Annotated in this window: 58 protein-coding genes and 2 tRNA genes (2 of these 60 cut by a window edge); 22 read left to right on the forward strand and 38 right to left on the reverse strand. The window is 43.7% G+C overall.

What is annotated here, in order from left to right; translation table 11 throughout:
• Positions 1 to 687 carry the final stretch of a DNA topoisomerase III gene (locus tag L1D31_RS16660; protein ID WP_239838193.1) on the forward strand. It extends 1,278 nt beyond the left edge of the window, so the window shows 687 of its 1,965 coding nt (coding positions 1,279-1,965); the start codon falls outside the window, past its left edge; its stop codon occupies positions 685 to 687.
• Here L1D31_RS16660 and L1D31_RS16665 read toward each other — a convergent pair.
• From L1D31_RS16665 to L1D31_RS16675, 3 genes are all read right to left on the reverse strand, one after another.
• A complete protein-coding gene (locus L1D31_RS16665; protein ID WP_239838194.1) occupies positions 684 to 1,469 on the reverse strand; it encodes a helix-turn-helix transcriptional regulator in 786 nt (261 codons plus the stop codon). The two genes, L1D31_RS16660 and L1D31_RS16665, sit on opposite strands and share 4 nt — an antisense overlap.
• Positions 1,470 to 1,483: 14 nt before the next feature.
• On the reverse strand, positions 1,484 to 2,017 hold the full coding sequence (locus L1D31_RS16670) for a YbhB/YbcL family Raf kinase inhibitor-like protein (RefSeq protein ID WP_239838195.1): 534 nt from the start codon (positions 2,015 to 2,017) through the stop codon (positions 1,484 to 1,486).
• A 121-nt stretch (positions 2,018 to 2,138) separates the two neighbouring features.
• On the reverse strand, positions 2,139 to 2,819 hold the full coding sequence (locus L1D31_RS16675) for an SDR family oxidoreductase (RefSeq protein ID WP_239838196.1): 681 nt from the start codon (positions 2,817 to 2,819) through the stop codon (positions 2,139 to 2,141).
• Between the two features lie 149 nt (positions 2,820 to 2,968).
• Here L1D31_RS16675 and L1D31_RS16680 point away from each other — a divergent pair, with 149 nt between their 5' ends.
• From L1D31_RS16680 to L1D31_RS16690, 3 genes are all read left to right on the forward strand, one after another.
• Positions 2,969 to 3,895: a histone deacetylase gene (locus tag L1D31_RS16680; RefSeq protein WP_239838197.1), complete on the forward strand. Its 927-nt coding sequence runs from the start codon at positions 2,969 to 2,971 to the stop codon at positions 3,893 to 3,895.
• A gap of 8 nt (positions 3,896 to 3,903) precedes the next feature.
• Complete coding sequence (locus L1D31_RS16685) at positions 3,904 to 4,386, forward strand: NUDIX domain-containing protein (RefSeq protein ID WP_239838198.1); 483 nt, start codon at positions 3,904 to 3,906, stop codon at positions 4,384 to 4,386.
• A 147-nt stretch (positions 4,387 to 4,533) separates the two neighbouring features.
• Positions 4,534 to 5,856 carry an IS4 family transposase gene (locus L1D31_RS16690; protein ID WP_239838199.1) on the forward strand — a complete coding sequence of 441 codons (1,323 nt, stop codon included), beginning with the start codon at positions 4,534 to 4,536 and terminating at the stop codon, positions 5,854 to 5,856.
• Positions 5,857 to 5,901: 45 nt separating this feature from the next.
• Here the strand turns inward: L1D31_RS16690 and L1D31_RS16695 are convergent.
• From L1D31_RS16695 to L1D31_RS16715, 5 genes are all read right to left on the reverse strand, one after another.
• A tRNA-Ser gene (locus L1D31_RS16695) sits at positions 5,902 to 5,992 on the reverse strand.
• 158 nt (positions 5,993 to 6,150) lie between these two features.
• Positions 6,151 to 6,900: an antibiotic biosynthesis monooxygenase gene (locus L1D31_RS16700; protein ID WP_239838200.1), complete on the reverse strand. Its 750-nt coding sequence runs from the start codon at positions 6,898 to 6,900 to the stop codon at positions 6,151 to 6,153.
• Between the two features lie 208 nt (positions 6,901 to 7,108).
• A tRNA-Pro gene (locus tag L1D31_RS16705) sits at positions 7,109 to 7,185 on the reverse strand.
• 53 nt (positions 7,186 to 7,238) lie between these two features.
• The gene (locus tag L1D31_RS16710; RefSeq protein ID WP_239838201.1) at positions 7,239 to 9,047 is read right to left on the reverse strand and encodes a DUF3413 domain-containing protein; all 1,809 of its coding nucleotides are present in this window, start codon (positions 9,045 to 9,047) and stop codon (positions 7,239 to 7,241) included.
• Between the two features lie 27 nt (positions 9,048 to 9,074).
• On the reverse strand, positions 9,075 to 9,299 hold the full coding sequence (locus L1D31_RS16715; protein WP_239838202.1) for a YejL family protein: 225 nt from the start codon (positions 9,297 to 9,299) through the stop codon (positions 9,075 to 9,077).
• 85 nt (positions 9,300 to 9,384) lie between these two features.
• Here L1D31_RS16715 and yejK point away from each other — a divergent pair, with 85 nt between their 5' ends.
• Together yejK and L1D31_RS16725 are read left to right on the forward strand one after the other, a co-directional pair.
• On the forward strand, positions 9,385 to 10,386 hold the full coding sequence (yejK, locus tag L1D31_RS16720; RefSeq protein ID WP_239838203.1) for a nucleoid-associated protein YejK: 1,002 nt from the start codon (positions 9,385 to 9,387) through the stop codon (positions 10,384 to 10,386).
• A 119-nt stretch (positions 10,387 to 10,505) separates the two neighbouring features.
• On the forward strand, positions 10,506 to 11,729 hold the full coding sequence (locus L1D31_RS16725; RefSeq protein WP_239838204.1) for an Hpt domain-containing protein: 1,224 nt from the start codon (positions 10,506 to 10,508) through the stop codon (positions 11,727 to 11,729).
• A 173-nt stretch (positions 11,730 to 11,902) separates the two neighbouring features.
• On the opposite strand, the gene L1D31_RS16730 is transcribed toward L1D31_RS16725, so the two are convergent.
• Together L1D31_RS16730 and nhaC are read right to left on the reverse strand one after the other, a co-directional pair.
• Positions 11,903 to 12,973, reverse strand: a complete 1,071-nt coding sequence (locus L1D31_RS16730) for a GH32 C-terminal domain-containing protein (protein ID WP_239838205.1) — start codon at positions 12,971 to 12,973, stop codon at positions 11,903 to 11,905.
• Between the two features lie 189 nt (positions 12,974 to 13,162).
• The gene (nhaC, locus tag L1D31_RS16735) at positions 13,163 to 14,596 is read right to left on the reverse strand and encodes a Na+/H+ antiporter NhaC (RefSeq protein WP_239838206.1); all 1,434 of its coding nucleotides are present in this window, start codon (positions 14,594 to 14,596) and stop codon (positions 13,163 to 13,165) included.
• Positions 14,597 to 15,041: 445 nt separating this feature from the next.
• Here nhaC and asd point away from each other — a divergent pair, with 445 nt between their 5' ends.
• Entirely contained in the window at positions 15,042 to 16,157 is a 1,116-nt protein-coding gene (gene asd / locus L1D31_RS16740; RefSeq protein ID WP_239838207.1) for an aspartate-semialdehyde dehydrogenase, read from the forward strand.
• Between the two features lie 94 nt (positions 16,158 to 16,251).
• Here the strand turns inward: asd and L1D31_RS16745 are convergent, their stop codons facing one another.
• Both L1D31_RS16745 and L1D31_RS16750 read right to left on the reverse strand, forming a co-directional pair.
• On the reverse strand, positions 16,252 to 17,091 hold the full coding sequence (locus L1D31_RS16745) for an ion transporter (RefSeq protein ID WP_239838208.1): 840 nt from the start codon (positions 17,089 to 17,091) through the stop codon (positions 16,252 to 16,254).
• Positions 17,092 to 17,141: 50 nt separating this feature from the next.
• Positions 17,142 to 17,780, reverse strand: a complete 639-nt coding sequence (locus L1D31_RS16750) for a YchE family NAAT transporter (protein WP_239838209.1) — start codon at positions 17,778 to 17,780, stop codon at positions 17,142 to 17,144.
• Positions 17,781 to 18,418: 638 nt separating this feature from the next.
• Between L1D31_RS16750 and adhE the strand changes: the two genes are divergently transcribed.
• Positions 18,419 to 21,121, forward strand: a complete 2,703-nt coding sequence (adhE, locus tag L1D31_RS16755) for a bifunctional acetaldehyde-CoA/alcohol dehydrogenase (RefSeq protein WP_239838210.1) — start codon at positions 18,419 to 18,421, stop codon at positions 21,119 to 21,121.
• A 229-nt stretch (positions 21,122 to 21,350) separates the two neighbouring features.
• On the opposite strand, the gene minE is transcribed toward adhE, so the two are convergent.
• The 3 genes from minE to minC are packed head-to-tail and all read right to left on the reverse strand — an operon-like array spanning position 21,351 to position 23,108.
• Entirely contained in the window at positions 21,351 to 21,614 is a 264-nt protein-coding gene (gene minE, locus L1D31_RS16760) for a cell division topological specificity factor MinE (protein ID WP_239838211.1), read from the reverse strand.
• Positions 21,615 to 22,427, reverse strand: coding sequence for a septum site-determining protein MinD (gene minD, locus L1D31_RS16765; RefSeq protein WP_239838212.1), 813 nt, complete (start codon positions 22,425 to 22,427; stop codon positions 21,615 to 21,617).
• Between the two features lie 18 nt (positions 22,428 to 22,445).
• Entirely contained in the window at positions 22,446 to 23,108 is a 663-nt protein-coding gene (gene minC, locus L1D31_RS16770; protein ID WP_239838276.1) for a septum site-determining protein MinC, read from the reverse strand.
• A gap of 161 nt (positions 23,109 to 23,269) precedes the next feature.
• On the opposite strand from minC, the gene L1D31_RS16775 reads away from it, so the two are divergent.
• On the forward strand, positions 23,270 to 23,551 hold the full coding sequence (locus L1D31_RS16775; RefSeq protein WP_239838213.1) for a YcgL domain-containing protein: 282 nt from the start codon (positions 23,270 to 23,272) through the stop codon (positions 23,549 to 23,551).
• A gap of 61 nt (positions 23,552 to 23,612) precedes the next feature.
• On the forward strand, positions 23,613 to 24,584 hold the full coding sequence (locus L1D31_RS16780) for a lytic murein transglycosylase (protein WP_239838214.1): 972 nt from the start codon (positions 23,613 to 23,615) through the stop codon (positions 24,582 to 24,584).
• Between the two features lie 76 nt (positions 24,585 to 24,660).
• On the opposite strand, the gene L1D31_RS16785 is transcribed toward L1D31_RS16780, so the two are convergent.
• Complete coding sequence (locus L1D31_RS16785; RefSeq protein ID WP_239838215.1) at positions 24,661 to 24,909, reverse strand: YkgJ family cysteine cluster protein; 249 nt, start codon at positions 24,907 to 24,909, stop codon at positions 24,661 to 24,663.
• Positions 24,910 to 25,197: 288 nt separating this feature from the next.
• Between L1D31_RS16785 and L1D31_RS16790 the strand changes: the two genes are divergently transcribed.
• Positions 25,198 to 25,605, forward strand: coding sequence for a DUF2850 domain-containing protein (locus L1D31_RS16790; protein WP_239838216.1), 408 nt, complete (start codon positions 25,198 to 25,200; stop codon positions 25,603 to 25,605).
• A 145-nt stretch (positions 25,606 to 25,750) separates the two neighbouring features.
• Positions 25,751 to 26,200, forward strand: coding sequence for a YcgN family cysteine cluster protein (locus L1D31_RS16795; protein WP_239838217.1), 450 nt, complete (start codon positions 25,751 to 25,753; stop codon positions 26,198 to 26,200).
• A gap of 45 nt (positions 26,201 to 26,245) precedes the next feature.
• Here L1D31_RS16795 and L1D31_RS16800 read toward each other — a convergent pair whose 3' ends face one another.
• From L1D31_RS16800 to gap, 10 genes are all read right to left on the reverse strand, one after another.
• Complete coding sequence (locus tag L1D31_RS16800; protein WP_239838218.1) at positions 26,246 to 26,383, reverse strand: hypothetical protein; 138 nt, start codon at positions 26,381 to 26,383, stop codon at positions 26,246 to 26,248.
• Position 26,384: 1 nt separating this feature from the next.
• Positions 26,385 to 27,542, reverse strand: coding sequence for an MFS transporter (locus tag L1D31_RS16805; RefSeq protein ID WP_239838219.1), 1,158 nt, complete (start codon positions 27,540 to 27,542; stop codon positions 26,385 to 26,387).
• 54 nt (positions 27,543 to 27,596) lie between these two features.
• Entirely contained in the window at positions 27,597 to 27,950 is a 354-nt protein-coding gene (locus tag L1D31_RS16810; protein WP_239838220.1) for a hypothetical protein, read from the reverse strand.
• Between the two features lie 410 nt (positions 27,951 to 28,360).
• A complete protein-coding gene (locus L1D31_RS16815; protein ID WP_239838221.1) occupies positions 28,361 to 29,062 on the reverse strand; it encodes a LuxR family transcriptional regulator in 702 nt (233 codons plus the stop codon).
• Between the two features lie 449 nt (positions 29,063 to 29,511).
• Entirely contained in the window at positions 29,512 to 31,089 is a 1,578-nt protein-coding gene (locus tag L1D31_RS16820; RefSeq protein WP_239838222.1) for an alkaline phosphatase, read from the reverse strand.
• 434 nt (positions 31,090 to 31,523) lie between these two features.
• Positions 31,524 to 31,880 (reverse strand): hypothetical protein, encoded by a 357-nt coding sequence (locus L1D31_RS16825; RefSeq protein WP_006962936.1) that lies wholly within the window; start codon positions 31,878 to 31,880, stop codon positions 31,524 to 31,526.
• Between the two features lie 201 nt (positions 31,881 to 32,081).
• Positions 32,082 to 33,008, reverse strand: coding sequence for a ChaN family lipoprotein (locus L1D31_RS16830; RefSeq protein WP_239838223.1), 927 nt, complete (start codon positions 33,006 to 33,008; stop codon positions 32,082 to 32,084).
• Positions 33,009 to 33,084: 76 nt separating this feature from the next.
• Entirely contained in the window at positions 33,085 to 33,909 is an 825-nt protein-coding gene (gene rlmA, locus L1D31_RS16835; protein ID WP_239838224.1) for a 23S rRNA (guanine(745)-N(1))-methyltransferase, read from the reverse strand.
• A gap of 116 nt (positions 33,910 to 34,025) precedes the next feature.
• On the reverse strand, positions 34,026 to 34,910 hold the full coding sequence (locus tag L1D31_RS16840; protein WP_239838225.1) for a D-hexose-6-phosphate mutarotase: 885 nt from the start codon (positions 34,908 to 34,910) through the stop codon (positions 34,026 to 34,028).
• A gap of 156 nt (positions 34,911 to 35,066) precedes the next feature.
• Positions 35,067 to 36,062, reverse strand: a complete 996-nt coding sequence (gene gap, locus L1D31_RS16845) for a type I glyceraldehyde-3-phosphate dehydrogenase (RefSeq protein ID WP_006962931.1) — start codon at positions 36,060 to 36,062, stop codon at positions 35,067 to 35,069.
• Between the two features lie 336 nt (positions 36,063 to 36,398).
• On the opposite strand from gap, the gene msrB reads away from it, so the two are divergent.
• Positions 36,399 to 36,803: a peptide-methionine (R)-S-oxide reductase MsrB gene (msrB, locus tag L1D31_RS16850; protein WP_239838226.1), complete on the forward strand. Its 405-nt coding sequence runs from the start codon at positions 36,399 to 36,401 to the stop codon at positions 36,801 to 36,803.
• 54 nt (positions 36,804 to 36,857) lie between these two features.
• Here the strand turns inward: msrB and L1D31_RS16855 are convergent, their stop codons facing one another.
• On the reverse strand, positions 36,858 to 37,679 hold the full coding sequence (locus tag L1D31_RS16855; RefSeq protein WP_239838227.1) for a DUF2989 domain-containing protein: 822 nt from the start codon (positions 37,677 to 37,679) through the stop codon (positions 36,858 to 36,860).
• A gap of 107 nt (positions 37,680 to 37,786) precedes the next feature.
• Here L1D31_RS16855 and L1D31_RS16860 point away from each other — a divergent pair, with 107 nt between their 5' ends.
• On the forward strand, positions 37,787 to 38,074 hold the full coding sequence (locus L1D31_RS16860; protein ID WP_239838228.1) for a DUF1315 family protein: 288 nt from the start codon (positions 37,787 to 37,789) through the stop codon (positions 38,072 to 38,074).
• A gap of 63 nt (positions 38,075 to 38,137) precedes the next feature.
• Here L1D31_RS16860 and L1D31_RS16865 read toward each other — a convergent pair whose 3' ends face one another.
• The 4 genes from L1D31_RS16865 to L1D31_RS16880 all read right to left on the reverse strand — a co-directional run bounded on the left by L1D31_RS16865 (position 38,138) and on the right by L1D31_RS16880 (position 41,230).
• Positions 38,138 to 38,632, reverse strand: coding sequence for a YchJ family protein (locus L1D31_RS16865; protein ID WP_239838229.1), 495 nt, complete (start codon positions 38,630 to 38,632; stop codon positions 38,138 to 38,140).
• A gap of 18 nt (positions 38,633 to 38,650) precedes the next feature.
• Positions 38,651 to 39,868 carry an EAL and HDOD domain-containing protein gene (locus tag L1D31_RS16870; RefSeq protein WP_239838230.1) on the reverse strand — a complete coding sequence of 406 codons (1,218 nt, stop codon included), beginning with the start codon at positions 39,866 to 39,868 and terminating at the stop codon, positions 38,651 to 38,653.
• Between the two features lie 64 nt (positions 39,869 to 39,932).
• Positions 39,933 to 40,679 (reverse strand): UDP-2,3-diacylglucosamine diphosphatase, encoded by a 747-nt coding sequence (gene lpxH, locus L1D31_RS16875; RefSeq protein ID WP_239838231.1) that lies wholly within the window; start codon positions 40,677 to 40,679, stop codon positions 39,933 to 39,935.
• A gap of 56 nt (positions 40,680 to 40,735) precedes the next feature.
• Positions 40,736 to 41,230: a peptidylprolyl isomerase gene (locus L1D31_RS16880; protein WP_006962924.1), complete on the reverse strand. Its 495-nt coding sequence runs from the start codon at positions 41,228 to 41,230 to the stop codon at positions 40,736 to 40,738.
• Positions 41,231 to 41,433: 203 nt separating this feature from the next.
• Between L1D31_RS16880 and cysS the strand changes: the two genes are divergently transcribed.
• On the forward strand, positions 41,434 to 42,816 hold the full coding sequence (cysS, locus tag L1D31_RS16885; protein ID WP_239838232.1) for a cysteine--tRNA ligase: 1,383 nt from the start codon (positions 41,434 to 41,436) through the stop codon (positions 42,814 to 42,816).
• Between the two features lie 68 nt (positions 42,817 to 42,884).
• Entirely contained in the window at positions 42,885 to 43,463 is a 579-nt protein-coding gene (locus L1D31_RS16890) for a thymidine kinase (RefSeq protein ID WP_239838233.1), read from the forward strand.
• An 84-nt stretch (positions 43,464 to 43,547) separates the two neighbouring features.
• Here the strand turns inward: L1D31_RS16890 and infA are convergent, their stop codons facing one another.
• The 3 genes from infA to aat form a co-directional block, all read right to left on the reverse strand.
• Complete coding sequence (infA, locus tag L1D31_RS16895; RefSeq protein ID WP_001040192.1) at positions 43,548 to 43,766, reverse strand: translation initiation factor IF-1; 219 nt, start codon at positions 43,764 to 43,766, stop codon at positions 43,548 to 43,550.
• A gap of 80 nt (positions 43,767 to 43,846) precedes the next feature.
• Positions 43,847 to 44,545: an arginyltransferase gene (locus L1D31_RS16900; protein ID WP_239838234.1), complete on the reverse strand. Its 699-nt coding sequence runs from the start codon at positions 44,543 to 44,545 to the stop codon at positions 43,847 to 43,849.
• On the reverse strand, positions 44,542 to 45,264 hold the full coding sequence (gene aat / locus L1D31_RS16905; RefSeq protein WP_239838235.1) for a leucyl/phenylalanyl-tRNA--protein transferase: 723 nt from the start codon (positions 45,262 to 45,264) through the stop codon (positions 44,542 to 44,544). Before aat ends, L1D31_RS16900 begins: the two co-directional genes overlap by 4 nt.
• A 17-nt stretch (positions 45,265 to 45,281) precedes the next feature.
• Between aat and L1D31_RS16910 the strand changes: the two genes are divergently transcribed.
• Together L1D31_RS16910 and aroA are read left to right on the forward strand one after the other, a co-directional pair.
• Positions 45,282 to 45,737, forward strand: coding sequence for a glycine zipper 2TM domain-containing protein (locus L1D31_RS16910; protein ID WP_239838277.1), 456 nt, complete (start codon positions 45,282 to 45,284; stop codon positions 45,735 to 45,737).
• A 159-nt stretch (positions 45,738 to 45,896) separates the two neighbouring features.
• Positions 45,897 to 47,177 carry a 3-phosphoshikimate 1-carboxyvinyltransferase gene (aroA, locus tag L1D31_RS16915; protein ID WP_239838236.1) on the forward strand — a complete coding sequence of 427 codons (1,281 nt, stop codon included), beginning with the start codon at positions 45,897 to 45,899 and terminating at the stop codon, positions 47,175 to 47,177.
• A gap of 39 nt (positions 47,178 to 47,216) precedes the next feature.
• On the opposite strand, the gene L1D31_RS16920 is transcribed toward aroA, so the two are convergent.
• A complete protein-coding gene (locus tag L1D31_RS16920; protein WP_239838237.1) occupies positions 47,217 to 47,465 on the reverse strand; it encodes a DUF2498 family protein in 249 nt (82 codons plus the stop codon).
• 354 nt (positions 47,466 to 47,819) lie between these two features.
• On the opposite strand from L1D31_RS16920, the gene topA reads away from it, so the two are divergent.
• The 4 genes from topA (at position 47,820) to L1D31_RS16940 (ending at position 54,589) form a co-directional block, all read left to right on the forward strand.
• On the forward strand, positions 47,820 to 50,447 hold the full coding sequence (topA, locus tag L1D31_RS16925; protein ID WP_239838238.1) for a type I DNA topoisomerase: 2,628 nt from the start codon (positions 47,820 to 47,822) through the stop codon (positions 50,445 to 50,447).
• 508 nt (positions 50,448 to 50,955) lie between these two features.
• Positions 50,956 to 52,173, forward strand: a complete 1,218-nt coding sequence (gene glgC, locus L1D31_RS16930) for a glucose-1-phosphate adenylyltransferase (protein ID WP_239838239.1) — start codon at positions 50,956 to 50,958, stop codon at positions 52,171 to 52,173.
• Positions 52,163 to 53,620, forward strand: coding sequence for a glycogen synthase GlgA (gene glgA / locus L1D31_RS16935; RefSeq protein WP_239838240.1), 1,458 nt, complete (start codon positions 52,163 to 52,165; stop codon positions 53,618 to 53,620). The genes glgC and glgA overlap by 11 nt, the downstream gene beginning before the upstream one ends.
• Before the next feature lie 165 nt (positions 53,621 to 53,785).
• A complete protein-coding gene (locus tag L1D31_RS16940) occupies positions 53,786 to 54,589 on the forward strand; it encodes an alpha/beta hydrolase (RefSeq protein ID WP_239838241.1) in 804 nt (267 codons plus the stop codon).
• Here the strand turns inward: L1D31_RS16940 and L1D31_RS16945 are convergent.
• The 3 genes from L1D31_RS16945 to L1D31_RS16955 form a co-directional block, all read right to left on the reverse strand.
• The gene (locus tag L1D31_RS16945) at positions 54,586 to 54,897 is read right to left on the reverse strand and encodes a DUF2007 domain-containing protein (RefSeq protein ID WP_239838242.1); all 312 of its coding nucleotides are present in this window, start codon (positions 54,895 to 54,897) and stop codon (positions 54,586 to 54,588) included. The genes L1D31_RS16940 and L1D31_RS16945 overlap by 4 nt on opposite strands.
• Complete coding sequence (locus L1D31_RS16950; RefSeq protein ID WP_239838243.1) at positions 54,894 to 55,589, reverse strand: TVP38/TMEM64 family protein; 696 nt, start codon at positions 55,587 to 55,589, stop codon at positions 54,894 to 54,896. Before L1D31_RS16950 ends, L1D31_RS16945 begins: the two co-directional genes overlap by 4 nt.
• A 138-nt stretch (positions 55,590 to 55,727) precedes the next feature.
• Positions 55,728 to 56,288, reverse strand: the 3' portion of a protein-coding gene (locus tag L1D31_RS16955) for a TfoX/Sxy family DNA transformation protein (RefSeq protein WP_239838244.1). The gene runs 33 nt beyond the window's last position; the window shows 561 of its 594 coding nt (coding positions 34-594); its start codon lies off the right edge, out of view — the gene reads right to left on this strand; it ends in the stop codon at positions 55,728 to 55,730.

The following is a 56,288-nucleotide window of genomic DNA, read 5'->3' on the forward strand; positions in this document are numbered from 1 at the left end:
GCAGAAGCGAAGCTGGTGTTTGACATCGCTGGGGGGACTTTTATTGCTAAAGGTCGCCAGCTTGTATCGGCCGGCTGGAAAGCGTTAATGGGAAAAGTGGACGATGACGACGCGGGCGTTGATGCGGTTCCCCCACTTGATGAAGGCACAGTGCTGACTTGTCGCGAAGGCGAGATCAAAGACCGTAAGACTGAGCCACCTAAGCACTTTACTGAAGCGACTTTACTGCAAGCGATGACAGGCATCGCACGTTTTGTTGAAGACAAAGAGCTGAAAAAGATCCTAAAAGAAACTGATGGGCTAGGTACCGAAGCGACTCGTGCAGGTATTTTGGATACTCTGTTTAAGCGTCAACTGCTGCAACGGCAGGGCAAAACAATCCTCAGTTCACCAGCGGGAAGAGGGCTAGTTCACGCATTGCCTTCTGAGTCGACTTATCCTGATATGACCGCGCATTGGGAGCATCAACTTCAGGGAATGGCTGAACGAAATCAAGCCTACGGACCGTTTATGCAAGCGCTGCAGACGCGGATTGATGATTTAATGCATCAAGTCAAAGGCGGCGAAGTACCTGAATCGCTTCGTCACCTACCCAAAGTTGAACGCCCAGCCTTTAAACGTAAACGACGTAGCTCTGCGAAATCTACTGGTCAAAAACGCACTTCAACTAGGCACAAAACGGGTTAACTACGATTACCAATCGTGTGCTGATATTCTCTAGGCGTTAAACCAAACCTGTCCTTAAAACGCTGACGGAAGCGTTCTTCCGACTGATAACCACACATCTGTGCAAGTTGATAGCCATCGTATTCGCGCCTTTGCATCAATTGCAATGCATGGTTAAGGCGCACCTCTGCCAGCAAGTGACGATATTGAATGCCTTCCAGTTTTAGTTTGCGGATCAGTGTGGCTCGGCTCATACCAAAGTGATTGGCAGCGCCTTCCAAGGTATGCTCGTTGGCTGGTGAGATAGAAAGGTATTGAGTAAGAGTCTGTGTCATTGACGTTTGAGAAGAGGGAAAAACTTTATGCAGAGCACCTTGCTCTGCCAATTGCTGATAAAGCGGCATTAACCAGTATTGCTGAGTGTGGGTACTCATCGCTTTCAGATTCACTTTTGCCAGAATATCAAGAGTGTCTCTGACGGACTTACTAACTAAGCAATAAGATGAATTTAAAGAAGAGTGGACTGACTCGCTCAGGCGAAGCATTTCTTGATCTGGCGAAGAGTGAAAACTGAATACTCTTGATAGAAATGGCCCTTTACCCGGTAGATTGGCAAAGTTCCATGAGCTGGCTGCGCTGCACAATATCAGCGAGTCAGGCGTTAGCGTGAAAGACTCTTCCTGCCAGAACAGTCGTTTGTTGCCGGATAAAATCTGGATGATGCTAGGGGAGTGAATCGTCACATTTCTCAAAGCTTGCAAGTGCTGGGCACGAAACTCAGTGATCTGAAATTGGTGAGCCATCACTCCTCCTTTGGTTAGCGGGTATAGGTTGCTGTTAGAGTTGCTTTCGCTAATGCGAGGCTATTTAGGGTAAAGCCTACGACAGCGGAAGGTGTATCTGGTGCCAATCCCAGCTTGGCTTTTGGCAGCGCCCAAACGGTGAACTGATAGCGATGCATACCATCTCCTACGGGTGGGCAAGCTCCACCAAAGCCTTTGGTGCCATAGTCTATGCGTGTTTCGAAGCCACCCAGCTTGCTGATATCTGCCCCTCTAGGTAGCTGACTGACGCCCGCGGGAATATCGAGGGCAATCCAATGCCAGAAGCCACTTTCGGTCGGCGCGTCTGGATCGTAAGCTGTAATGGCAAAACTCTTGGTTCCCTTTGGTGCGTTGTCCCAGCTTAACTGCGGCGACAAATTATCGCCTGAGCATCCCCAGCCAGCAAACTCGAAGGTCTTCTCCATTGGATGACCTTCCTGAATATCCTGACTCGTCAGATCAAAGGCAAATGTTTTGCCTGACAGTATCAGGCCTGCTGTCATTAGTGCTAATGTGGTGGCTTTCATGTTGAGCTCCTTGTGTCTGATTTAGTATCAGTTTAACGAGCTCAATCTGTTTTTATGGATCTAAAAGTATCATATATAATCTAATTTTAGTTAAAAGTGATACTTTTTGTTGATTTTGATATTACCAAGGAAGTGCGCTGCCATCATAGTTGATAAATTCACCAGAGCGGCTGATATCGGCACTCTCGATCACGTCAACAAGTCCTGCTGCGGATGTTTGCGTATCAATTAACGCATTTGGCCCACCCATTTCAGTTTGTACCCATCCAGGGTGGAGTGCCAAAATGGTGAATCCTTGACTGGTAAGGTCGTTACTCAGGCTTTTCACTACCGAGTTAAGTGCGGCTTTCGATGAACGATAAATATAACCGCCACCAGATGTGTTCTCTGTCATGCTACCGACCTTGGAAGAGAGACAGACAACTTTCTTCAAATTGCCTTTTGCTAGGTTTGGAAAGAGTGATTCAACGAGCTTAAGCGGTGCAATGGTGTTGATTTCAAAAACTTTTCGCCACTCGTCGATATCAGTGTTACCAAAGCCGTTACCTTTTGGTCCGTAGTAGCCAGCATTATTGATCAGCAAATCAATGGCAGGCAGAGCATTGGCGAGCTCATTTAGCCCTTGATAATCAGTGACATCAAATGGATGGCACGTCAGCTTGTCGCCTTCCAGCTCAAGGAGCTCCTGTGAACTTGCCTCTGAGCGATAGGTCGCGTGAACTTGCCAACCTTGAGCAAGGTAGTTTTTGACTAAGCTTAGCCCGATACCACGGTTAGCTCCGGTGATTAGAACAGTTGTCATAGTGGTCCCCAGTAAAGTGTTGTAGCTATTTTGCTCAGCGGTTAATGTAAAATCAACTTAACAAATGATAATTATTACTATTTGTTGAGAGTTACAACCGTGATGCAACTTGTTACCATACTCAAAACACAAATATCGATAGATAATCAATGATCCCGCTGATTTATCACTCCATCTATTCAGAGCTGCCGTTACCTCAAGGCCACCGGTATCCGATCCATAAGTATCGTCTGTTATTCAATGAAATTGAAAAAGTGCGCTATCGCGACAAACAATGGCAGGCGTTGTTTCATTATTGTGAGCCACAAGCTTTGACACCTGATGAAGTGATGATGACGCACTGTGAACAGTACGTGTCTGAACTGTTTTCTGGTCGTTTGCCCGCGGCGCGTATGCGACGTATTGGTTTCCCGTGGAGTGAGTGTCTTATTGAGCGCACGTTGACATCCGCTGGTGGAACTTGCCTGACAGTTGAAAAAGCGATTGAGTATGGTGTGGCTATCCACCTGAGTGGCGGATACCACCATGCACATTATGATTTTGGCAGTGGGTTTTGTTTGCTTAATGATTTGGTTTTGGCGGCAAAACGTGCACTAACACATGACGGCATCGAAAAAGTGCTGATTGTTGATAGTGATGTTCATCATGGTGATGGGACGGCAACGTTATGTGCTGATCAGGATGACATCGTGACGCTGTCTTTTCATTGCGATAAAAACTTTCCAGCGCGTAAGCCAGATTCGGATATGGATGTCGCTTTCCCACGTGAAACCAGTGATGAAGAATTTCTTAGCACATTTACTTCGGTTGTCGAGATGGCAATTAATCTGCATCAACCGGATTTGATTCTTTATGATGCGGGTGTCGATATTCATGAAGACGATGAGCTGGGCTACTTCAATGTCTCTACTCAGGCGATTTATCAAAGAGATGTTGCTATGTTTCAATTGGCAAAAACGAATGCATTACCGATAGGCTGTGTTGTCGGAGGGGGTTATCGCACTGATCATAGTGATTTGGTGCCAATCCACATGCAATTGCTGAATGCAGCTTTGCAAGTTTATGGAAATTATTAAGGTGAACAATGGAACATAGAATTCGGGCGGCGGGCATACTTATCGATAATGACGCAATTTTGCTTTTGAAAGTTAAAGACTTTTCAGGAGAGTATTGGATCCCACCAGGTGGTGGCATGGAAGAGGGGGATAGAAGTTCAAAAGATTGTGTCGTGAGAGAGTTTAAAGAGGAAGCGGGGCTAGATATTGAAGCTGGAGAGCTGATTTGTGTTCGCGAGTTTTTTGAAACGCATAGAAATCGCTATCACTCAGAATTCTTTTATCGTGTTTCTCACTATGACGGTGAGCCTCATATTGAGAACCTGCTTGGGCTCAATGACGAAGATTATATTCAGTCTGTGGAGTGGGTGGCTTTGGGGGATGTGAGTGGTAAGCGTATATATCCGAAAGAGCTTAAAGATAAGGTATTGGAACTGATTGATACCGAGTGCTTTTCTATCCATTTAGGTAGTTATACACAAGGTGATAAGGAAGAACTTAATCGATTGTAGAATAGGGATCGTGCTCAGCAGTGATTATTATAGGCGTCCAAAACAAGAAAACCCCAGCCTTAAGGCTTAATGCTGATCGGTTTAGAGACCTGAACGATCCTGAGATCGTATGATAATCCCCACTAACAAAGTTAGTGGGGATTTTTTATGTTTGCTCAAGAGCTGCTTTTGGCACATGAGACTATCGAGGATGGTAAAAATTACGAGTCTGTAGTTAATGCCATTCAGCTTGAATGGATAGAACAAGCTTTGCTTGATACGTCTAAAGCAAGCATTAGAAGGCGACGCTTACCAGCGCAACAAGCCGTCTGGCTCGTCATTTGGATGGGACTACAACGAAATAAATCAATCAAAGAAGTATGCAGTTCTCTTGACCTAGCTCTCCAACCTAAGCCTCAGGATTCTTGGTCTCGTGTTGCACCTAGCGTACTTACTGACTCTAGGCGACGTTTAGATGAAGCTCCTCTCGCCGCTTTGTTTAAAACCTCTGTGGCAGCTTGGGAGAGAAACGCATTAGTGAAAGATAAGGGGCTAGGACTAAATATCATGGCCGTGGATGGCACAACCTTTCGCTGCCAAGATTCAGAAGACAACGCGCAAACATTTGGATTCATTTCTCAAAAACACAGACCTTATCCTCAACTTCGCTTGGTCGGCCTGATGGCTACTGAGACTCGCTTTATGATGGGTGCTGCATTCGATGCTTGTCAGGTTGGTGAAGCCACGTTAGCACGCCGATTGTTAGCAGATGTACCAGCAAACTCACTCACGCTATTTGACCGTTGCTACTTTTCTGCCGACCTATTGATATCGTGGAATGCAGCAGCCTCCAACAGCCACTGGCTAACCCCCGTAAAGCGGAAATTAAGATATGAGATTGTGAAGCAATTTGCTGAAAACGACATGCTTATCTCTATGCCAATCTCCTCCCAAGCTCAGCGCAATAACCCTAATTTACCTACTCATTGGCAAGCGCGCCTTATCCTCTATAAAGACCCAAAGGGCGAAATTGAAGGTTTTATAACGTCACTTGTTGAGCCTGAACAATACTTATTAGAAGACTTATTGGCTGTCTATTGGCAGCGCTGGGAAATAGAAGAAGGCTACGGTGAGATAAAGCAAACTCAGCTACAAAGTGAGGTCACCTTGAGAAGTCGTTTTGCTGCTGGCGTTAGACAAGAGCTCTGGGGAGTATTGCTGGCGTACAATTTGGTGCGCTTAGAGATGATTCATATTGCTCAAGATGCCGATGTAAGACCAACGAGAGTAAGCTTTACAGCTGCAATAAATTTGATAGATACCCAATTACGTTGGTTGGCACTCAGTCCTGATGGAACTTTGCCAAGTAAACTCAAACAGATGAGGGAGAGCATAAGTCACTTCATTTTACCTGATAAAAGAAAGGACCGAACGTATCGACGTTCAGTCCTTTTTGTCCCACCCAAATACCCATTTAGGTATAAGCGTTAATGCTTATCCGAACGGCATTAAGCCTTAAGGCTAGGGTTTTTAAATTGGCGGAGAGATAGGGATTTGAACCCTAGATACGCTATTAACGTATGCCGGTTTTCAAGACCGGTGCTTTCAACCACTCAGCCATCTCTCCTTTGTTGACGCGAATGATATAGAGGTTGGTTTTTCTTGTAAACCCCTAATTTCACTGATTGCTTTAATTGTGAACACTTAGTGCAGAAAATGAGTTCAAGTGCGTGCTTTTAGACCTAATACATCGCATAACAGAGGTATTTGGTCGTAATGAGTTGATCAATGTTGTAAGAGCTCAATGACTTGATAGGTTTGAATGCCAGCAAGAACACCTTGCTCCCAACCACCTTCAACTAGGGTCTCTGCCTTTAGCTTCAATGCGGCGGCCACGTCACCATTAAAGTGAGCATCCACTGCGGATTTATCCGAGAAGAAATCAACGATACCGAATTGATTACCACCGAAATGTACAGCAAACCAGTGGAGAGTACCGGGCTCTTGAGTAGATACTATTTCGGCGCCTTGTCTGAGTAATTCAATCAGTGTTTGCTCTTGTCCGCTCTTCGCGGCAAGAGGAATGTAAGTGGCGATTTTGACAGAGTTATTGGCATTTTTACTGACTTTAGAGGCAATAATGTCGGCATTATGAATGTTGGGTAGTACACCTTCAGACCAGCCACCCTGTACGAGGGTCTTTGCATTATCACTAAGCGCTTGAGGAACAAGTCCAGAGAAGTGGGTGTCCTGAGCCGCTTGAGAGCCGAAAGCATCAAATATGACAAAAGTGTTTTTATCCTTATTCTGAAGTGCCGACCAGAACAAAGTGTCGGGTTCGTTTTCTTGAACGAGTTGCGCGCCAATGGAAAGAAAATTGCTTAGCTCAGTGCTTTGGCCTTTCTGTGCTGCAATTTCAATCACACTGGCTCTCTTGAGAGTTTTCTTGGTTGGTTCTGCATTAGCGCCCATTGCGATAGCAAAAATAGAGAAAATGGAGCACACGCGCGAGATTGGGCTTATGATTTTTAACATATTGTATACCTCTTCATATGAGTTGGAGTGGTTTGGTTTGAAGCAAAGTATACTTTTCTGATTTTTAGGATAAATAGCGCTTATTCGGACTTATAGTTCTATTAAATAGGACAAAAGGGCGGGGCATGATTGCCTTTGTCTACCTTATTTAGGACGGGGGAGGGTGAAAACAAAAAAAAGAGCCGAAGCTCTCTTTTTCTAGGTGTAATGGTCGGACTGACTGGATTTGAACCAGCGACCCCCGACACCCCATGACGGTGCGCTACCAAGCTGCGCTACAGTCCGATACCTGTAATTTACCCATTATTTTCGATGGGGTCAATCACTAACGCTATGATTTAGTTACTTTTTACGTAAAAACGTTGCAGCTCAGTCAAACCTTGCATTAGGACTGGCAATGTCGGATTCTCATCTTGCAAGCGTTGGTAGTTACTGTCATACAATTTGTAGTTACCAAACTTATCGATGACTGTCGTGTCTTTGTTGGTGATCAGTGCCAGTTCCCTTGTGTCCCCTGCTAGAATCCATTTTCTAGAACGCTCGTCAAACAAGTTTTGACCGCTACTAAAATCCGAAGGATTTGAGGACACACCAAGCAAATCTTGGAGTAGTGTCACTGATAAGTCTAAATGGCTGGTGCGATGATTGTACTTTCCTGCGACTTTTCCTGGCCAATGAATAACCATTGGCACTTGAAGCTGGTAGCGACTGTAGTTGCTATTTGAGCCCCAGCTGTTCGTTCTTGTCTCATTGAACTCGGTACCGTGATTAGATGTGATAACGATAATAGTTGATTCATCAATATCAAGTTCTTTAATCTTCTCAAACAATACACCCAGTTCTTGGTCGGCGTTGCTAACGGAAGTGTGATACCCCTGTTTCAGCGTTTCTAAGGTCGATTTTTGACTGCCAGAGTTTTCATTGTAAGCGTTGAAATTATCGACCGTGGTGAGTTCAATAAAGCTGAACCAAGGGGTTTTCTTCTGTTGAGCAACCCAATTCGCCCACGCGTTAATTGCCTGAGTATCGGGAGATGTGGTGTCATTAAATGCAATGCCTGTAAAGTTCAGACCACGGAATACGGTTTCACCGTACAAATTATCATCGAAGTTGTCACCGCTGAACAAACCAAAGCTATAGTCTTTGTCCAAGAGTGTATCAAGTAAGATAGGACGGGAGCCTTGAGTTTTGATACTGCTGACGTAGCTACTCGGTAGGCCATAAAATAAGCCAAATACACCGAAAGTATCATTACTAGAGCTATAGTGATCAGTAAAGTTAAGGTTCTCGGAAGCAAATTCTGCTGCGTTTGGCATCAAATCGGATGTTAGTACATCCCCCCTTAAGTTATTGACGCTCACGACCAAAACATTCAGCGGGTTTGCTCTTCGATGAAATTCAAGTTTCTCAAGAGGGTAGCGAACTAAATCTGAGTTAGCTTCGCTTTCTTTCAGGCGTTGAAGGTACTCTTCTCTATCCAGTAAACCGTGACGTTCCATAAAGGATTTAGCTGTCATCGGGTAAGATAGAGGGAAATTGGCCTTCTGCGCGGTAATAGGATTGTAGAAATAAGCATCAGCCCAGACGTATATCAGGTGACTGGTTATAAAACTGACAAAGAAGAGGGCTGCTATAGGGCGACCAACGTGTTTATGCGACAGGCGACGTTGCTTACGCCATACCCACTCAGATAATGCTAACTGTAAGAGGAAGATAAGTGGCAACACGACAAATAAGTGTTGCAAATCAATGCTGATGGAGCTGCCTTCTTCGCTAAATAAGACTTCCCAAACAACAGGAGTCAGATGAAGGTTAATCTTTTGATAGGCCTGAGTATCAATCAGAAGTACCGTCAAACCGACGGTAGCAAAGCAAACCGCCACCAAGCGAAACAGCTTGCGTGACGGTATCAAGAAAGTCAGCGGAAACAGAACTAATAGGTAGAGTGCAAAAACGAGAAAACCGAAATGCCCAACCCAAGAAACGGCCAGATAAAACTGTCCTAAAAGGGTATCGGGCCAAGGAGATTGAGTGATATAACGGGTACCAATTAACATGGCCGCTATGATGTTGAAAAAGGCAAACCAATGCCCCCAACCCACTAAACGCGATACGCGTTCGCCGTATGTATTTCCGTTATCTACCATGTACTGTTTTATTGTCCGTTTATTGTTCTAGTGAGTGTTTTCTTCAATAGAAGACAACAGTGCCTGAGCAAATTTTTCAGCAAGTGCTTTACGTTGTGAAGCATTAACGTTTTGATTTAAGACATTGGTAGCGATATTTCCCGCAATCATCAAAGATAATTCAGGACCCGCACCGTGTTTGTCTAGCACTGCTGCAACTTCTGACAGAATTGCTTCAATTTTGTCGTCGCTGTATTTAGATGTGATCGGCATAAAGACTCTAATGGTGATAGTAAAGCGGCTTATGATAACCTACAATGCCTCGCAACTGAAACCTACACGACGATAAAAATTCATCATGAGTCTTCATCTTTCAAACGTTATCTTACACCAGCTACGTAAAAACGATTCTGACGAACTTGTTGTTAACTTTCGAGCTAATTCCCTTGAAAATGACGCATCGACGGAAAACCTAGTTGCAGAGCTGCATCGTGTCTTTAATTCTAAAGCAGGTAAAGGATTTGGTTCTTTCAAGTCTGACAGTGAATTTCAAAACTGGTTGCATGAACTTCGTAAGGGTGAGAAAAACTTTTATGATTTCTCACAAGAAAGTGCAAATCGCCTGAAAGATGAGCTAAGTAAGTACCCATTTGCAGATGAAGGCATTCTGGTGATTGCCGAATATCAGTCTCTGGCGACAGATTATCTATTCGTTGCCATTATTCCTTCAAATCAAAGCCTAAAAGTAACAGAAGGTCTCGAAATTAGTGCCACGGACTATCTTGATCTGAGCAAAATGGATATTGCTGCACGTATTGACCTGACCAGTTATGAGACAGATAAAGAGTCGAACCGCTACTTAGCCTATATCAAAGGACGCGTTGGGCGTAAGGTGGCAGATTTCTTCCTTGATTTCTTGCAAGCTGAAGTTGGGCTGGATACTAAGCAGCAAAACCAAGTTTTGATGCAGGCGGTTGAAGATTTCTGTACAGATTCGAAATTAGAGAAAGACGAAGCCATCAGTTATAAAAAGCAAGTGGCTGACTATTGCAACGAACAAATCAAGAGCGGCGATGAAGTTCAGGTCCGTGAACTCTCTGGTGAGCTTCCTCCTTCTCAAGATGGCACCAGTTTTCTTGATTATACCCAAGAGCAGGGTTATGAATTGGAAGACAGTTTTCCTGGTGATAGAACGACAGTTCGCAAGCTGACGAAATACGTTGGTGCAGGCGGAGGTTTAAACATTAATTTTGATAGCCTGCTGCTCGGTGAGCGCGTTTTCTATGACCCTGAAACTGATACTCTAACTATTAAAGGGACACCACCAAATCTTCGTGATCAACTGACCCGTAATCGTTAACCACTATATTATTTAATCTAGAGTCGGGCTAAGTCGAAGAAATATGCACTTAGCCCTACTATTCTTAAACTTTGCGTATATGCTTGTAATTATGGAATTTATTCAAACACGAGCATGACATGAAACGCAAAGCGCTTAAGCTGTGCTGGCTAGTTGTAATAGTCTGGGTGATAGGGATGACAATGTTCACTCTGAGTTATCGCTCCAACGTGATGACAATGAACCAGATCAATGAGTTGAGTAATAGCATTGATGAGTTGAAATATTCGCTCTTTCAAGAACCCGCTTATCGTGTAGAACTGACCGATGGGCAGTCTCTCAACTTGCAATTGCTCTATGCTCTTCGCCTCCAAATTGAAGCAACATATCAACAAAATTGGCTGACACCCGATATTAATCAATTGCTCTACACAACGGATCGGTTTATTGAGCAGACCAAAGTCTTCCTAGATAACGAGCTTGATCTGATTGCATTAGTCGATCAAATCCAATTTGTTCGAGCTAAATACCAGAGTAGCCCTAATCTGGAATTGTACTATTATCATTTGGGGGCGAATGTTCTGGAAGCTTTATTTAGCTCCAACAAATCAAACCCTCAAGTTTTCCGAGAGTTGGATCAACTTTATGTCGAATCTGAATCTCTGCCTACCTTGCAAAAGAAAGATCTTCAGATGCTATTATCGCAAACGTCTTCTGTTTTGGGAGGATATGCGCAAGGCAGTTATGTCATTGAAAAAATGATTACACACTCTATCCATAATCAGATCAACCTAGTGGAAGCACAATATCAATCGCAGCAACATTACTTTATCATGGGTGGTGGTGTTTTTAGTGGGCTTTGCTTACTAGTAATGATATCAATAGTTTATCGGTTTACAGGAGTTCAGAAAATGGTCGAACGTCCCGAGAAAGTAGCAGACAACTCTCCCGAAGAAGTTCAGTCTATTGAATCACAGCCGTCGCCTGTGACAGCCGCAAATACATGGTTAAATGATGGGCCAGAAATTGATTTGGATGGCATGCTTGATGCTTTGGGGAATGACTATGAATCTGTGTGTATGTTGTTGCAGGTTTTCGTTGATGATCATACCGGGGATGCTGAGCGAATCACACAACTGCTGAATGATTCTCCGGATGAAGCCTTACGTAAAGCACATAGCTTGAAGGGCGTTGGGGGAAATTTGGGGGCCTTAAAGCTTCGTGAATCAGCCGGTAAAGTCGAACAGGCAATTAAAGAGGATATTGATTCTGTTGCGGTTTTACTTGATGAGCTTAAAGTGCGCTTAGATAAAGCCATTCTTGAAGCTCAGACGTTTCTTAAACAACAGGAAGCTAATGGTTAACTATAAGGGTGAGTGTTATATGAAAAACTCACCCCAAAGTTTAAGATTGTAAGTATTCGCTACGTCTTTATCGACATATAGACTCAATACTCTTCAATGTTATTAACATCGAAAACCCTATTCACCATCATCATTGATGTAAACCATTTACTTACTCACAAATGCTTTTGAAATCAGCCGTTGTCGCATCGGTCAGTTTGATTATACATATCAATTGGAGACATGCAGTGCAAGGTTGCGCTCGCTTGCTCAAGCTCCAGTCTGTTTAAATCGTCAATAAAGATGCGCGACGTGAATATGGTTTTGCCGTTGTCTGCAAAAATCTCAATCGCTGAGTTATCTACGAAGATGCGAATGCGTTGTGCCTGTTCTACACGCTGGGCGTAGCGAACCGTGCCAAAGGCTTCAGCATGAACATGAGATACATGCGTTCTGTCTAATGTGAACTCTTCGCGATTGCCGCTAAATACCATGCGCTCACCTGCAGCGTTTGCAAAGCTAACAGAGAAGGTTTCGTTAACCTCTAGCTCAAGTTCGAAGGCTCGTGAGGTGAGCTCTGCACAATCATTGACGGTTTCGGTGCTAGCACGCAGAGCTTCTAGCTCTTTCAACGGTGCTTGGATCAAGTAGTCACCGTCAATCGTTAGTTCACGAGGTAGTGTGAACATGTGTGCCCAGTTGTTTTTGTCTGTTGGATACCCACTCTTTGAGTTGCCTAGCCAGCCAATGAGAATTCTGCGTCCTTGGTTATCTAGATAAGTTTGCGGAGCATAGAAGTCGAAGCCTTTATCAAGTTCGCGATAACCTTGGTTGTTGAACTCTTGAGTGTCGAAGTTGATGCGATCACCCACCATGTAAACCACAGAGAAAACGTTCTTAAGGTCGTACTTGTTATCTGAGCTCACACCTTGTGGCGAGAAGATATAAACGCCGTTGTCGTCTTGCTCATAGTAGTTCGGGCACTCCCACATGAAGCCAAAGTCGCTCAAGCCGACATCGATATTGCCTACGTACTCGTAGTCATCAATCGCGTTGCCGCGGTAGTAGGCTAGCTTGCCTTTCTCATCATGGCCTTGTGCGCCAATTAGCATGTGGTATTCGCCGTCGCGGTCCACCAAGATTGGATCGCGGAACTCAGACGTGTAAGACTCAAAATTTACGTCAACCACGACGCCTTTCTTGTCGAACTTGCCTTCTTTATCCATTACGGCCATGACTTGGGTTGGGAAGCGGTTTTGCTCCATTTAGAAGGAAGGCTTTGAAGATAAGCAGTGCGTTTTAATTGTACTTAAGTGGCTGAGATTCCGCCATCGATAGCTTATGACAGAGCAAGAAAAATGAAGGGGGGAGTGAAAGGTATCAATGATAATAATGCAGACTCGTGCCTTCGAGGCACGAGTCTATAGAACCCGAGTTGGGTTGTAACTACGCACTTAAGCGGTTTGCTTGCTTAGCTCTGGTGTTTCTTCTGCACTTGCTGGGGCAGTAGGTTCGCACTTGTCGACAAACCAACCCATGTAAGAAGTGATTACCGTGACCAAAATACACACGAAGCTTAGCCACATAAATGGCGCGTATGAAAGAGTGGCTACACCCAAAATACTGGCCATGTAGATACCGTTATCGCTCCACGGCACCATACCGGATGTCAACGTTCCACCGAATTCAGCGTTTCTAGAAAGGTTCTTACGTTTGTAACCAAGGCGATCATAATTCTTCGCGCAGATTTTTGGGGTAAGAATGAGAGATACATACATTGCAGAACCGAACACATTGCCTAGGAAAGCGGTACCAATGGTGCTGGTGGCCAGTGAACCTGGGCTTTGTACGCGGCGTTCAAATAGTTTAGCGATAGTTTCTAGTACACCAACTTTATCGAGCAGGCCACCAAAGCCCAAGCCAAACACGATTACTGCGACTGAACCTAGCATAGAAGACATACCGCCACGGTTTAAGATCGAATCGATAAAGCCAACCCCTGACTCAATGTGGAATGGAGCCCATGCGGTGTTAAATGCTTGAAGGAAGTCGACATCTTGAATCATGACAGCCCAGATAATACCCAGTAATGATCCAAAACTGATCACTGGGAAGGAGGGCATACGCATTGCCAACAAACCAAGTACAATCATTACAGGGACAAACGAATAAGGTGTGATGTAGAACTGTTTCTCCATCGCATCAATAACTGATTGAACCTGCGTCATATCAACGTTGCCTGCATAGTGGAAACCGAATGCAGTAAACATAATGCCGGTGATGATGTAGCTGATCAGAGCAATCGGCAGCATTCCTTTAATGTGTTCAACCACTTCAACATTGGACATTGATGATGCCAGAATGACGGAGTCTGACAGTGGAGACATCTTGTCACCAAAGTAGCAGCCTGACAAAACAGCACCTGCTGTGATTGGTGCAGGTACGCCTAGCCCTTGACCTATGCCCATCATTGCAATACCCGCTGTACCTGCGGCACCCCATGAAGTTCCCGTTGCTAATGCTGTCAATGAACAGATGATCATTGTCGCAAGTAAGAAGATAGATGGGTGAATCGCTTTAAGACCGTAATAAATGATGGTTGGGACAATACCGCCTGAAATCCAAGTCCCCACGAGTGCACCAACAGCAAGAAGGATTAAAACAGCACCAAGACCATTAGAAATGCCGTTAAGTGCTGCTTTTTCTAAGTCTTTGTATTGGTGACCAAGACGAATGCCAAGCACCATAATGACAAACCAGCCAATATATAGGGCTAGCTGAATGGGTAAGTCGAGCTGGGCGGTGAATGAAAAAGCCATTAGCAAAAATAAACCAAGCGCAACGATAACTTGCAGCAGGCTTGGTAAACGGGGGGTGAGTTGCGTCATGCAGAGCCTCTTATATGTGTTATAAGCCATATGCTCCAACAAGTGTGGGGGTGGAACATATTGAGATAATTTACTCATTTGGGTACGCAAAGCACTTTACATGACTCAGAATAATATTTCGAACAAATACAACTCCGATGTGATTTAAATCTATTGATGTATTTGTTGCTAGTTAAATATATTAACAATGGTTAAAAATAATGGTTTTAAATGATTGTTTTTGTAAATGACTTGTAGCGCGAAGATTTCTTCGTTGTGCGGTAAATTGAATGTATTGTTGTAAAAAGTCATGAATATGCAAACAAGAGATAAAAAGTCATTTGAGGCAGAAATTTAAAAAAAGGATGCAAAAGTGACAGAATAGGGGAATTTTTCCTTGAGATTTTGTTGGGAAAATTGAAAGATTGTGGAAGTCTTTTTAAATAATGTACACGGAGAGTTGAGAATGAGAGTAGGTTTAGTCGGTTGGCGTGGCATGGTGGGTTCTGTTCTAATGCAACGCATGGTTGAAGAAAAAGACTTCGATCTTATTGAGCCGGTATTTTACAGCACTTCTCAGGTAGGTATCCCTGCTCCAAACTTAGGTAAAGATGCAGGCCTTCTGCAAGATGCTTTTGACATCGAAAGTTTAAAACAGCTTGATGCCGTTGTGACTTGTCAAGGCGGAAGTTATACAGAAAAGGTGTATCCAGCACTTCGTCAAGCGGGTTGGAAAGGCTACTGGATTGATGCTGCATCAACGCTACGCATGGCGCAAGACTCTATCATTACGTTAGATCCTGTCAATATGGCTCAGATCCAACAAGGCATCCATGGCGGAACCAATACGTTTGTTGGTGGTAACTGTACCGTGAGTTTGATGCTGATGGGTTTGGGTGGCCTGTTTGAAAAAGGCTTGGTTGAATGGACTAGTGCCATGACTTACCAAGCTGCTTCTGGTGCTGGGGCGCAAAACATGCGTGAGCTAATCTCGCAAATGGGTGTCATTAATGATTCCGTGAGTTCTGAACTGGCGAATCCTTCAAGCTCCATTCTTGAGATTGATCAGAAGGTGGCAGACACTATGCGTAGTGGTTCGTTCCCGACTGATAAGTTTGGTGTGCCACTAGCGGGCTCTTTGATTCCTTGGATCGATGTGAAACGCGACAATGGTCAGAGTAAAGAAGAATGGAAAGCGGGTGCAGAAGCAAACAAGATCCTTGGCTTCCAAGAGTCGCCGGTGCCTATTGATGGTACTTGTGTTCGTATTGGTGCGATGCGTTGTCATTCTCAAGCGTTGACCATCAAACTTAAGCAAAATGTACCGATGGATGAAATCGAAGAGATGATCGCGACGCACAACGATTGGGTGAAAGTGATTCCTAATGATCGCGATATTACAGCAGAAGAGTTAACGCCAGCGAAGGTGACTGGAACTTTGTCGATTCCTGTAGGCCGCCTACGTAAAATGGCGATGGGGGATGATTTCCTTAATGCCTTCACTGTCGGAGACCAACTTCTTTGGGGTGCGGCAGAGCCACTTCGTCGAACGTTGCGAATCATCCTAGCTGAAAAAGCGTAATCATTAGTGCAAATGTACCCCCGCTTTTGGGTTTGTTTTGTAAAAATAGAAAGGATTGACGCTGAACGTCAATCCTTTCTCATTGCTCTAACATCTAATCTTCAGCGACTATCCTTCGATCAGGGTCGGCCAACTTACTTCCACAGTGCTTGCAATGTATAGCATCTGAATCATGCCCTGAACGAGAGCAGTTTGGGCAGCGGACTAGGCTTTTATGAGCATTCATCTCTTGATGCAGTTCAGCAGTGATAATGCCGGTTGGTACTGCAATGATTGAGTAGCCCATCAGCATAGTGATGGAAGCGATCGCTTTACCGAGAATGGTTTGTGGGACCAAATCACCATAGCCAACGGTCGTGATAGTGACAATGGCCCAATAAATACTTAGGGGAATACTGGTAAAGCCATTTTTAGGGCCTTCGATAACATATATCAGCGCGCCAAAAATAATTACTAGGATTGCGACCGAACTGAAAAAGACGAAGATTTTTCTCCGTGCCATCAACAGAGAGCGTAGTAATATATTCGATTCTTGTAGATAGCGTACGAGTTTAAGTACGCGAAAAATCCGTAAGACCCGAATGGCGCGAATCACTCCCATAAATGAAGCAGAAGGGAAGAATAGAGTCAGGTATGTTGGCAGTATAGCCAGTAAATCGATGACACCATAAAAGCTCTTAGCGTAAGCCACTGGCTTTGGCGAGCAGTAGAGTCGCAGTAGGTACTCTAAAGTAAATAAGCCGGTAAAGGTATATTCCAGATAGCGTAATTCTGTCGCCCACTTAGCATGAATGGTGGGTACTGACTCCAGAACCAGAACAATGAGCGAAGAGATAATGGCAATAATCAACGCGATGTCAAAGGCTTTTCCGGCCCGAGTATGGGTACCAAAAATAATGACATAAAGTTGATTTTTCAGTGATTCTTTGGACATGATAGAAAGACTTACGAAAAGATCTTTCTATCATAGCGAGTTATTTGTTATCAGGCTAATCCTGGAAACAGGTTACGCAGGCCATTGGCAATGAACTCGATACCGAGCGCACCCAAGATAAGCCCCATAATACGTGTGATGACGTTAATACCCGTTTGGCCTAAAAACCGTACAATCAGTGGTGCTGAGCGGAATAGAAACCAAGAACAAAGACAGAATAAGCTGACGGTTATAATAATACCGACAGTATCTAACATGGTTGGGTAGCGTGCGCCATAAACAATGGTTGAGCTGATGGCTCCTGGCCCAGCCATTAATGGCATCGCGAGGGGAACAACACCTATTTGTTCACGGCTGACATACTCAGATTTCTCTTGTTTGTTCTGTTTATCCTCACCTAATTTACCACTCATCATTGAGAAAGCGATACTAAGTAGTAGCAGGCCACCTGCGACACGGAATGAATCCAGTGAAATGCTGAACATATCCAGCAGCATCTGACCGGCGAGTAAAGACACTATTAATATGATGGCAACAGCCAAATTAGCGGTGGTGGCCGTCTTATGTTTTTCTTCCAGCGTCATATGACCAGTGAGAGAAACAAAAACCGGCATGATGCCGACAGGGTTGACGGCGGCAACTAAGCCTAGAAAGAACTGTAAAAAAATCGCAATTTCGAACGTTTGCATTACGCATGCCTACACAAAGTAAAGACCAGAACAGGATCACAAGAGTGACAAGCGGAATATAGTCGAAAACTTGCTGAGTCACGAATGAAAAAATCTAAAGCTAATCTGAATTCATTACTGAGAAAATCTAATTTCTGACAGAAACGTAAACACAGATGACACACTTTGTTACGTACAATGTGTATAAGTTTCCATTTGGCTTACACAAACGTTAACACTTACACATTTTTGATAAAAACAGAGAGGGGTTATAGTGCCTCACTTTCTATAGGTTATAAGCTTAGTAGCACAATGTTAGTGGATCACATGTAAGTTCGTGGTCAATAAATGAAACTTTTTTACAGTTTGTGTTCGATTAGATATTTGAGATATACAAATGTTGGAAATTTTCTGAGTATTTTGTTTTTTACTTATTTGTTTAATTTCAATTGCTTACGTGTAATCGTTGAAGTTTAATACCACTAAGTAGGTAAATAATTTTTCAGAACTGATCTGGGTCAATTTTTTTCACAACTTGAAATAATATAATCAGCTCTGAAAGCAATTTACTAAGAAATACTGGTAACTTAGATAGCGATACGAGCACAGTTTTCTTACTAAAAAGTTTTTAATATTTTGTTAATTTTAGGAGAATCCCTATGCCTGTAACTAATATGGCTGAACTAGATGCTATGATTGCTCGCGTTAAAAAAGCGCAAGAAGAGTTCGCTACTTTCTCTCAGGAGCAAGTAGATGCGATCTTCCGCGCTGCGTCTCTTGCAGCTAACCAAGCTCGTATCCCGCTAGCTCAGCAAGCGGTTGAAGAATCTGGTATGGGTATTGTTGAAGATAAAGTCATCAAGAACCATTTTGCCTCTGAGTTTATCTACAACAAATACAAAGATGAAAAAACCTGTGGCATCCTAGAAGAGGATGACAACCTAGGTACTATGACTATCGCAGAGCCTGTAGGTATCATCTGTGGTATCGTCCCAACGACTAACCCTACTTCTACTGCAATCTTCAAATCTCTTATCTCTCTGAAGACTCGTAACGGTATCATCTTCTCGCCACACCCACGTGCGAAGAACTCGACTAACGACGCAGCTAAACTTGTTTTAGATGCAGCAGTCGCAGCAGGTGCTCCAAAAGACATTATCGGTTGGATCGACCAGCCATCTGTAGAGCTGTCTAACGCTCTCATGAAGCACGATGATATCGCTCTTATCCTTGCAACTGGTGGTCCAGGCATGGTTAAAGCCGCTTACTCTTCTGGTAAGCCAGCAATCGGTGTAGGTGCAGGTAACGTTCCTGTCGTTATCGACGAAACAGCTGACATCAAACGTGCAGTAGCTTCTATCCTAATGTCTAAGACTTTCGATAACGGCGTAGTATGTGCTTCTGAGCAGGCTGCAATCGTAGTTGATGAAGTCTACGACGAAGTTAAAGAGCGTTTCGCTTCTCACAAAGCTTACGTACTAAGCAAAGCTGAAGCAGAGAAAGTTCGTAAAGTTCTTCTTATTGACGGTGCACTAAACGCGAAAATCGTTGGTCAGCCAGCGCCAGCAATCGCTGAAATGGCGGGCGTTAAAGTTCCAGCAGACACTAAAGTTCTAGTTGGTGAAGGTCTAGGTAAAGTATCTTACGACGACGCATTTGCTCACGAGAAACTATCTCCAACGCTAGGTCTATTCCGCGCTGACAACTTCGAAGACGCAGTGGCTCAGGCTGTAACTATGGTTGAGATTGGTGGTATCGGTCACACGTCTGGCCTATACACTAACCAAGACGTTAACGCAGACCGCATCCGTTACTTCGGTGACAAGATGAAGACAGCTCGTATCCTAATCAACATCCCGACGACTCACGGTGGTATCGGTGACCTGTACAACTTCAACGTTGCACCTTCTCTAACTCTAGGTTGTGGCTCATGGGGTGGTAACTCTATCTCTGAGAACGTAGGTCCTAAACACCTAATCAACAAGAAAACTGTAGCGAAGCGAGCTGAAAACATGTTGTGGCACAAACTACCTAAGTCTATCTACTTCCGTCGTGGTAGCCTTCCTATCGCACTGAGCGACCTAGAAGGTAAGAAACGCGCATTCCTAGTAACTGACCGTTTCCTATTCAACAACGGTTACGCGGATGACGTAGTTAGCCTGCTTAAAGCTCAAGGCATGGAAGTTCAAACTTTCTTCGATGTAGAAGCGGATCCAACGCTATCTGTCGTAGAGAAAGGTGCTGAAGCAATGAAGAGCTTCCAACCAGACACTATCATCGCGTTAGGTGGTGGTTCTCCGATGGATGCTGCGAAAATCATGTGGGTTATGTACGAGCACCCAGACACGCACTTCGAAGAACTTGCAATGCGCTTTATGGACATCCGTAAACGTATCTACAAGTTCCCTAAAATGGGTCAAAAAGCTGAGCTTGTATGTATCACTACTACTTCAGGTACTGGTTCAGAAGTTACACCATTCGCGGTTGTTACTGACGACAAGACTGGTGCTAAGTACCCACTAGCTGACTACGAAATCACTCCAAACATGGCTATCGTAGATGCTAACCTAGTGATGAACATGCCTAAGTCTCTAACAGCATTTGGTGGTTACGATGCCGTCACTCACGCTCTAGAAGCTTACGTATCTGTTCTTGCGAACGAATACTCAGATGGTCAAGCTCTACAAGCACTTAAGATGCTTAAAGAGTACCTACCATCAAGCTACGCGAACGGTGCAAACGACCCAATCGCTCGTGAGAAAGTACACAACGCAGCAACTATCGCTGGTGTTGCATTCGCGAACGCATTCCTAGGTGTTTGTCACTCTATGGCGCACAAGATTGGTGCGGAGTTCCACCTACCACACGGTCTGGCGAACGCACTACTAATCTCTAACGTAGTACGCTACAACGCGAACGATAACCCAACTAAGCAGACTGCATTCTCTCAGTACGACCGCCCACAAGCACGTCGTCGTTACGCTGAAGTTGCTGACCACCTAGGCCTAAGCCAAGAAGGTGACCGTACTGCTCAGAAGATTGAGCGTCTACTAGCATGGTTGGATGAACTAAAAGTTAACCTAGACATTCCAATGTCTATCCAAGCGGCAGGTGTTGCTGAAGCTGACTTTGTTGCTAAGCTTGATGAACTAGCTGTAGAAGCGTTTGATGATCAGTGTACAGGTGCGAACCCACGTTACCCTCTAATCACTGAGCTGAAAGAAGTACTACTAGCGTCTTACTATGGTAAAGCGTTCGTTGAAGGTGAAACTTTCGAAGGTACGACAGTCATCAAGAAGAAAGCTGATCAAGTTGCCGCGAAAGCTGCACCAAAGTCAAAAAAAGCAAAAGCTAGCGCATAAGTAGGAGCGTTAGTTATGAGATAGGTTTTCGCTAGCACGAAACCTAACAATCGGGAAAAGATCAAGCCCCAATCGAAAGGTTGGGGCTTTTTTCGTTGTGATAGAGATGGAAAGAGGTTGATACTAGTTGGTTAGTCATAAAACTTGCTCGCATAAAAAAGCCAATGTAAAAACATTGGCTTTTGAAACATGTCGTGTATGCGTGCCTACGCATTGAAGTGAATGATAACTACTTCTCGTCGTCTGGAAGTTTGACATTCAGCTCTAGTACCGAAATGTCGTCGTCCTTATGCTCAAAAGAAAGATCAACCATCGATGGGTCTACGGCAACGTATTTACCGATCACTTTAAGGATATCTTCCTTTAGCTGTGGTAGGTAGGACGGTGATGGGTCACCCTGACTACGACGCTCTGCCACTATAATTTGCAGGCGCTCTTTGGCTAAATTTGCAGAGGTTTTTTTCTGCGGGCGGAAAAACTCAAGTAATGACATTTAGCCTCCGAATAGTCGTTTGAAGATCCCTTTCTTCTGCTCTGTTAAGAAGCGGAAATCCACTTGTGAACCTAACAGGCGCTCGACAGTGTCGTCATAAGCCATCCCCGCATCTGTGTCGTTATCGAAGATCACCGGTACACCTTTGTTTGAAGCGTTGAGTACTGCCTGACTTTCAGGGATAACACCAAGCAGTGAGATATGTAGGATCTCTTCGACATCTTCTACGCTCAGCATCTCACCTTGTGTCACACGTGTTGGGTTATAACGTGTGAGAAGTAGGTGCTGTCTTACTGGCTCAAGGCCTTCTTCTGCTCGGCGAGACTTAGAGTCCAAAATACCAAGAATACGGTCCGAATCACGCACTGAAGATACTTCAGGGTTTGTGGTTACAATCGCTTCATCTGCAAAGTATAGCGCCATCAACGCACCTTGCTCGATACCTGCCGGAGAATCACAGATGATGAAGTCAAAACCCATGTCATCTAATTCATCAAAGACGCGACGAACGCCTTCTTTGGTTAATGCATCTTTATCACGTGTTTGAGACGCTGGTAGGATAAATAGGTTATCCGTACGCTTGTCTTTGATCATGGCTTGATTCAGCGTCGCTTCCCCGTTGATGACGTTAACAAAGTCATACACAACTCGGCGTTCACAGCCCATGATTAAATCTAGGTTACGCAGGCCAATATCAAAATCGATAACTGCGGTTTTCTTTCCTTTTAGTGCCAAGCCTGAAGCAATTGCGGCACTAGATGTAGTTTTACCTACACCACCTTTACCTGACGTGACAACAATAATGCGTGCCATTATGTGTTCCTTATAATCTTAAACGGTTAACAACTCGAACTTGAGCGAGTCATTGTCCAAACTGAACATAATTTTTTTCTGCCAGAATTCATCAGCAAATTGTTCGGTAAGCCAATAGTGCCCGGCAATCGACATTAATTCGGCATTGAGCTTATTGCAGATGATCACCGCACCTGTGTTTCCACTGGCACCAGCAATCGCGCGACCACGAAGTGTTCCGTGAATATGAATAGAACCATCTGCAATAACCTCGGCACCTTCGCTGACATGGCTTAACACTACCAAATCACAATCTTTCGCATAAATCTGCTGCCCTGAACGGACAGGCGTGCGAATGATTTTAGTTGGAGCCAATTTAGCCGGCGCCTGAGACGGAGATTTACTAGCGGACATGATGGCGAAACCAGCATCTGAAGCCATGTTCTGAGTTCGTTTATCACGACACCCTGTCACGCCAACAGGAATCATACCCGCCTGTGAAATTCCTTGTTTTAGTCTCGTAAAGTCAATATCACCATCAACTTTTGAAATATTGATGACAACAGGGGCTTGAGCAAAAAAAGCCGGTGCTTGTTCGACTTTTTCACTGAGAAACTGAATAGTATTTTCAACATCGTTATTTGAAAGGTGTAAAACGGACAAAGTAAAACTACTACCTTTCAGGTCCGGTGAACTCGACATCTTTTTTGGAAACCTCGTAAGGACGTTGCCTGAGACTAGGGTTGTCATGTTATATTCCCACATTAAGCACAGCAAGTTATCTTGCACTCATTTGAGTGTTTTGCTCTCAAAAATAGCGAAACATTGACGTTCTCTGAATCTCAACAGACAAAAGGCTTCCCATGCTTTGTGCAATTTACAAAAGTTCTAAAAAAGAAGGCGCATACTTATACATCCCGAAAAAGGATGATTTTTCACAAGTTCCTGACACATTAATGCAAATGTTTGGCAAACCTACCATGGTAATGATGGTGAACTTGGATGGACGCCAACTGGCTCAAGTCGACATTGAGAAAGTGAAACAATCAATGAAAGAGGAAGGTTTTTTCCTTCAGTTGCCGCCACCACCGAAGAATCTATTAGACGAATATAAAGAACAGAAAGCGCGCCAGCAATCAGAATAACTTCTCTCTTTTATAATAGGGAAGTTATTGGCGACTCATAATGTTGCTCAAGGAGGGCAATGTGAAAAAAATATTGTCAGTCATACTAGGTGCAACGATTGCGAGCTCAGCTTTTGCCAATGAGCTGAGCTTTGAGCAATACGTTGAAGGATTAAAACAAGAAGCGCGAACCAAGGGCATTTCTGAGCGTACGATTTCAGCAGCCTTTGAGGATGTGTCTTATAAACCAAGGGCCGTGAAAGCCGATCGTAACCAACCAGAAAAAAAACTCACACTGGATGAATACATTCCGAGAGCGGTGCCTGACTGGAAAGTCAAACAGGCTAAAGAGCTTTACACCAAGCATAAAAGTGAGCTTGATCGTATTGGTGAGGAATACGGCGTTCAACCTCGATTTATTGTCGCGCTTTGGGGCGTTGAGAGTAATTTTGGTAAATTTACCGGTAATTACAGCGTCATTGATGCCTTATCGACCATGGCTTATGACGGTCGCCGTGAAGCATTTTTCCGTAATGAAGCGATGGCGGCGTTAACTATCCTGGAAGAAGGCCATATCAAAGCTGAAAACATGAAGGGGTCTTGGGCTGGGGCGATGGGGCAATGCCAGTTTATGCCGAGTTCTTTCCTAAATTATGCTGCGGATGGTAACGGTGATGGCAAGAAAGATATTTGGAACAACGAAAGTGACGTGTTCGCTTCGGCGGCCAATTACTTAAGCCAGTCTGGTTGGACCGACTCTTATACTTGGGGGCGTCAGGTTAAACTGCCAAATGGTTTTGATACCAGTATTCAGGGGCGCAGTGAGGCAAAAGGAAAATACCTTCAGGAGTGGAGCAAGCTAGGTGTGACGCGTTACGATGGGCGTCCACTTCCCAAACTGGATGAAGATATTAAAGCCTGGTTGATAGCCCCAGATGATGCGAATGGCCGTGTTTACCTGGTTTACAATAACTACAATGTATTGATGAAGTGGAACCGTTCGTACTATTTCGCTTTGGCTGTCAGCCATTTGGCCGACAGAATCGTATTGTAATTGTCCTGAAAAGGAGCTCTTTGGAGCTCCTTTTTGTTTGTGATGCTTTGCCTGAATCTGCCAATAAGCCGTTAACTTATGTCAGTCTTTCAAGTTCGGTTATGTTGTCGAGCGCGTGTTGGTTGGTGTCACCACAAACGATAGGACAAGGCTTGAATTCATAACAAACTTTCGGCCTTTCAGGCTTACCAAATAACTTACACAAATTGTCTTCGTTGAGCTGAACACACCGTATTCCGGCAGGTTTGCCTTTTGGCATACCAGGAATTGGAGAAGAAATACTCGGTGCGATACAACATGCTCCACAACCCAATCTGCATTCCATACTTACGATCTCATTAAAAATAAGGGCGCGATAGTAGCAAAAAAGATCGCGTATAGCAGTATAAAACTTATGCGTTATTTCTATAGCAAATTCTATAGCCAATTTAATAACGGTGTGGATTTGGACGCCTGTATATTTGTGTGAATAGTGGAAGAGAGCGAAAAATTGAATGGTTTGCTCTGATTTAACTATTTGTTGGTTTTGAACGTACTCCGCTAAGCTTAGAGGCTAGGGAGAGCGCTTTTTGGCGTTTTGGAATGAAAAATATAATTAGGAGTGTTGTGTTAAATGAGCACTAAAAGCTTTTGGGCAAAGCATTCCAGTAAAATACTTTCTGTAATTGGGTTTTGTGGTTCGATTATGGTGGGTGTTGGCATCTACTTAGTGGTTGATCATGAATACCAGTTGGCGCGCCAAGAATTACTGGGTGTCTGGGAAGAGTCGAACGTCGCAACTTATGCTGCAAACACACTTCACGTCGCAGAAGAGGGTATCTATTGGAACGAAGATTTAATTAGTACGCACTTCTTGTTTGATGGTGAAACTCTGGCGTTCAATTTAGGTAATAGTGAACAGCGTTACCATTTGGATCGCTTAAGAGGTACTTTGGTACACCTTAATGGCACCTATAAAGCTAAATATCTCAAACAACCTACAAAAGCTTACGCTTTAGGTCATCCAATGAGAGGCCGCTAAATTCCTTGGATTATGGCTTCACAAGCCGTTTTCGAAAGTACCAAAATTACTGTTATCACAGCTTCGTTCAGCATGAAAATTCCCCTTGAACTTTACTCGCCTAAACGGTATAAATCGCTCCCCTTGTCCGATACGAAATAATGTTATGAGCCAGCCATTTTGGGAAAGTAAATCACTAGAACAAATGACCGAACAAGAGTGGGAAGCCCTATGTGACGGCTGTGGGAAATGTTGCCTACATAAGCTCATGGATGAAGATACGGATGAAATCTATTACACCAATGTGGCTTGCAGCTGGTTAAATAGTAAAACCTGTTCCTGCAAAGATTATCCCAATCGCTTCACATCAGGAGAGGAATGCACCAAACTCACCCGAGAAGACATCGATGATTTCACTTGGCTACCACACACTTGTGCTTATCGCTTATTAGCAGAGAAGCAACCTATTCCTGAATGGCATCCTCTGATCACAGGGTCTAAGTCGGCGATGCATGCAGCGGGTGAAAGCGTACGCAATAAAGTAGTGTATGAGATTGATGTGGTGGACTGGCAGGACCACATCCAAAACTTACCTGAATGGGCTAAAAAGAACTAGCGCACTTTTAGAAGTTGATCATGGTTTTTCAGTAAGTCTTACCTTTTAACTTGTGGCTAAATCATCCAGCTTAGCTTGATTTCTTGAGGCTAAGAGCAAGTTTTCTCCAAGCTGCGCATATGTACCAAGGCCACCAGCCGCTCCTGTAATCAATATATATTTGCCTTCAAATGACGTATTCATACTATTTTTCCATTTCCAACACTAACGAATGGTTTTTCAAATAAGGGAGTAGGCTAACTAAGCCTAGTAGTGCTAAGGCGACGCCGAACCACAAAGGAGCACTCCAGCCATATTTTGCTTGCACCAGCAGTCCGCTTAACCATGAACCTACGACTATGCCGAGATTAATCACAGACATGTGTAAAGAGTTAACCAATGCGCCATTGTTCGAAACACGCATGACACGAGTGACCATTGCTGGGTTCATCGGCAGTCCGACAAATCCGATAATTATTGCGCACGCTATTGCGATGGTTGTGTTAGTAATGTTTAACGCCATCAGCATTAATGTTGTCGTGAGTATCAGCAAGCCGATAACCATGATTTGCATTGCATACTTGTCAGCCCATCGACCGACAATGATGTTTCCTATAACCGTTGCAATACCATAACAAGCGAATAGAGCGGGTAACATGGATGGGTCGAGCCGCGTTGCTTGAGTGAATATTGGTGCAAAGAATGTAAAGGCAGAGAAGGTCGCGCCAATGATTAACCCACTGGTGCAATAGGCTGCCCATAGGTTCTTATTCTTCAAAGTGGCCAGCTCGGCTTTAATTGATACGTTCATTGGGCGAGGGGAGTTAGGCACAGAGAACATCACAATGGCAGTACACGCTAACGTTAGTAATGCGACGAGCCAAAAACTGAATCGCCAACCAAAACTCTGATCGATTTGCGTCGCCATGGGTAAACCCACCACACTTGCTATCATTATTCCAGCCAAGACAATGGACGCCGCTCGGCCTTGCTTATCACTATCCACCATACCAACTGCGATAGAAATAGCGACTCCAAAGAATGCAGATTCAGCTACGCCTCCAAGGACTCTAGACACAACCATCGTCGAATAGTTGTCTGCAACAGCACCAATAACCTGACTGACAAAAAACAGTAACATTAAAAATATCAGGGATGACTTTTGCCTGAACCTGAATAACAACAGGGTCAAAACCGGTCCACCAACAACAATGCTTGCTGCAAAAATAGAAACTAGGAAACTGGCCATTGGAACGCTAACGTTCAGAGCATCTGAAATAGAGGGCAACATACCCGCAACCATAAACTCTGAAGTGGTCATGGCAAAAATGCTGAGGCTTAATATGTATATAGATAAATGCATGTTTATTTTCCTATTGCATTAGTTTTTTAGAGTAGGTTGGAGGTGACTAGGACTTCACTGCCCAGAGGAATGGAAGGATCGAGAAAGCGCTAATATGTTCGTCATCACAGTTTGAATATCTTCTCGTTCATAATCATCCCAATCCAATTCATGTACGATGATATCTGGAGCCTCACTATCAACAATTAATGTAGAGTGTTGTTCATAAGCGACGTTGGGTGTTTTAATTTTGGTTTGTAGCGATTTACTTTCAAAGCGGGTCACCCTGGCGTGTGACAGCCTACTTAGCATGCTGTTGTAATCTCCCCTTTCACTGCTAATCAGTGTTGTCAATGGAGGATTCTTTAGTATTATTTCTGAGGCCTTTCCATAGTCGGTTTCGCTTTCTAAGCTTTGATGTGTGTTCATTTACTTCCTCTGTATCTTTCAATCAAAAGCCTAGAACACATGCCTAGGCGAGAGGGAGCAATATAAAACACAACAACTCAGGAAGGTACTATCCTTATAGATAGGTTAGTAAAAATATATCTAACGATGGTTTATATTCATAAAATGACAAAAAAAGTCATTTTAAAAAGTAAGATGTTATTATTTTATTTGTCATTATAGGGTTTTACCAAATAGATTTAGATGACAAAGAAATCAATATATTAAGTTTTCCTATTAGGGAAAGTCTGTACTAATTTAGGTATTGTCCCTAAATGAATTTTTGCCAGGGAAATAATAAATCATAGGTAATATTATCGTTTAATAAGTCAATAAGGAGGGGAGAGTAGTTATGGAGCGAGAAGTTGAGCGATTGGAGCGCTCATTACCAGCTATATTAGGCCTAGCTCTGTGTATCTTCGAATGGCTTGTTTGATGTTATTGGCGTTTATCTTCTTACACAAGTTGGAGACATGATACTTTACGGTCACATGCTTGATACCAAGGATAATAGATATTTCTGAGTATGTTTTCCCCATACAAGCCCAATGCAATACTTCTCTTTCACGTTCAGTGAGGTGTATCGGTTTAAGATCTTTTTGAACTTGTTGTGATAGTAATGCTACGACTTGCTGATGGGTATCAATCAGTACCATCTGTAATTTGTCCTCGCAAGCTTTAACTAAGTTATGAAATTCTGTCTCATGTTCGATATCACATACAGTCAATGCGGCAAAGTTGTTGAGGTGATCATGCAAAGTGAAAGTATACCCTGTCACCATGTCCTTTCTCCTGCTCAAATCAACCTCTACTCCTTTAATATCTTCAAATTTAGTGGAGTTTTCATCAAACCATGAAAAAGGTGCTATTGATTTTCGAGCATGCTTAATTATGGGGTCTTCTTTATATAGTTTATCTTTCTTATATTTTTCCAACCAGAAATTTGGAAAGTTTGAAACCATTGCATGCGATGACATTTCTTTTTTAGAGTAAATTACATAAGAAAAGTAATGTATACCAAAGCAGTTCAACTTTTCAGCAATGGTTCTTAGCATTTTCCTGCTTAGCAGCATTTCAAAGTCAGTATAATTCATTTAATACTCTAATATATTTTATCCTAGCCATATCTTTATCAGTATAACTCTATATGCCATATTGTTTAAGTTATTTTTAGATAAAATCACTTTATAATTAAATAGCTATGATCGAAAAATACAATGGTGGTCGCCGTTAATAAATAAAATATTAGTCAAGGCCATACTTGTACTTTTATGGGGTGATAGACTGTATTATTTAAATCGTGTCAGCGCATACAAATTTTAAATGTATATAGTGGATAGGAAAAAGACGAGTAAGGTTATTGATAATAAAAAAATTAACATCAGTGGGAATGACTAGTGGCTTTTTATGTTGAACAACCCCATGGAATTGAGAATTAGATGAGGAGGAATAGCTCTGATAGGTAATTATCTTTACTTTGACGGACTAAAGCCCGCTTAAGTTGTATAGAACGCCTCTAGCTAGAGGCGTTTGTTCGTCTTGATTATTTTACCTGCGTCTTGATGTATTCACCCAGCTCTGAGTGATGCATGATTTTAGAGACAGGAATAATGGCCTCTGCAGGCCCCCAGGCAAATACGTTCACTGGTGTATGTGTGTGCGTACCAGTGCCCCATACGATATTTTGGCCAGTGGCTTGCTCACGTGCAAGCAGGTTACCGCGGTCGTTATATGGGAAGAAGGCATCGAAATCATTGATTGCTGGTACTTCCTCGGCGGCCAAGTACTTATGCCCTGCTAAACGATAGGGGTTGGGTTTGCTGGCCAGAACATTCGCTGCTTGACCGGAAGTGATTGGGAATTCGGTATTCTTGTTCACCAATTCAGCAAATTTAGCTGCAGTTTGTTGATTTTTTGCGAGTTTTTGGAATTCACTCACGATGCCGTAATAGCTCTTCTTCTGGTTGTATAGACCATCTAAGATCTGAAATGCACCAAAGTTAAAGTTAGGGGCGTAACTACGCTCGGCAAAAGCTTTGCCATCACGTTGCTCAGGTTTTGGCAGATCCTGAGAGGAGTAGCTGAAGCCAAAGGATCCCGTTTCATGGTCAGCAGTGACAATCACAATGGTATCTTCACGGCCTTGCGCCCATTGATAAACGGTATTGACGGCTTCATCAAATTTGATCATCTCATGCAGCATGGTGTCGGCATCATTACTGTGTCCCGCCCAGTCAATTTGGCCGCCTTCAACCATGAGGAAGAAGCCGTCTTCGTCCTTCGAAAGGATATCCAGCGCTTTATCCGTCATTTCTTTGAGGCTTGGTTGGGTGCGCTCTGGATCATTTTTACTCACGCTATAAGCAATGCCGTCGTTCATACCAGAGTAGGAGAACAGGCCAAGTAGTTTGTTGCCTTGCACTTTAGACATCATTTCACGGTTAAACGCCAATTGATACCCGTCTTGCTGAGCTTCATTAAGGAGGTTACGTTCATCTTTACGTTTAGATTTAAGATAAACATCGCCCTGAGTCAGAGTCTTCAGTTGATTGTATGTTTCACCTTTTTCGTTGGTTGACTGTGGAATCCAGTGGCGAAGCCCGCCTGATAACATTACGTCGACGCCAGTATCTAACATGTCAGATGCGATGTCATTCTCTAACGAACGGTGAGGTTGATGTGCGGCAAAGGCGGCTGGAGTTGCATGGGTCAGACGTGTATCTGAAACCAAACCGGTGGCTTTGCCCATGCTTTTGGCTTTTTCCAGTACGGTCTGAACATGGTTGCCTTGAGAGTCAATACCGATCACTTCAGAGCCTGTATAAATACCCGTTGATAACATAGTTGCGGAGCAAGCTGAATCCACAACAATCGCATCTTCCGGGTGAGTCAGAGAGGAGCCAATCACGCCTTCCTGAGCAAGTTTAAATAATGCCGTTGGTTGGCCTTGATAAATAGAGTTGGGAGCTTTGTTCGCGTAGGTTTCAAGCAGGCCAACCTGCTGTGGGCCCATTCCGTCGCCAATCATTAGGATAACGTTTTTAATTTCTGCCGAAAGAGCGTTAAAAGAGAGCGCAGAAGTCGCGACTGCCGCGACAAGAGGTTTGGTTAAGTGCTTCATCGAATTGTCCTTATTTGTAAAAGCGTCCCGATTAAATCACTGTTACATTTCATATTTATTTCATCAATGATGTAATTTATAAAATAACCTCGGTCATTGTATTTTGTGCTTGATGACACAAAAACACCTCATGGTAGAGGTTATCAGATGATAGGGAAGGCTAAGACGGTAGCGTCTACTATGAGTGTGGTGAACTCTACAACCTCTGTATGGTTAAAGTGTTGAATTCAGCTTTTACACAGGAGCTTGTTAAAAGACAAGAAGATACGGGGCAAACTAAAAAGGGCTGCTTGTTATGAGTCAGGACGAGCCTCATTAGTCATTATAAATCAGTCGCCAAGTCGGGTAGGGGGCCAGAAGCAGGGCAGAAAAATACAATGCTTGTTTTGACAAGCATTTGTCTTAATAGGAAGTCGCAATAGGTCGAAATAAATCTATATCAGCGCCAGAAGTATTCCGCCTACTGTTGCCGCAGCGGAAAGATATTGCCCCGCAGAATAAGCACCGTCATCTTCTTCTTTGATTTCGTCAGGCTTATCAATACCTAACGCTCCATGCGTGAAGGATTCAACTTTATCGCCGACCGTTTTATCTGCTTTTTCAGCGGCTTTGGCTTCTTTATCAATTTCCTGTAAAGCGGCAAGCAACGCTTTTCCTTCATCAGAAAGCGTGACTTTGTTTTGCTCCACTTTTAGTGGCGCTGGGCCATTATTTGGCTCACTTTGGTTCGCTTGAGGCTTGACCTGCTGGGCTGGTGTCAGCTTCGCTGGCTCCATTCCTACTGGTGTCATAGCGATCTCCTTACATCATCCTCATGGAATATATCGACCAATGAGTAAAAAACTTGTGCAAAATACGCAGATTTTGTATGAAATACATTCAAGCACAAAGTGTGCCTAATTTATTGGTTACCTACAAAAGCTGGTTATTAAGTGAAATTACATGATGTTAGCTCAATGCTTCTTGTGAAAGTGAGCAAAATAGAGGCCAATTCAGAGGCAAGATAAATCCTCATTTCGTTTTGCTAGGCTATGGTACGCTTTCATACGATTTTCCCTTTGAACATATCGTACTGGTGGGTTGAGCACTTGCAGTTGGTAATCCTCGCTGTCAGAAACAATTTCTCCAGTTGGAGTGATCACTATTACCTTGAGCTCAGGGCGTCTTGAAAGGATGGAAGCTTTTGTTCCCAGGCCTTGTTCTATATGAAACTTTCCGGCGATATGAAGGACTTGAGTGGCAGGGTTCTTATCTAGGTAGCGAGTGATACTTTCTGCCATGGTTTCATCCCATGTGATTTGAGCCGCAAATTGTTTTTCCGTTTGTTCTGGCTTACCGTGGTGCATAGAAGCCATGAATTTATCCTTGTATGGGCTTGAGCCAGTGTTGACTTGTCCAGCAACGTTAGAGCGTTGTTCTGGGGGGAGCTCGTCGAGGTAGTGAATACCGTGGCGCCCTATACAGCGCACAATGGGTTTCGGCGCATTGGCGGCAATGACATCTATTTGATTTGCTTTTGCCAGTTCAATTAAAGGGCGATAGTCGCTTTCATAATTTGGCCAAGCGTTGGTCTCTTTAATCAGAGTCTGTTCACCAATTTCGCCTGCGAGGTATTGTTCAACAACATCTTGGTGATCACGCGAAAACTGCTCCATGGAGAGAGCAATATTCTGATCTTGCGATATCAGCATTTTTAACAGCTCTGTTTGAAAGCGGTGGATACCGGAGTGGGTATGCCACTCACCGATTAAGATGACATCGGCGTACTTAATTTTATTGGGTAATTGCGTGAGAGAAATCGGCTTAGCATCAGGCGTAAAAAGCTGATAGTCGTAGAAACTGGATACCTCGTATTGAGGCGATGTTGAACAAGCCGATAATACCAAGAAAGTCAAAGGGATAGTGAGATGCTTATGCATGAAGTGCCTCCAAAAGATGATGTGTGCATACTAATGGAGGCAGAAGGATAACTCAATCTAAATGAGAACTATTATCCTAAATAAGTTGCTTGCGATAGATACGAATCATGAAGTCTGCCTCGCATTCGAATAAGGTAGACGATTTTAGTGAATCGCGCAGTTCCTGACTCGCTTTCCAAGCAAAAGGTGTCATTTGAAGCAAGTCGTACGCATCCCCCTCTTTGAGTGACATCATGTAATTGAGTTGGATTTCTTCTTCAAGACTGAAACCTTCTATGGTTTCTACTAGTTGATTGTGTAATCGGACATCAGTATAGATGCGTTCACGAAGTTGATAGAGGTGTCGGCCCGCTGGAGTTACCGTGATAACGATACCATTTTCATTAACCACTCTAGCTAATTCTTCAGCTTTACATGGCGCGTAAATACGCAGTACGGCATCTAAGCTCTTGTCAGCAAAAGGTAGACGAGTACTCGATGCCACACTGAATGAGCAGTTGGTGTAACGCTTGGAAGCATAACGGATAGCTACCTTGGAGATGTCTAAACCATAAGTGACTGCACTCGGGTGTTGTGCAGAGAGTTGTACGGCCACTTCCGCTGTGTAATAGCCCTCACCACACCCAATATCAAGTAATTGATGCTGGGTGTCAGTGAGATACTTGGCACAAATCTGTGCGACATTTTCTTTTAATGGACGATAGTAATCTTTTTCTAAAAAGCGACGTCTTGCTTGCATCATCTCTTTGTTATCACCAGGATCTTTAGAACGCTTGTGTTGAACGGGCATGAGATTGATGTAGCCTTCTTTTGCTAAATCATAAGCATGGTTGTTATCACATCGATATGTGCGATCAGTCAGCGATAAGCTCTGATGACATAAAGGGCAGGTATAGGACATAAAGCTCTCTTGGTGATAAGAAGAGCGCGAATTTTAACAGGAAGCAGGTTTTGAGACTAGCGTGAGAGCTGCGGCTTAAGGCTAAAAAGGCAGGATGACCTGCCTAAAGAAAAGAGTTATTGCGCAGAAATTACGGTGATGAGTTGATGTGACTCGCCGGGGTGAAGGGTTTTTCCGAGATCAACACTTGGTGCATACAGAGTTGATTCAACACACATCATGGTTTGGTAGCCATTGTCAGGCATGTCAGCCATGCTTTGTGCGCCTTCTGCCCAAGGGTTCCACAACACTGCTGAATTATGACCTCGGTTCTCCACGCTTAGTGTCCGCTCCAATACAGGGTCTTGCACCAAAATTTGCGCTTCTGGCTGAGTGTAAACACGGTCAATCGTATCGGTGAGCTGAAGAATTTTACCACCTTGGCAGACTTCGCCTGCTTTCAGGCTGTCGATGTATTCAGGGCCCATACCTGTTGTTTGCGTTTGCTTGATGTCGCTGACGTTCAGGTAAGTGTGCAGCGCGCCAGAGAAGGTCCACTCTTTGTCATCGATGTTCATGACTTGCAATGTCACTTTCAACTCATCACTGATCTCAACGATAAGACGAGCATCGAACATGTGTGGCCAAATATCGTGAATCTCTTCAGTCGGGAACAACGCCAATTCAACGATCACACCCTTGTCATTTTCACGGTGCTCTACCAGCTCCCATTCTGCTGTGCGGGCAAAGCCATGAGCTGGAGCGGCAATACGACCAAACCAAGGCCAACAAACAGGAATACCACCGCGGAGTGCCGTTTTACCATCAAAGATAGCCTGCTCGCTCATCCAGATCAGATCGTGTTGATCTGCTGGGGTAAACGATACGACATGACCCCCATGGAGTGCGATGCCTGCCGTTGCTTTTTCATGAATGACGCGGACAATTTTCACCTGATCAACTTCGACGATGGTGACATTATCAGAGAGCACGGCTAGAGCTGGGAGAGTTTTTAAATCCATGTATTGTTTCCTATCGCTGGGAGAGAGCTTTTTCGATACGCTAGCACATAAAATGAGCGTCGAGCTTTCTTCCTCTCGAATATCAGATACTAAAAAGGCGACTCTAGAGTCGCCTTTTTCAACTTCTTCAACGAAATTCTTCGCTAAAAGCTTACATTACTTAGAAATGTGAGCAATTAGGTCTAGAACTTTGTTTGAGTAGCCGATTTCGTTGTCGTACCAAGATACAACTTTCACAAAGTTGTCAGTTAGTGCGATACCAGCTTTAGCATCGAATACTGAAGTCTGAACTTCGCCGATGAAGTCCTGAGAAACAACTTGATCTTCAGTGTAACCTAGAACACCTTTTAGCTCGCCTTCAGAAGCTTCTTTCATTGCTGCACAGATAGCTTCGTAAGATGCGCCTTCTTTAAGGTTAACAGTTAGGTCAACTACAGAAACGTTCGCAGTTGGTACGCGGAAAGCCATACCAGTCAGTTTGCCGTTTAGTTCTGGAAGCACAACGCCTACAGCTTTAGCTGCACCAGTTGAAGATGGGATGATGTTCTGAGAAGCACCACGGCCACCGCGCCAGTCTTTAGCAGAAGGACCATCTACAGTTTTTTGAGTTGCTGTAGTAGCGTGAACTGTAGTCATAAGACCAGATTCGATACCGAACTTGTCGTTAAGAACTTTAGCGATAGGCGCTAGACAGTTAGTTGTACAAGAAGCGTTAGAAACGATGTCTTGACCAGCGTAAGTGCTGTCGTTAACACCCATTACGAACATTGGAGTTGCGTCTTTTGAAGGACCAGTCAGAACAACTTTCTTAGCACCAGCAGTGATGTGCTGACGTGCAGTTTCGTCAGTTAGGAAGATACCAGTTGCTTCAGCAACAACGTCAACACCGATTTCGTCCCACTTAAGGTCAGTTGGGTTACGCTCAGCAGTAACACGTACAGTCTTACCGTTAACGATTAGGTTACCACCCTCAACTTCAACAGTGCCGTTGAAACGGCCGTGAGTTGAGTCATACTTAAGCATGTATGCCATGTACTCTACATCGATAAGGTCGTTGATACCTACAACTTCGATGTCGCTACGCTCTTGTGCTGCACGGAATACGAAACGACCGATACGGCCAAAACCGTTAATACCTACTTTGATAGTCATTATAGTTGCTCCACAACTTAATTTCTGATTAAAGATAACTGGTAGTAAAATTACAGAATCCAGTCAAAATCTGCAACAGATAATCGGACTTAACTTGTTTAAAGTCAAAAAAAAGCGTCGCTTTTTTTCACAATCAGCCGTATTTGACTATCTTTTGAACGGATTACAGGTTTTTTGTCTAACCAGTTGACGTAAAATAGATCAGATGCTTTCAATATTGATGAAAGTTTAACCATCCTTTTATGGTTTCAAAGTATGTGCTACAAACATTAAAGTACGCAAGTTTTTACAAAGAAAAAGTCACAGTAATAGTGATAAAAGTGGAGAAAAAGAAAAGTGGAACAGGATATTAAAAAAGTTGTAAAACCAGATGAATACTGGCGTGAGCAGCTTTCTGATGAAGAATATAGAGTCTGCCGACTTCAGGGTACAGAAGCCCCGTTTAGTGGCAAATTACTCCATAACAAGGAGATGGGGGTTTACGCCTGTACTTGTTGTCAATCGCCACTGTTTCAATCTGAAAATAAATATGATTCTGGGTGTGGTTGGCCCAGTTTTGATGCTCCTATTAATGATCAAGCCATTCGATATTTAAAAGATCTAAGTCACGAAATGGTGAGGACTGAGATTCGATGTGCCGTATGTGACAGCCACCTTGGTCACGTTTTTCCTGATGGACCCAAGACAACTGGCGAAAGGTTTTGTGTAAACTCAGTGTCGTTAATTTTCAACAATTCATGAAAAAGCGGTGACGAAATCACCGCTTACTGTTTTATCCTTTCAGATTGTCTCCACTCAGTTGAAGCTAGGCACCATATTCCTTTGAAAACTGCCGCTCTCTAAAGCATTTTCAATAGTGTCGGCAATACCATCAAGCTGTTCATATTTGTCTTGGTTGAACCCGTAAAGGATCTGCATTTCTTGTTCTGAACCGATAATAGGGACATCGAATCGCTTGGCAACCATTGCCCAAACGTATGCCTGCTCTTTGCGATCAAGCTGATAGGTGATGCTGGCAAGTGTTTTGAAAATCTCAGTATTGAGGTTTTTACCTCCGCTCAATTCGAGTGATTTATTGAGTAAGTCGACTGTTTTTTCCAGATCTCGACTGGTATAGAAAGTCGCCAGTGCATACTGCATTTCTGCCGTTTCTAAGGCTGGAGTGTCTTCTAACTGTAGAAAGCTTCGCTGAGCTTGGTCATCCCCAGTTTGGCTCCAAAGAAAATAGAGCGATTCAGGGGAGTTAGATTGACGGATCCGTTCGATTAACTTTTCTAAATCTTCACCTGAGTTCATTAAAGCATTAAACCGCCTTTCTTTAAGTCCAGCTTGCTCAATGGGCTGGATTTGAGAAGCGAGTTCAAGGCATTTTTTGTACCCAGCAAGGAAACGGTACTCCTCGATAATGTTACTATCGGTGGGCTGTTTTAAAACTTCATAGCGGTGCCAAATCAAATCAGTTCGAGGTACTCGACATTGACCATCATTCATATTAAGTCGTTCGCATTGTAAACTCGGGTTATCAGCGCACAGCTTGTCAGTATTCTGACGATTTTCGAAGCACCCTATTAATGCTATGGGCATGCTAAAGATGAGTAGTGCTTTTATATGCTTCATATTTTGATTTGCTTGTGATCCGTTACACTTATTCTTTGGTGCAATCTTGACTCAGAATGCCAGCCAGTTATGTTCTTTCCATCTCAGTTACAACTTAAGGATAGACCATGGACGCAGAGCAGTTAATTAATGCCATTACACCAGAGGCATATGAGCGTCTATTATATGCTGTAGAAACGGGGAAGTGGCCTGAGGGTACATCACTTTCTCAGGAGCAGCGAGATTCATGTATGCAAGCTGTGATGTTGTATCAATCTAAACATAATTCGGAAGCTCAGCATATGACAGTGGCTCAAGGTGGAGAGATCAGTTTTAAATCTAAAGCAGAACTGAAAAAGCAATTCAAGCAAGATCAAAACGATATAATGAGAGTCAACCCGAATAAAGACTCTTAATCGCTGATGAAATGTAAGGAGCAGGGACACACTAGCCCTGCTTTTTCATTATTCAATACTATTTTATCCGCAGCATTTTTTAAACTTTTTACCACTGCCACAAATACATGGATCATTGCGTCCTACTTTGAGATTTTTGACTGATTGCGTCAGTCTCGAATCGACCTCAGGTTTGGGAAATGTCCCATCAATATAGTACCAAAGTCCATTTTCTCTCACAAAGCGCGAACGTTCTTCCAAGCAGTGTTGCACACCTTCCTCGTTGAAATAGGCTCTGAATGACACAAAGCCTTCGTCTTTATTAGAGCCTGGTTCACAACTTGTGACTTCCAGTTTATACCAATAGCTTTCTACCGACTGTTCAATGCCCTCACGTTGCTCACTGGCTTGGCAAGTCGTATGGTATGTATTGATGACATAATCGACGAGACGCTTTACATGGGCGCTATAACGGGAACGCATTAATTGTTCTGGGGTGGTTGCTTTCGCGTGATCAAGATGAATAGGCTCACAGCATTCGCTGTATGCCTTGTTATTACCACAAGGGCAGTACTGCATGACGGCTCCGATGAAGTGTTATTTAGTTGAAACTGAGAGCAGATCGGCTGTCCACTTTAGTGATTCTTCATAGCAATCGCTTAGGTCTTGTGGCTTGAGTCCTAAAGACTCACAAAGATGCGACACCTCTTCCCAATCTGCCAGCTCGTACGCTTCTGTTAACATAAGAATTTTGCCTAGTATGCCTGCATTTTGTGTCAACGCTAGTTTTACTGACTTATCGATGGGGATTTCGTTCACAATTTGTTCTAAGGGCTTATCGAGTAGGCTATCAAGTAAGGAAAAGATTCCAGTGAGGAAGGCTTGCCCAGACTCAGGCTGGGTGGCCATTTTTGAGCCCAGTAGTTCACAGTATCGCGCTCTTTGTATCGATAAGCTGTAAAGGTAGTCAGGCTTATTGTCTTGAGTGGAAGCCAGAGAAACTAATGAAATAAACTTCCGTAGCTTCTCTTCGCCTAAATAAACCAGTGCTTGTTTAAAAGATTGAATTTGCGTCTGAACAATGGATGAAGAATTAACAAAAGACAGCAGTTTAAAGGAAAGGCTAACGTCTTTACTAATCAGGGACTCTATCTTTGTATAGTCCAGATCATCTTTGGCAATCTCTTGCATAAGCTGAATGACGGTAATGAAAGAGGCTTCTAGTGCTTTACGTGACAACACTTCGGGTTTACTAAAAAAATAGCCTTGAAAGTATTCAAAACCCGCTTTTTTGGCCTGTTCAAACTCTTCATAGGTTTCTACTTTTTCGGCCAAGAACAAAATATTAGAGCCTGCTAACTTCATCATAAATAAGCGGGCTTTCTCTATGGGCACTAATCTGATATCAAACTTGATGATAGAAACATAGGGTAAGAACGCTTTCCACTCTTTACTCGGGATAAAATCGTCCAGTGCGATTTTGTACCCCATTTTTGCCATCTCTCTGATTGCATCCAATAAATCTTGTGTGGGGGGGCAGTCTTCAAGCACTTCAACAACCATATTGTCCTTGGGAAACATGGTTGGGACTTTGTTAACGAGGCTTTGGTAGGGAAAATTAATGAACCCCAATTTGTCCCCGAGTGTTTCGTAATGCGTACTAAGGAAGTGGTCAGACAATAAACGACTGGTTGCGAGCTCAGGATCGATTTCAGGGAAGGTGTTTTTAGGACCGTCCCTGAAGAGAAGTTCGTACCCTACAGTTTGTTTATCTCTGTTTAGTATGGGTTGTCTGGCTATGTAAGAGTTTTTCAAAACCTAATTCCAACGTCTTATTAGTCATAAAATCGGCCGAATTCCAACCAATAAGCAAGAGAGATTAGTTGGCTTGTTTTATTGAAGCCTGAAATGGCCTCGCTTCCAACTTGAAGCTATTTTTAGCATAGACCAGAACTGAGCCTTGAGTGTACCAATCCCCTAAAACAACACGAGTTTTTTCAGTATTTTGAACTGTGAACACATGAATATTAGGGCGATGAGTGTGACCATGAATCATCAAGTCTACCTGATGTTTTGCCATAACCGCTTCAACTTCTGACTGGGTGACGTCCATGATGTCGAGGGATTTTGTCTGCTTGTCAGAACGTATGCCAGACTGAACTTTAGCGACAATCTTCTTTTTGATGAACATTGGAATACGGTTAAATATCCATTGTAGCCATGGTTGATGCACTTTCTCTCGGTACTGTAGGTATTTGACATCCTCAGTACATAGAGTGTCTCCGTGCAACACGACGGTTTTTCTACCATACAAATCAATCACGGTTTCATCGCCTAATAAGGTCACGCCAGTTTGTTTAGCGAAGCGCTTTCCGACTAAAAAATCACGATTACCTTGGGTGAAATAACATGGAGTACCTGAAGAGGTAAGATGCCTAAACTCGTTACGAATTTGGTTAGCAAAATCAGAGCTATCATCATCGCCAATCCAGAACTCAAATAAGTCACCGAGTACGTACAGCGCATCTGCATGAATGGCTTCTTCACGCATAAAACGGATAAAGCAATCAGTAATGTCTGGTGTGGTAGGGGAGAGGTGGAGGTCTGCGATAAATAGTGTGGTCATATTTTCTGAGCCTGAAGACAGAAGGAGGGAGAGCAATGTGCTCTCCCTAACAATCATTATTCTTCGATTGTGGTGCCAGTGATCACAACGTCTTCAAGAGGTACGTCTTGGTGCATGCCTTGAGAGCCAGTGCTAACGCCTTTAATCTGGTTAACGATATCCATGCCTTCAACCACTTCAGCGAATACACAGTAACCCCAACCGTCTAGGCTTTCGCTACGGAAATCTAAGAAAGTGTTGTTGTTCACGTTGATGAAGAACTGTGAACTTGCTGAATGAGGTTCCATAGTACGCGCCATTGCCAGCGTACCTACTTTGTTGCTCAGGCCGTTGTTTGCTTCGTTTTTGATGGGAGCGCGAGTTGCTTTTTCACGCAGACCAGATTCCATGCCGCCACCTTGGATCATGAAACCGTCGATAACACGGTGGAATAATGTGTTGTCGTAGAAACCATCACGGCAGTACTGCAGGAAGTTCGCGCAGGTTTCTGGTGCTTTTTCTTCGTTTAGTTCAACTTTGATGTCACCAAAGTTAGTGTGAAGGGTGATCATGATGATGTCCTTTATTTATGACTTTGACTTAAAGTCTGAATTCTATATGAACTTTTACCACTTTTATACGTGAAAAGTGTCTATCTAGGAGGGATTAATGAGTTTGTTGACGTCTTTTTAAACATTTCAGGGATGACCTAATGGCTTGCATATTGGTATACTGAACCACTACTTTGTTTCACCTAAATAATCAGATAGAGATCATGTTAAAGATATATAACACACTCACAAGACAGAAAGAGGAATTCAAACCAATCAATGCTGGCAAAGTCGGCATGTATGTCTGTGGAGTCACCATCTATGATCTCTGTCATATCGGTCATGGTCGTACATTCGTTTCTTTTGACGTAGTGTCTCGTTACCTGCGTTACCTGGGTTATGATCTTACCTTTGTCCGCAATATTACGGATATTGATGATAAAATCATCAAGCGCGCGAACGAGAATGGTGAAAGCTGTGACTCTTTAACAGAGCGCCTTATCGGTGAAATGCACGCTGATTTTGATGCTCTGAATATGAAGCGCCCGGATGTTGAGCCACGTGCGACGGAGTTTATTGCTGAAATTATCGAGCTGGTTGAAAAGCTGATCGAGCGCGGTTTTGCATACGTTGCTGACAACGGTGACGTCATGTTTGAAGTTGGTCAGTTTGATGAATACGGTAAGTTGTCAAAGCAAGATTTAGATCAGCTTCAGGCTGGGGCACGCGTCGATGTAGAAAGCGCGAAACGCAGTCCGTTAGACTTCGTGCTATGGAAAATGTCTAAGCCTGGCGAGCCTACGTGGGAATCTCCATGGGGAGCGGGTCGTCCAGGTTGGCATATTGAGTGTTCAGCAATGAACTCATCTATTTTAGGCAATCATTTCGATATTCATGGTGGTGGCTCGGATCTTCAATTCCCGCATCACGAGAATGAAATCGCTCAATCATGCTGTGCACACGACACTCAGTATGTGAATACTTGGATGCACAGTGGCATGGTGATGGTCGATAAAGAGAAAATGTCGAAGTCACTGGGTAACTTCTTTACCATTCGTGATGTGCTTGGTCATTATGATGCAGAAACAGTTCGCTATTTCTTAATGTCAGGACATTACCGAAGCCAGTTGAACTACAGTGAAGAAAACCTGAATCAGGCTCGTGCATCTCTTGAACGTCTTTACACCTCGCTACGCGGTTTAGACCTAACAGTACCAGCAGCTGGTGGAGAAGAGTACGTTAAGCGCTTTACCGAAGCCATGAACGATGATTTCAACACACCAGAAGCATATTCTGTGCTGTTTGACATGGCTCGTGAGATCAACCGTATTAAGAATGATAACTTAGAGCAGGCGAGTGCAATGGGATCATTAATGCGTGAATTGGCGGATGTGATTGGTATCCTTCATCAAGAGCCTGAAGCTTTCTTAAAAGGTGATGCAGGTAATGATGACGAAGTCGCTGAGATTGAAGCGCTTATCAAACTGCGTAACGACTCGCGTGCTTCTAAAGACTGGGCCAATGCCGATATGGCACGAGATAAGCTAAATGAGATGGGTATTGTTCTCGAAGATGGTCCAGAAGGAACCACTTGGCGTCGTAAATAACTGATCTTTTCGAGGGCTGTTAATTCAGCCCTTTTCTTTTTTATAACTTTTTATACGGGTAGCAACTAGTGGCTCAGATGTATTTCTATTACTCAGCAATGAATGCTGGTAAATCCACCACTCTTCTTCAATCCTCTTTTAACTACCAAGAACGTGGGATGACACCTGTGATTTTTACAGCCGCTTTGGACGACAGATACGGTGTGGGCAAAGTAAGTTCTCGTATTGGTCTTCAGTCAGATGCACACCTATTTCGTGCGGACTCTGATTTGTACCAAGAAATCGCCGCACTAAATGAAGTCGAAAAGCGTCACTGTATCTTGGTTGATGAGTGTCAGTTCTTGACCAAAGAGCAGGTCTATCAGTTAACTGAAGTGGTGGATAAGCTTCATATCCCGGTCTTGTGCTACGGCTTACGCACAGACTTCTTAGGTGAGTTGTTTGAAGGCAGCAAATACCTTCTGTCTTGGGCTGATAAACTGGTTGAACTGAAAACCATCTGCCATTGTGGACGAAAAGCAAACATGGTCATCCGCACAGATGAGCATGGTAATGCCATTGCTGAGGGCGATCAGGTTGCGATTGGAGGGAATGACCGCTACGTATCAGTGTGCCGCCAACACTACAAAGAAGCGCTTGGAAAATAAAGTGAACAGACAACAAAAAACGGAGCACTAGGCTCCGTTTTTTGTTGTATTCGACTAATTCGGATTGCGCAAAGCAATCAGAGATTAACGAGCACGGAAGACGATGCGACCTTTGGATAGATCGTATGGAGTCATCTCTACAGTTACTTTGTCACCAGTAAGAATACGGATGTAGTTCTTACGCATTTTACCAGAGATGTGAGCAGTAACTACGTGACCGTTTTCTAGCTCAACACGGAACATTGTGTTTGGAAGAGTATCAAGGACAGTGCCTTGCATCTCAATTACGTCTTCTTTAGCCATTTAATCCTCTTTTAAAAATGGATAATTTCTACCAGCTTAGCGTGCCGATAAAAATGAAATAAGTAAAGTTGGGGCGTATTCTACCCTTGCCAACGCTGATTTACTAGCCTTTGATGACGCTGAAAGCGGACTTTGTAATTCATTGCCGGGCATTCGTCAATCTGATAACCCAAATAGAGCCACTGTTTTCCTTGTTGGCGGCAGTATTCAAGCTGAAACATCACACCCAGAGTCCCGAGAGATAATTCGGAATCTGGGTCGAAAAAGGTGTAAAACGCGCTGGCTGAGTTGGAAAGAATGTCTGTGACGGCGATAGCAATCAAACGATCTTGGTCATAAACATGTAGATACTGAGTGTTAAGCCAGTGACATTGAGAAAATTTGGCAAACTCATTCTGCTTAGGAGGGTACATGGTTCCGTTACGATGGCGAACATTAATATAGTGAGAATACAGTTCAAACCAGCCAGGAATCATTTCATCTCGCAGTTCCCAAGTTAAATGCTGTGCTTTATTACGCAAGCGCTTTTGACTTTTGGAGAGCTCAATATCTGGGATCGAGACTCTGAGTGCCTGACAAGATTGGCAATGATCACAATGTGGCTTATAGATGGTATCTCCACTGCGTCGAAACCCGTTCGCCAGTAACACTTCATAGCTTGAAGCGGTGTGCATGGCTGGATCTAGAGCGACAGCCACTCTCTCTTGCTTATCTTTGAGATAGCTACAAGGGTGACTGTCGGTCAATCCAATGCGGATTTGTTGCAGATCGGAACTCATTGATTCTCCTCTGATGCCAGCTTAAGCCACTGAGATTTAAAACTGTTGTTGATCAGCTTTTCCTGTCTTAAGGATAGCAGGCTTTGCATAAACACTTCTCTCTCCAGAACCTGCGCTCCTAGAGACTTTAAATGAGGGTTCATGACCTGACAGTCGATCAGTTTGCCGTTCATTGAGGTGAAATATTCGCAGAAATACCATAACGCGATTTTGGATGCATTGGTTTCTCGGCTGAACATAGACTCTCCACAGAATACTTGGCCAATCGAAAGCCCATACAGACCTCCAATTAACTCATCATGGTTCCACACCTCGACAGAATGGCAGTGGCCAAGAGAAGCCATTTGCTTATACGCGGAACGCATTTCCTCATTCAACCAAGTTTCATGTTCTGAGCGCATTGATGCACAGTGATCAATGACGGACTCTGTTGCTAGGTTGATACTGATCCGATATTGATGCTTTCTTTGAAACTTTTTAAGACTTTTAGCCGGTTTAAATGTCTTAGGATCAAATACAGCTCTCGGAGATGGGCTCCACCATAAAAGAGGCTCACCTGGCCCATACCACGGGAAAATCCCATTCTGGTAAGCGAGCAAGAGACGATCTGGAGAAAGGTCGCCACCGAATGCAAGCAACCCATTTGGATCATTCAGGGCTTCGGATGGAGATGGAAACCAAAGTTTGTCTTCGTCGAGTTCAGTTAAATAAATCGCCATGACGCAGGAGAACTATGATGAAAAAATGGCTTTGGATCTTATTCATTTTTCCGCTCGTTGCCAATGCAGCATATGAGAGAAATCAGGCCAGACCTGTGAATCAAGTCGTGTTTGGTGAAGTTGATTCCGTTCGTTATCTCACTCAGCAAGATATTGTCAAAGCTGAATTATCTGGTTGGGAAACGCTGCTTGGCGCTGTCGTTGGAGGTGTTATCGGCAACCAGTTTGGCGGAGGAACTGGGAAGGAAGTCGCCACAGCAGTGGGCGCTGTGGCGGGGGCGGGCATTGCGCACAATCGAGCGAATCAAGAATATAAAATCGAGTACAGGTTGGTCGAACTGCTGATTAAAACAGAACAAGACAAGCTGATTGACGTTATTCAGGATGTCGACAACACCATGCTGTTTGAACGCGGTGACAAAGTACGGATACTGTATTTCGATAACGGTGTAAGGGTCGATAAAGAGTATTGATTTGCCCTATGTGTTGCTATTGCATAAGCCGAATAAAAGATCGCGACTAATTGTGATTTTGGTCTAGTTTTAGGTGTCGATTTTAGATAGGCTGCAACTACGAAGAATTGTTCATCGCTTGCTTAGGAAGGCAAAGCGATCAAGGAATAACGAAATTTAATGGAAAGCCTTACGTTACAACCTATCAATAAAGTCAATGGTGAGGTCAACTTACCTGGTTCAAAGAGTGTTTCAAACCGTGCGCTACTGCTTGCAGCTTTAGCGAAAGGGACGACTCGTCTTACTAACCTACTCGATAGTGATGATATTCGTCATATGCTGAATGCATTGACAAAGCTTGGTGTGAATTACACATTGTCACAAGACAAAACGGTGTGTGAGGTTGAAGGGCTAGGTAAAGCGTTTGATGCTCCGGAAGCATTAGAGCTCTTCTTAGGCAATGCAGGCACGGCAATGCGACCTCTCGCTGCTGCTTTATGTCTGGGCAGCGGAGAGTATGTGCTGACGGGCGAGCCTCGAATGAAAGAACGCCCGATAGGTCACTTAGTCGCAGCACTTCGTCAAGCTGGTGCTGATGTTGAGTACTTAGAAAATGAAGACTTTCCTCCACTGAAAATTAAAGGAACGGGCCTGAAGGGCGGTACGGTTGAAATTGATGGTTCGATCTCAAGTCAATTCCTGACAGCATTTTTGATGTCTGCGCCGCTGGCACAAGACGATGTAACCATTAGAATCGTTGGTGAGTTGGTGTCGAAGCCATACATCGATATTACTCTGCACATCATGTCGCAGTTCGGTGTTGAAGTAGAGAACAATGACTACCAGGAATTTGTCATCCGTAAAGGCCAGTCTTACGTTGCTCCGGGTGACTTTCTAGTCGAAGGTGACGCATCCTCTGCGTCCTATTTCCTGGCTGCTGCTGCGATTAAAGGTGGGCAAATTAAAGTAACGGGCATTGGTAAAAAGAGTATTCAAGGCGACATTCAATTTGCTGACGCATTGGAGAAGATGGGCGCCGAAATTGAGTGGGGAGATGATTATGTGATCGCCCGTGTTGGTGAGCTTAATGCGGTTGATATGGATTTCAACCATATCCCTGACGCTGCAATGACCATTGCGACCACGGCTCTTTTTGCAAAAGGTACGACAGCGATTCGCAATGTCTACAACTGGCGTGTCAAAGAAACCGATCGCTTGTCTGCAATGGCAACGGAGTTGCGCAAAGTGGGGGCTGAAGTGGAAGAAGGTGAAGGCTATATTGTTATAACACCGCCAGAAAACCTGATCCATGCAGCTATAGATACCTATGATGACCACCGAATGGCGATGTGTTTTTCTTTGGTGGCATTGAGTGATACCCCTGTAACGATCAATGACCCGAAATGTACGTCAAAGACCTTCCCGGATTACTTTGACAAGCTGGCTTCTTTAAGTTGCTAGAAATAAAAGCCCTGACGTTGATTATCAGGGCTTTTATCTTCAGTCTTTTAAGGAAAACTCTGTCGAAAGGTGGTGCGCTAAGCACTTGAATATGTTGAACACTGCGGTGGTGTTTGCTGTCGGTAACCCTTCACTATCCAAGAAGTAATTCCCCTTAAACACTAAGACATCGTCCTTTTCTTCGACACTGTCTGCACGCATACCTTCAACATAATCTTCGTGTTCCTGAATGAGGTGGTTAGCAATCAACAGCAGTTCGAATTTGGAAATAGCTATCTTGTCGGTCATGTTTTATTACTCGTTTATTAACGCATCTCTATAATAGAGGCAATTGTAAAAGGGTTGAAGCTCAAAGCCATTGCGACAGATCAATCCAGTGAACCTGACGGATAACTTAGGTTTTGTGACCGGAGGCATAAATTCTTTCGTTGCAGTAGCAGAAGCAATAGAGCCGCGTTTAGTATGTGGCACTTTCGAAGCACCGAGACAATTGCCATTCGTCGATTTGTCGACCAGTCAATGTTGAATTTTAAAAAAGATATTGATCTTCTTGGTTTCTCGCTCAATAGTAAAAAAAGAAGCAATATTTTAAGTATGTCGTGCGTTAAATCGCGAAATCATATTAAGGACACTTGAGTCAATATGGGTAAGTCACTCGTTATTGTGGAGTCGCCTGCTAAGGCTAAAACCATCAATAAGTATTTAGGTAAGGACTTTATTGTTAAGTCCAGTGTGGGTCATGTACGCGATCTACCTACCGCCGGTCAGAGTACCGGCCAAAAATCAGCGGCTGTCTCAACGAAAGGTTTGAGTGTTGAAGAAAAAGCTCGAATCAAAAAAGAAAAAGACCGCAAAGCACTGATCAAAAAAATGGGTATTGACCCAGTTAATGGTTGGGAAGCGAATTATCAGGTTTTGCCTGGTAAAGAAAAAGTGGTTGCGGAGCTACAGAAGCTCGCGAAAGACGCAGATAGCGTCTACCTCGCAACCGATTTGGATCGCGAGGGAGAAGCTATCGCTTGGCACCTTCGTGAGATCATCGGTGGCGATGAAGAGCGATACAAACGAGTTGTCTTTAACGAAATTACTAAGAACGCGATTCAACAAGCTTTCCAGAAACCGGGTGAGCTCAGTATGGATGGTGTTAACGCCCAACAGGCACGCCGCTTTATGGATCGTGTTGTGGGCTTTATGGTTTCACCACTGCTGTGGAAAAAGGTCGCGCGTGGCCTGTCTGCTGGCCGTGTTCAATCGGTGGCGGTAAAACTATTGGTGGAGCGTGAGCGCGAAATCAAAGCGTTTGTTCCGGAAGAGTTTTGGGATATTCACGCGGATACTAAAACTGCTAACAAAACGGATTTCCGTCTTCAAGTTGCCCAGAAAGATGGTGTGGCATTTAAGCCGTCGAATGAAGCTGAAACGCAGTCAGCGATTGCTGTGCTGGAAAAAGCAGCGTACGAAGTTTGCAAACGTGAGGATCGCCCAACGTCGAGCAAGCCTTCTGCTCCGTTCATTACGTCAACGCTTCAGCAAGCAGCCAGCACTCGTTTAGGTTACGGCGTTAAGAAAACGATGATGTTAGCTCAGCGTCTGTATGAAGCGGGTTATATCACGTATATGCGTACCGACTCGACGAACTTGAGTGCAGAAGCAGTAGAAGCGGTTCGTGGGTTCATTGGTGATGAGTATGGTGACGCTTACCTTCCGGCTAAACCGAATGTGTATGGCAGCAAAGAAGGTGCTCAGGAAGCTCACGAAGCGATTCGACCTTCAGATGTGGCAGTGAAAGCTGACGATCTGAAAGGCATGGAAGCGGATGCGCATAAACTGTATTCACTTATCTGGAATCAGTTTGTCGCGTGTCAGATGACACCAGCGAAGTATGATTCAACAACGGTGAGTGTTAAAGCAGCAGAATACACACTTAAAGCGAAGGGCCGCATTCTTAAATTTGACGGCTGGACGCGCGTGCAGCGTCCATTGGGTAAGAATGAAGACCAGATCCTGCCTGCCGTTCAGGTTGGTGACAAGGTTGATTTGATTCAATTAGATCCTAAACAGCACTTTACCAAGCCACCTGCGCGTTTCACAGAAGCAGCTTTGGTTAAAGAACTTGAGAAGCGAGGCATTGGCCGTCCGTCAACGTATGCATCCATCATCTCGACCATTCAGGATCGTGGTTACGTTAAAGTTGAACAACGTCGCTTCTATGCTGAAAAAATGGGTGAAATCGTAACGGATCGCTTAGACGATAGCTTCCATGAGTTGATGAACTACGAGTTTACATCTCGCATGGAAGAGAAGCTTGACCAAATCGCGGAAGGTGAAGCGAACTGGAAGAAAGTGTTAGATAATTTCTTTGGTGACTTTACTAGTGATCTTGAAAAAGCAGAGCAGGACGAAGAGCAAGGGGGCATGAAGCCGAACCATATCGTTTACACTGATATCAAGTGTCCGACGTGTTCGCGTGAAATGGGAATTCGTACGGCCTCAACGGGCGTATTCCTTGGTTGTTCAGGTTATGCTCTTCCGCCAAAAGAACGTTGTAAGACCACCATCAATTTAGGTGATGAAGAAGGCATTATCAATGTTTTAGAAGAAGACGTTGAAACAGCAGCACTTCGTGCGAAAAAGCGTTGTCCGATCTGTGAAACTGCTATGGACGCTTACTTGATTGATGATAAGCGTAAACTACACGTGTGTGGTAACAACCCTAACTGTGATGGTTATGTTGTTGAACATGGCGAATACAAGGTGAAAGGGTACGATGGTCCAGTTGTCGAATGTGACAAGTGTGGCAGTGACATGGTTCTAAAGAACGGTCGCTTTGGTAAATACATGGACTGTACCAGCGAGACATGTAAGAACACGCGCAAGATCCTGAAAAATGGTGAGGTTGCGCCGCCTAAAGAAGATCCAGTTCATCTTCCTGAGCTACCGTGTGAAAACTCAGATGCATACTTTGTATTACGTGATGGTGCTTCAGGTTTGTTCTTGGCAGCAAGCACTTTCCCTAAGTCACGTGAAACTCGTGCTCCTCTTGTGGAAGAGTTAGTTAGATTTAAAGATCGTATTTCTCCGAAATTCCATTATTTGACAACGGCACCAGAAAAGGACCCTGATGGTCTTCCAATGGTGGTACGTTTCAGTAGAAAATCGAAAGAGAACTACGTTCGTTCAGAGATAGATGGAAAACCATCGGGCTATACTGCGCTGTACATTGATGGTAAATGGGAAATTACTGATAAACGTAAGCAAAGCGCAAAGTAGAGTAGTACGTTTAAATTGAATGGGAAAAGCAGCCTAGCAGTAGGCTGCTTTTTTATTATCTGTAGGTTAGGTCGGAATGGGATTTATTGTTTGTTATAAGCCATGTCTTGAGTTCATTAAACTGCCATCTGTTTTTCATATAATTGTGACAACAAAACGCGAATTGCGATCTAAGTCATTACTTTGTAGGCGTTGTGTTAATGGTCTGTTTTATCTGACTATGATTGTGTGACTTACTTCAGAGCCATACAAAGCAAACTTTATCGCGTTCAAGGTATAGCATCTTTTAAATTGTAAATTTAACGAAATACGGTAATTTATAGTAAACCCTGTGCACAGTGAAACTATCAATTTCAGATGAAACATAAAATGGATTTATGTGCGATTGACAGGCTAAAAGTTCCATTTCGTATGTCTGCATGAGTTCAGGCTCGCAACGAGGAAGACAAAGATAAGTCCCCGATATACAAGCTTATCTGCAATTAAAAATTATTATGGAGAATAAATAATGGCTGGTGTTTTAGGAATGATCCTTGCTGGTGGAGAAGGCTCTCGCCTTCGTCCGTTAACAGAGTCCCGCAGTAAGCCTTCGGTTCCTTTTGGTGGTAGTTATCGTCTTATTGATTTTGCTCTCAACAATTTCGTCAATGCTGACTTAATGCGCATCTATGTACTGACTCAGTTCAAATCTCAATCCTTGTTCCATCACCTTAAGAAAGGGTGGAATATAAGCGGCATTACTGATCGGTTCATTGACCCTATCCCGGCACAAATGAGAACGGGTAAACGTTGGTATGAAGGTACTGCGGACGCCATTTACCAGAACCTTCGTTTTATGGAATTAGCTGAGCCGGATCAAGTCTGTATTTTCGGCTCTGATCATATTTATAAAATGGACATCAAGCAGATGCTAGATTTCCATAAAGAAAAGCAAGCATCTCTGACGGTTTCGGCACTGCGTATGCCGTTATCTGAAGCTTCTCAATTTGGCGTTATTGAAGTCGATAACGAAGGGCGGATGGTTGGGTTCGAAGAAAAGCCGACACAGCCTAAGCCGATTCCTGGTGATCCTCAACATGCATTGGTTTCTATGGGCAACTATGTTTTTGAAGCTCAGCCTCTGTTTTCTGAACTGATTGAAGACGCGGATAATCCTGAATCATCCCATGATTTTGGTAAAGATATCATTCCCAAAATGTTCCCGCGCGGTGACGTGTTTGTTTATGACTTTAGCACCAACCGTATTACAGGTGAAAAAGAAGAAGTTTACTGGCGTGATGTAGGGACAATCGATGCTTACTGGGAAGCGCACATGGATTTGCTTGAAAAAGACGCCCCCTTCTCTCTATATAACCGTAAGTGGCCATTACATACCTTCTACCCAGCACTTCCACCAGCAACGTTTACCGACTCTGATAACGGTCGTGTGCAGATCATTGACAGTTTAGTGTGTAATGGCAGTTATATTCGCGGGTCTCGAATTGAAAAGTCTGTATTAGGATTCCGCAGTAATATTGCATCTGCGTGTGATATTAGCGAAAGTATCCTTTTGGGCGACGTGAAAGTCGGTGAAGGCTGTATGTTACGTCGCGTTATCGTCGATAAAGATGTAGACATCGCACCAGGTACACAAATTGGTGTCAATTTAACGGAAGACAAAAAGCACTTTCACGTGTCTGACGATGGAATTGTTGTCATTCCTAAAGGAGCACGAGTTGGCTACTAAGAATTTATCTATTCTGTTTGTAGCATCGGAAGTTGAAGGGCTGATAAAAAGTGGTGGTTTGGCGGATGTAGCCAAAGCACTGCCTGAGGCTCTTTTCAAACTGAATCAAGATGTACGAGTAACATTACCGGCTTATCAAAACATTCCTCATATTGACTCTGCCCCGATTGTGTTGGAGACGAAGCTGGACTATTGGCCTCATACGGAATATAAAGTTCGGGAATTGGGCCTTGTTGGGCTGAAGGTATACGCCATTGACTGCCCGAAATATTTTCAGCGCCCTGAAATGTACGCAGAAAATAATCAGGCATATAGCGATAATGGTGAACGTTTTGCTTTTTTCAGTGCCGCCTGCTTGGATATGTTGGCCAAGCTAGGTTTTCAACCCAATATTATTCATGCTAACGACTGGCATACGGGCTTCGTACCTTATTTGCTAAAACACCGATACGTCCAAGCTGAGTTTTTCGCAGAAACCAAAAGTATCTTGTCAGTACACAATGCGGTGTTCAAAGGGGTATTCAGTTATGAAGAGCTGCAATTTCTTCCTGAGATGCATACCCGATATGCACCTGACGCTGCTGTAAGTCCAACGCATGTCACCATGCTCAAAGCCGGGGTCATGAGCGCGGACAAAATCAATGCTGTGAGCCCGACTTATGCTGAAGAGCTAAAAACTGAGTTGGGAAGCCATGGTATGGCAGCGGAGTTTAAGCAGAGAGAAGGTGATTTAGTTGGAATATTGAACGGTTGTGATTACTCAGCATGGAACCCTGAAACCGATCCGTATTTGCCTGTTAACTACAAGCCAAATCATCAAAGTATGGTGACAGGGAAGAAGGCCTGTAAAAAGGCATTGCAAGAAAGGCTCGGCTTGGTCGATAGCGATGTTGCAATGTACGGCATGGTTTGTCGGTTGACGAATCAAAAAGGGGTTCACTATCTCCTGCCGATTTTAAGTCAGTTTTTACGCCATGATGCCCAACTTGTCATAGTGGGGACAGGTGATCCTGTCCTTGCGTCTAAGCTTAAAGATATCGAAGCTTTACACAGTGAGAAGTTCAAATTTGTAGAAGCGTACGATAATGAATTAGCTCACTTAGTTGAAGCAGGTTCTGACTTCTTCCTCATGCCGTCAGAATTCGAACCTTGTGGCTTAAATCAGATCTACAGTATGGCCTATGGCACATTACCGATAGTGCGTGGTGTGGGAGGGCTAAAGGACAGTGTAAGTGATTATGATGTTGACCCTGATACTGCCACTGGTTTTGTGTTTGACTTACCAGAGCCAAAAGAATTGCTGCTCACTTTACAACGTTCTCTATTGCTATTTGTTCAGAACCCTAACGAATTACAACGTGTTCAGCTGCATGCGATGCAACAGGATTTTTGTTGGAGTAAAGCGGCTGATGAGTATCTGAATTTGTATCTGAGCGTATTCAAATAATACATTTTGCTATGAAAAAGGGCGCCTATTACGGCGCCTTTTTAGTAAAGTTTAGGGTTAATTTGTGGTAATGATGAGTGCAATTCGCATAAGCTGACTCAAAATTGCATAAGTTTGTGATACTCTCCTGACACATCCCCTTTGACCTAATGAACTGAAGAATTTATGAGTGACCGTCTTCTTTTCCATAAGACATATTTGCATCCAACTAGCCAAGAGTGGGTGGTGTTTGTGCATGGTGCAGGGGGGAGTTCATCCATTTGGTTCAAACAGATCAAAGCTTATCGCCAGCATTTCAATCTACTGCTGGTGGATCTGAGAGGACACGGCAAATCAAGCCCATTTCTAAAAGAACTCATATCCAATCGCTATACATTTAAGGCGGTGACAGCAGATATTCTTAAAGTTCTGGATCATCTGAAAATTTCTTCCGCTCACTTTGTGGGCATGTCGCTAGGCACTATTATTGTGAGAAATCTAGCCGAAATGTCTACAGAAAGAGTTAAATCGATGGTTTTAGGAGGCGCTGTAACACGCCTCAACACTCGATCTCAGGTTTTGGTTAGGTTAGGCAACATGTGCAAGCATATTGTGCCCTATATGTGGTTATATCGCTTGTTTGCTTATATTGTTATGCCACAACGAACTCAGAAAGAGTCTCGCCACCTGTTTGTTCGTGAGGCAAAGAAGCTATGCCAGAAAGAGTTCAAACGTTGGTTCATCCTCACGGCAGAGGTGAACCCCTTGATGCGTTACTTTAAGGAGCGTGAATTACCGATCCCAACTTTGTACTTAATGGGAGAGAGGGATTACATGTTCATCCGTCCTGTAAAGGAGATGGTGGCTGCGCATCGCAGAAGTACACTGCTGGAGATTCCGGATTGTGGGCATGTTTGTAATGTTGAACGCCCTGAGGAATTTAATCAGTACTCGATTGCGTTTATCAAAAGTCAGAGCGCGCATACTTAGACTGGGCTTGTTGCCCCACATTGCCAGCATACCCCAAACTGAGCTTCATTTGATTCACCACACTTTTCACAATGCCACTCGTTACCGAAGTCGGACTGTTTAAGATGCTGTTCGACCATTGTGCAGGCTTGTTCTGCCATTTGAGTATCTATTAGCCAAACATAAGGTTGTGAGCTTTCACCGAAGGGGATTTCTCCTTGCAAGCCAAAAATGCCTTCTCCCCTTACTTCACAATCGATATGGTTCGATTTAAGAAGCTCACAGATAATATGAGCTTCTGGTGGGGTATTTGCAGTGAATATCTTCAAGAAGAACTCCCATCTTGAGCTTGAGGTACACCTTTAATCTTACCCATCACCCATTTAGTCACAACAGGGAAAAGCCCTAGTAGGGCGAAAGATGCTAATACAGATGGAGAAACAATGCCGGATAAGCTATCAATTTGCGCCAGTTGTGTCCCCGCATTCAGGTAAACGGCAGTACCCGGTAACATACCCAATTGACTGATTAAATAGAACCTGGCTGTTGAGATCGGTGTTAACCCCATCAGCAGATTGATGAGGAAAAATGGAAATACTGGGATAAGACGCAATGAAAATAAGTAAAATGCGCCATCTCGCTCAACACCTTGGTTAATGGCCTTCAATTTGTCACCAAACTTACTTTGTACCCAGTCTCTGAGTAAGAAACGGCTGCTTAAAAATGCCAAGGTCGCACCTATGGTGCTGGCAAAAGAAACGAGCAGTAAGCTGGTCCAAAAGCCGAATAGCGCAGCGCCAAGTAAGGTAACCACGGCAGCTCCTGGAATTGAAAATGCGGTAATAGCGATATAAGCCAGAAAGTATGTAACGGCGGCCAATGTAAAGTTATTATTGATGTATTCGGATAGCGCCGCTTGCTGAGCTTTGGCGTTTTCTAATGTTAGGTATTGTCCGAAATTGATTCCGAGAAAAGCAATCAGGCTAACCAGTAGGATACCTAACACAAGCTTCTTATTCATAACGACTTCCTCTGTTTTGAGCTTGAGGCAAACGCGCTCAATAAAATTGTTAACAAATAAGAACTGTTTAGCAAAGATTAAATTTCATCAGCTATGAAAAAGCCAACCTATTCGGTTGGCTTTTAAACAATTAGCGACTTAACTATTGAGTTTATTGACTAACTCCTGACGGCGCTCAGGAGGAATGACTGACCAATGTTTGCCATTGATAGCCCCTTCTAGAGCCCAGAGCAGTTCGAGTGACACATCCGCTGAGTGGGTCGCCTGAATAGCTTTAAACGCTTCTACAGAGCCCGCTTCCTCTAGATTTTCCACGCTCTCGATTCCTGCTTTCTTGAGCATTCGCTCGGTTGCAAGGCGGAGGTTAGGTAAGTCCTTGAGGCGATTTGGTCGAGTCTTCGCTTGAGATGTTTTTTCTTTTTTGGCAATGGCCAACGCACTTTGTGCCAACGCAAGGGCACGAGTAGGGCAAGAAGCTACATCATCCGTTAAAGCAAAATATTTGGTAACGACGGGAAAGCCTCGTTTTTTATAAACGTAGGGTTCTAAGCCTTCAGATTTGAATTGATTAGCCAGCTTGTCGTCGGCGCGGATATGGAGTTTATCGTTAACTACCAATGCGAACATTGTGTCGTCTGCGAAGATTCCGAATCCACCGAACATCGAACGTGACTTTATACGACCAAGCTGATCAAAAAG

The sequence above is a fragment of the Vibrio sp. Isolate23 genome, from assembly GCF_022398095.1.
Classification (GTDB): domain Bacteria; phylum Pseudomonadota; class Gammaproteobacteria; order Enterobacterales; family Vibrionaceae; genus Vibrio; species Vibrio coralliilyticus_A.

What these genes read in the sequence shown, in the direction of transcription:
- minD (WP_239838212.1), bottom strand. Translation starts at nt 22,427, where the DNA reads ATGGCACGCATTATTGTTGTCACGTCAGGTAAAGGTGGTGTAGGTAAA.
- minC (WP_239838276.1), bottom strand. Translation starts at nt 23,108, where the DNA reads ATGTCGAGTTCACCGGACCTGAAAGGTAGTAGTTTTACTTTGTCCGTT.
- gap (WP_006962931.1), bottom strand. Translation starts at nt 36,062, where the DNA reads ATGACTATCAAAGTAGGTATTAACGGTTTTGGCCGTATCGGTCGTTTC.
- minE (WP_239838211.1), bottom strand. Translation starts at nt 21,614, where the DNA reads ATGTCATTACTTGAGTTTTTCCGCCCGCAGAAAAAAACCTCTGCAAAT.
- L1D31_RS16825 (WP_006962936.1), bottom strand. Translation starts at nt 31,880, where the DNA reads ATGACACCAGTAGGAATGGAGCCAGCGAAGCTGACACCAGCCCAGCAG.
- glgC (WP_239838239.1), top strand. Translation starts at nt 50,956, where the DNA reads ATGGCTGGTGTTTTAGGAATGATCCTTGCTGGTGGAGAAGGCTCTCGC.
- L1D31_RS16855 (WP_239838227.1), bottom strand. Translation starts at nt 37,679, where the DNA reads ATGAAGCATATAAAAGCACTACTCATCTTTAGCATGCCCATAGCATTA.
- lpxH (WP_239838231.1), bottom strand. Translation starts at nt 40,679, where the DNA reads ATGACCACACTATTTATCGCAGACCTCCACCTCTCCCCTACCACACCA.
- L1D31_RS16795 (WP_239838217.1), top strand. Translation starts at nt 25,751, where the DNA reads ATGAGCCAGCCATTTTGGGAAAGTAAATCACTAGAACAAATGACCGAA.
- topA (WP_239838238.1), top strand. Translation starts at nt 47,820, where the DNA reads ATGGGTAAGTCACTCGTTATTGTGGAGTCGCCTGCTAAGGCTAAAACC.
- L1D31_RS16910 (WP_239838277.1), top strand. Translation starts at nt 45,282, where the DNA reads ATGAAAAAATGGCTTTGGATCTTATTCATTTTTCCGCTCGTTGCCAAT.
- L1D31_RS16790 (WP_239838216.1), top strand. Translation starts at nt 25,198, where the DNA reads ATGAGCACTAAAAGCTTTTGGGCAAAGCATTCCAGTAAAATACTTTCT.
- L1D31_RS16730 (WP_239838205.1), bottom strand. Translation starts at nt 12,973, where the DNA reads ATGGAGCAAAACCGCTTCCCAACCCAAGTCATGGCCGTAATGGATAAA.
- aroA (WP_239838236.1), top strand. Translation starts at nt 45,897, where the DNA reads ATGGAAAGCCTTACGTTACAACCTATCAATAAAGTCAATGGTGAGGTC.
- L1D31_RS16805 (WP_239838219.1), bottom strand. Translation starts at nt 27,542, where the DNA reads ATGCATTTATCTATATACATATTAAGCCTCAGCATTTTTGCCATGACC.
- L1D31_RS16810 (WP_239838220.1), bottom strand. Translation starts at nt 27,950, where the DNA reads ATGAACACACATCAAAGCTTAGAAAGCGAAACCGACTATGGAAAGGCC.
- L1D31_RS16710 (WP_239838201.1), bottom strand. Translation starts at nt 9,047, where the DNA reads ATGGTAGATAACGGAAATACATACGGCGAACGCGTATCGCGTTTAGTG.
- L1D31_RS16715 (WP_239838202.1), bottom strand. Translation starts at nt 9,299, where the DNA reads ATGCCGATCACATCTAAATACAGCGACGACAAAATTGAAGCAATTCTG.
- L1D31_RS16950 (WP_239838243.1), bottom strand. Translation starts at nt 55,589, where the DNA reads ATGAATAAGAAGCTTGTGTTAGGTATCCTACTGGTTAGCCTGATTGCT.
- L1D31_RS16860 (WP_239838228.1), top strand. Translation starts at nt 37,787, where the DNA reads ATGGACGCAGAGCAGTTAATTAATGCCATTACACCAGAGGCATATGAG.
- L1D31_RS16700 (WP_239838200.1), bottom strand. Translation starts at nt 6,900, where the DNA reads ATGTTAAAAATCATAAGCCCAATCTCGCGCGTGTGCTCCATTTTCTCT.
- cysS (WP_239838232.1), top strand. Translation starts at nt 41,434, where the DNA reads ATGTTAAAGATATATAACACACTCACAAGACAGAAAGAGGAATTCAAA.
- L1D31_RS16830 (WP_239838223.1), bottom strand. Translation starts at nt 33,008, where the DNA reads ATGCATAAGCATCTCACTATCCCTTTGACTTTCTTGGTATTATCGGCT.
- L1D31_RS16745 (WP_239838208.1), bottom strand. Translation starts at nt 17,091, where the DNA reads ATGTCCAAAGAATCACTGAAAAATCAACTTTATGTCATTATTTTTGGT.
- L1D31_RS16815 (WP_239838221.1), bottom strand. Translation starts at nt 29,062, where the DNA reads ATGAATTATACTGACTTTGAAATGCTGCTAAGCAGGAAAATGCTAAGA.
- L1D31_RS16880 (WP_006962924.1), bottom strand. Translation starts at nt 41,230, where the DNA reads ATGATCACCCTTCACACTAACTTTGGTGACATCAAAGTTGAACTAAAC.
- L1D31_RS16900 (WP_239838234.1), bottom strand. Translation starts at nt 44,545, where the DNA reads ATGAGTTCCGATCTGCAACAAATCCGCATTGGATTGACCGACAGTCAC.
- L1D31_RS16820 (WP_239838222.1), bottom strand. Translation starts at nt 31,089, where the DNA reads ATGAAGCACTTAACCAAACCTCTTGTCGCGGCAGTCGCGACTTCTGCG.
- rlmA (WP_239838224.1), bottom strand. Translation starts at nt 33,909, where the DNA reads ATGTCCTATACCTGCCCTTTATGTCATCAGAGCTTATCGCTGACTGAT.
- L1D31_RS16685 (WP_239838198.1), top strand. Translation starts at nt 3,904, where the DNA reads ATGGAACATAGAATTCGGGCGGCGGGCATACTTATCGATAATGACGCA.
- yejK (WP_239838203.1), top strand. Translation starts at nt 9,385, where the DNA reads ATGAGTCTTCATCTTTCAAACGTTATCTTACACCAGCTACGTAAAAAC.
- L1D31_RS16725 (WP_239838204.1), top strand. Translation starts at nt 10,506, where the DNA reads ATGAAACGCAAAGCGCTTAAGCTGTGCTGGCTAGTTGTAATAGTCTGG.
- nhaC (WP_239838206.1), bottom strand. Translation starts at nt 14,596, where the DNA reads ATGACGCAACTCACCCCCCGTTTACCAAGCCTGCTGCAAGTTATCGTT.
- L1D31_RS16775 (WP_239838213.1), top strand. Translation starts at nt 23,270, where the DNA reads ATGCTTTGTGCAATTTACAAAAGTTCTAAAAAAGAAGGCGCATACTTA.
- L1D31_RS16865 (WP_239838229.1), bottom strand. Translation starts at nt 38,632, where the DNA reads ATGCAGTACTGCCCTTGTGGTAATAACAAGGCATACAGCGAATGCTGT.
- L1D31_RS16940 (WP_239838241.1), top strand. Translation starts at nt 53,786, where the DNA reads ATGAGTGACCGTCTTCTTTTCCATAAGACATATTTGCATCCAACTAGC.
- aat (WP_239838235.1), bottom strand. Translation starts at nt 45,264, where the DNA reads ATGGCGATTTATTTAACTGAACTCGACGAAGACAAACTTTGGTTTCCA.
- adhE (WP_239838210.1), top strand. Translation starts at nt 18,419, where the DNA reads ATGCCTGTAACTAATATGGCTGAACTAGATGCTATGATTGCTCGCGTT.
- L1D31_RS16785 (WP_239838215.1), bottom strand. Translation starts at nt 24,909, where the DNA reads ATGGAATGCAGATTGGGTTGTGGAGCATGTTGTATCGCACCGAGTATT.
- L1D31_RS16670 (WP_239838195.1), bottom strand. Translation starts at nt 2,017, where the DNA reads ATGAAAGCCACCACATTAGCACTAATGACAGCAGGCCTGATACTGTCA.
- L1D31_RS16675 (WP_239838196.1), bottom strand. Translation starts at nt 2,819, where the DNA reads ATGACAACTGTTCTAATCACCGGAGCTAACCGTGGTATCGGGCTAAGC.
- L1D31_RS16750 (WP_239838209.1), bottom strand. Translation starts at nt 17,780, where the DNA reads ATGCAAACGTTCGAAATTGCGATTTTTTTACAGTTCTTTCTAGGCTTA.
- L1D31_RS16665 (WP_239838194.1), bottom strand. Translation starts at nt 1,469, where the DNA reads ATGGCTCACCAATTTCAGATCACTGAGTTTCGTGCCCAGCACTTGCAA.
- infA (WP_001040192.1), bottom strand. Translation starts at nt 43,766, where the DNA reads ATGGCTAAAGAAGACGTAATTGAGATGCAAGGCACTGTCCTTGATACT.
- L1D31_RS16800 (WP_239838218.1), bottom strand. Translation starts at nt 26,383, where the DNA reads ATGAATACGTCATTTGAAGGCAAATATATATTGATTACAGGAGCGGCT.
- L1D31_RS16920 (WP_239838237.1), bottom strand. Translation starts at nt 47,465, where the DNA reads ATGACCGACAAGATAGCTATTTCCAAATTCGAACTGCTGTTGATTGCT.
- asd (WP_239838207.1), top strand. Translation starts at nt 15,042, where the DNA reads ATGAGAGTAGGTTTAGTCGGTTGGCGTGGCATGGTGGGTTCTGTTCTA.
- L1D31_RS16690 (WP_239838199.1), top strand. Translation starts at nt 4,534, where the DNA reads ATGTTTGCTCAAGAGCTGCTTTTGGCACATGAGACTATCGAGGATGGT.
- L1D31_RS16840 (WP_239838225.1), bottom strand. Translation starts at nt 34,910, where the DNA reads ATGGATTTAAAAACTCTCCCAGCTCTAGCCGTGCTCTCTGATAATGTC.
- L1D31_RS16680 (WP_239838197.1), top strand. Translation starts at nt 2,969, where the DNA reads ATGATCCCGCTGATTTATCACTCCATCTATTCAGAGCTGCCGTTACCT.